We start from the raw sequence: 55,529 nt of genomic DNA, 5'->3' as shown, positions 1-55,529 counted from the left end.
ATATGTCGCTGCGGGGCATGAACCAGGTTTCGCATAAGCGTATTTAAAAGAACAACAATCGTTTGGCTGACTGCGTGACTGACCTGTCTCTAACACAAACGGCGCAGCAAAATGCTGATGTCTTAAAAGGCAATGTGACCTGTGTAGCCGCAGTCGCTTTCTTTTCGCTTGGTTTTCCCGCAGCCGAAATTCTGCTGCAAAGCTGGGGAGCGCTGTCCCTTATTGCGGTGCGCAACGCGCTTGGCGCGATCCTGATCTTGCTGGTCTGGTTGTCGTTCGAGGGGATTCGCGCCGCAAGAAAAGCCCCATGGTTGAGAGGGATCTGGATTGGCGCGTTGGGGTTTGGGTCTGGTTCAACCCTTTTGGTGTTTACCCAGTCCTTAACAGACCCTGTTGTAACGGCGCTGGCAGCGGCCACAATGCCGGTGTCAGGTGTCGCACTTGAGGTGGTGCTCGACGGGCGCAGGTTAACCTTCTGGTTTGTTTCAGGGGTCGTTCTGGTGCTTGCGGGTGGGTTTATTGCAACGGGCATTAATCTAAGCGACGCCGGGTTCGGCTTAGGTGCCGTGATCGGGTTGCTGGCCTCAGCATTGTTTGCGTGGGGGTCACGCGCGACAGTGAAAAACCTGCCGGGACTGTCCTCTCTTGGAATGACCACGGTCACAAGTATCGGGATGATGGGCTTTTGCATTGCAGCCTACTGCGTTGGCGTATTTTTTGAGACGCCAGGAACAAATATCCCAGTTATCGACACCAAGAGCGTGGGATTGATGATCGTCTATTCCTGCGTAGCGCTTGCAATCTCTCAGGTGCTCTGGATCAGGGGCGTTGGCGGCCTTGGCATTGGCGTTGCCTCCTTCCACCTGAATGCAGCCCCTTTTTATGTGATGCTTATCCTTCTTGCGATGGGGGGTGACTGGAACTGGCAACAGGCGATCGGGGCTGCCGTGCTGGCAACAGGTGTCATCGTTGCGCAGCGCCGCAACGGCAAATCCAAAACAGTTGCGACACCTTAAAAAACCAGATTAAGCATGGTGAGCGAGACCACCATAAACAGGATGGTCATGATGCCGCCGCTCTTTACGAAATCGATAACCTTGTATCCCGCTGGCCCCATGATCAATGCGTTCACCTGATGGGTCGGAATGATAAATGAGTTTGAAGTCGAAATCGCAACCGTGAGTGCAAAAACAGCAGGGTTTCCACCTGCAGAAACAGCGATTGATACGGCAAGTGGCACCAGAAGAACAGTTGCACCTACATTCGACATGACCAATGAAAATGCTGTGGCCAGAATGGCAACCCCAGCCTGAAGCGCCCAAATAGGCCAGCCATCAAGAATATGCAGAATTTGCTGCGCTATCCATTCTGCGGTCCCCGTTGATTGTACCGCCTGACCCAGCGGGATGAGGCACGCCAAAAGAAAAACAGTATTCCAGCCGACTGATTTGTATGCTTCGTCAATACTCAGAACTTTGGTCAACAACATGCCCACCGCCCCTGTGAGAAGGCAAAGTGAAAGCCGAACGTCGGTGAACAATATCATCGTCAGGGAAACCAGAAAGAAGGTAAGCGCCCAACCAACCTTTTCAGGATGATGTTCTTCTTGCGGAAAATCGGACGTCACCACCACAAAATCGCGGTCCCTTTTTACGCGCGTCAGGTTCTCCCATTTTGTATGCGCAACCAACATATCGCCCGGCATAAACTTGACCAGACCAATCGCCGTTGGTGTGTGATCTTCGGTCTCGACATGTGAAAGCGTTTCTTCGCCCCTGTGAATCGCCAACAGGCTAAGCCCATAGGTTTTTCTGAGCAGCAAATCACGGGGTGACTTTCCGATAAGCTTGGAATCTGGCGGGATAACAACTTCTGCAATACCCGCATTTGTCGCTGCAAATTCTTCGGAAAACACATCAAGGTTTGGACGTATACGCAGTCGATACTTCGTCGCAAATTTTTCCACAATTTCTTGTTTGCCAATAATGGCCAACCTGCAGGGGGCTTCAATTTCTGCGGTCAGAACTTGTACCATCGACACTTTTCCACGGTAAAAAGTACTGATGATATAGAGATTATTTTCAAGGTTTATGTCCGCCAGAATTTGCCCGACCAAGGGGCTGTTCGCTGGTACATCCACCTCAAAAACGCTGGCCTTAAGCCCGTAAACACGTTTCAGGTATTCTGATGTTCCCTGCCCCGCAGATGCGTCAACTTTGCTACTTTCACCTGGTAGAACCCAACGCCCTAGCAGCAGAAAATAAAGTATGCCTGTCACGATAAGCATAAAACCAATTGGCGTGACCGAAAACAGACCGAATTGCTCCATCTGAAGATCAGCGCTTAATCCTTTGTTGGCCGTTACGATCAGGTCATTCAAAAGAATAAGTGGCGAAGAGCCAACCATCGTCATCGTACCGCCCAGGATCGCGCAAAACCCCATTGGCATGAGCAGACGGCTAAGCGGAATTCCTGATCGCGCCGAAATCCGGCTGACCACAGGTAGAAACAGAGCTGCAGCGCCAACATTCTGAAGAAAGCTTGAAATTATACCGACTGTTCCCGAAACAATTGGCAATATGCGCTTTTCTGTGCTGCCACCTCGTTTGAGGATCACGCCAGCGACTTTGTTCATGATGCCGGTTTTGTCCAAACCTGCACCGACAATCATGACAGCAATAATCGAGATCACAGCGTTCGAGGCAAAGCCATCAAAGAGGTGATTTACATCGGCAAGACGTTCCAGCCCCGGAATATAACTGAGAATTCCGATCAAAACGAGGATGAGTATTGCGGCCAAATCTATACGGATAACCTCTGACACAAACAGGAAAATTGTAAATACGAGTGTCGCAACAACGACACCCATCTCTGTTGTGAAAGCGATGTTCTCCAAATATTTTCTCCCTAGTAAGCCAACCACTTGCTTCGAATGCAAAATTCGAATCGCGAAAACGCGAGTTGGGTTTAGTACTTTGCGTCAAGATTACTCATTTTTAGCCGAAACGCTGACATTTTCTAGACATACGTCGAGTTGACATGCGAGATGTCAGTACTGGGCCAACACGAATACCTTCAGATTTCCGAATAGAAAATGTGCTGGCGATATTAAGAATGGCCTGCCTGAAACGCCTTTAGCGGGTTTCAGGTCTCTATTTGATTGTCGTCAGAAATGGCTGATCTATACTCTCGTGTTCATGCTCTAAGGTATTGAAAATGAAGACAGCAATTGTATTCGATCTTGATGGCACATTAATCGACAGTGCCCCTGATATTCAGGCAGCTATTAACAATGTGATGCGTGACGTCGCGGCAGACCCTTTTGATCTGCCAACTGTTGTTTCGTTCATCGGAAACGGTGTTCCGAAACTCGTGGAACGTGCCATGCAAAAAAGAGCCATACCCGAATACCGGCACGCGGAACTCACTCAGATGATGTTAGAGTTTTACGATGCCAATCCCGCTACGCTAACGCGACTATATCCCAATGTTCAGAACGCCCTGTTGGCACTCAAGCAGCGCGGGCATCCTTTGGGTATCTGCACCAACAAACCCGAAGAACCAGCACGCAAGATTCTTTCTGCCTTTGGGTTGGATGAGTTTTTTGGTGCCGTCGTAGGAGGTGACAGTCTGCCACAGCGCAAACCAGACCCTGCTCCGCTGCACGATACCTATCAAAAACTTGGCACCACATCATGCATCTATGTTGGCGACAGCGAAGTAGACGCGGAAACAGCGCAACGGGCGGGTTTAAGTTTCGCTCTCTTCAGTAAAGGTTACCGGAAAACGCCTGTTGAAAAGATATACAATACGTCTGTCTTTGACGATTTTGCAGAGCTACCCATAATTATCGAAACCCTCGTTTAGATAGGTTATACAAAAAGATCCGCTGCGCAAAGCTCCGTTTCAGGGGCTCGGAAGAATGAAATCTGGGAAAATTCCAGAAGTCGCAATAGCACTGGCAATATCAAACCCCTTCAAAGACCCGTAGTCAGTGACAAGTGCGGTTTTGACCCCTGCGACCTGACCACCCAGAATATCGGTGTGCAGCGTATCACCCACCATCACCACACGGTTCCGGTTAATGTCAGACGGCAAACGGCGAAATACCAGTTCATAGATATTCGCAAAAGGCTTCCCAAAGAAAGCGGGTGTGCACCCTGTGGTATCGGCAAGCGAATGGGCATAATGACCCGGTTGTTTTGACAACCCACCTTCAACTGGGGCCACGATATCCGGGTTTCCAACGAAAACCGGGCGCGGGTTCTGACGCAGCGATTTCTCAAGAAGCGATTGTTGTGCATCCGTCCAGTCTCCTGTTCCAAGAAGAATGAAGCTTTCAGCAGTGTCGTAGTCTTTGGGATCATTCCTCAAAAACGTGATGTCGAGTTTTTCGAACTCTTCCGTGCCGTATTCTGCTGCAGCCATAAGTCCCCAGCGGCGCGGTTCCTCATTTTGCAACGCAGCTAAAAGCGTTTCGCGGCTTGAAACGATGTCCTCAGCCGCAAATGTGTAACCCAGGCGTTCATATCGCTTCATGAGCAATCGTTTCGGGTAGCCAGCAGAATTGGTGACAACCATGACACGTTTGCTAGCCGCTTGCAGGTCGGCGATACGACGGCATGTCCCCGGAATCGCCTGTTCACCGATGTTCAAAACCCCGTAAGCATCAAGCAGAAACACGTCAAACTGATCGGCAAGATCAGCCAGGCTATTCACCATCATAGGTCTGGTTTCACCGCCCGCTTGTGGCAGCCTTTCCCGCACCTGCTGATAGGCGTCAAACGCCCATTTGCTGTCTACCTCGGGATCGACGCGCATCAGATAATGGCACTTCGAACTTTTGCTGAAACCCACTCACCAAGCACGACTGCCATCAGAATAACAATCAGGATCAGCGCGACCTGTGGCCATGCCAGAACATTAAGAGACGACGAAAGCTGAAGCCCGATCCCGCCTGCCCCAACAAGGCCTAATACGGTGGATTCGCGGATGTTGATGTCCCACCGGAAAACAGAAATCCCGGCGAAAGCGGGCAATATTTGCGGAACAATTCCAAATGCCATCACCTGCCAACGGCTTGCACCTGTAGACGCTATCGCTTCGGTTTGAGCGACGTCTATCTCTTCAATCGCTTCATAGAGAAGCTTGGCGCAGAATCCGATAGAACGGATGGCAATCGCAACAACACCTGCAAAAACCCCCGGTCCAATGATAGCGATCAATAAAAGTGCCCAAATCAAAGAGTTGATTGACCGTGTTGAAACGATAATCAGCAGTGCGATAGGGCGTATGAAAAGCGTTGACGGAGTCGTATTGCGAGCAGCCATGAAGGCCACGGGAACCGCAAGGATCAAAGCGCCAATTGTTCCGAGCGTCGCGATATTCAGCGTGTCCCAGATGGGCACCCATAGCTTTTCTATGTAAGACCAGCGCGGCGGGGTTGCGCGTGCAAGAATATCGCCTGCAATGCTGGGCGCGTCCCAGACAAAAAACCATGTGGTTGCTTCTGAAATCCGGTTCCAGCACCAGACAAAAATGGCCACGCCTATCAATGTGAAAAACCAGCGTGTCAGTTGGCTTTTAGAGTCGCGCCGTTGCCAGGCCTTGCGGCCATCAGAGAGAGTTTTAACAGGCATTACTGAACCCTCGCTCTGATAAGACCGGAAACATATTCAAGAAACATGACGGTCCCGATAATAAGGATCAGGATGGCGGCGGCTGTGTCGAATTCGTACCGGTCAAACGCCGTGTTCAGCGTAGCACCTATACCCCCGGCCCCAACAAGCCCAAGGATCGTGCTTTCACGAAAGTTGATGTCGAGCCGGTACATGGAAAGTCCAATCAGGCGCGGCATGAACTGAGGTTGCACACCATAGTTGATCCATTGCATCCAGCGCGAGCCTGTCGCCCGAATTGCCTCGGCCTGAGATTTATCCATCGATTCAATGTCTTCAGCGAGCAGCTTTGACAAAAAGCCGATTGTTGCAAAAGACAGCGTCATGAACCCGGCAAGCGGACCAAACCCAAAGATCGCAACAAGCAGAATTGCGACAATAATTTCCTGTAACGCCCGACTTACGGCGACGATGCCGCGACAAATCACATAGACTGGCAAAGGCGCGATATTGCGCGCCGCGCCAAGGCCGATAGGAATAGAGATCAGGATACCGACGACCGAGGACGCGACTGTCATGATCAGGCTTTCAATCATACCTTCCCATATATCCGTGGCGCGGCTGGTGAAGTCTGGATTGGTGAATGACGCGATAAAGGCAACGCCGCGGTCCAGCCCCTCATAAACACGTGACCAGTTGACTTCTATCGATGCTATCGCCGCGACAAGATATAGAAACGTTCCAATAAGCAAAGTGTACCGCAGCCAAGGGCGTTTGATGAAAGCGGGCTTACGCCAGCGCTGTCCGACACGAGCCTGTAGTGCCGCGCTCATGCCGTCACCATTTCGTCTTCATCTTCGACTTTTTCGATCGTCGCTTCCCAATCTTCTTCGCCGTAGATGCGTGTCAATACATCTGGTGTTAGCGCATCTGGTGGCCCGTCAAATTCAATTGCACCGAATCTCAGGCCAACGACGCGTTGGACAAACATCTGAGCCAAGGCCACATCGTGAATGTTGATAATTGCGGCGAGGTCGCGTTCCGCGCAAAGTTCGCAAATCAGGCGCATAATCTGGCGGCTTGTTTTCGGGTCAAGCGACGCCGTGGGTTCATCGACCAGCAAAAGCGCAGGGTTCTGAATAAGCGCGCGACAAATTCCAACGCGTTGACGTTGCCCGCCTGACAATTCATCGGCCCGTTTGTCTGCCATTTCCAGCAAACCAACCCGATCAAGCAGACGGAATGCTTCATCGACATCAGACTGCGGAAAGCGGCGTGTGAAGCTGCGCCAGAACCCGACATAGCCCAACCTGCCGGACAGCACATTTTCCATAACTGTCAGCCGCTCAACAAGCGCGTATTCCTGAAAGATCATCCCCATCCGACGGCGTTCGCGCCGAAGCGCACCCGACCCGAGCTTAGTCAAATCGACGTCGCCCAAAAAAACGCTTCCGGAGGTTGGTTCAACCAACCGATTTATACACCGGATAAGTGTAGATTTACCCGCGCCGGAAGGGCCGATCAGTGCGAGCACCTGCCCTTGCGGAACTTCGAGATCAACAGATTTCAGGGCTTTGTCACCCGTTGGATACGTTTTATCCAGCTCTACAAGCCGCAGCATGCCCCTACCCCCAAGTTGGTTATTTTTGGAAGTGCGGTCCGTTTTTCGGACGGACCGCCTTCAGATTTATTTATTCGCAAGCGTAGGAAACATTGTTTGCGGTGTCTATTTTGCGGATAACATCCCAGAATTCCTGATATGTCATCTCAATGAACTGCGCTTCGTTTGATTTCTCAAACTCTGCTTCCAGGCTGGAACCTTCCCATTCAAAGCTGAAGAACGCTTCGCGAATTTGTTCCTGCAGTTCCGGCTTAAGATTGTAGACAACGCCAAAACCTGTGGTTGGGAACGTTTGCGACTTATAGATCGAAACAACCTGATCAGGTGTGATCACTTCGCGCTCGATCATCCGGCTCATCACCGAATTCGCGATAGAAGCAGCAGGGTAGTCCTGATTGGCGACACCCAGAATCGAGTTGTCATGTTTGCCCGAGAACACGGGTTCAAAGTCGCGCTCAGAAACCATATCAAAATCAGACATCAGGATTGCCGAGGGTGCTTTGAAACCCGAATTAGACGTAGGCGACGTAAAGGCAAGCTGGCCACCACGGATATCTTCAACACTATCGATTCCAGATCCAGGATACGTGATGATCTCCATTTCATAGCCAAAACCACCATCGGCAGAGGCCATGATTGTAAATGGCCGGAAACCGGCGCAGTTCACAGCCAATGGGTTTGACCCTGTATTGAAGCCGGCAATATGTAAACGACCCGACCGCATTGCTTCGATCTGTGCGGCATTCGACTGCACAGGAAAGAACTGCACTGATTTTCCGGTAACGGCCTCAAGGTGCGTCAAAAAATCGGACCACGCTTCTTTGTAAACGGCTGGATCTTCAACCGGAGTATAGGCAAAAACAAGCGTTTCCGGATCAAGCAGTTGGCTTTCGTCAGTTGGGGTGTCGGCAATCAGATCACCATCGACATCACAGTAACGGTCATCAAGGTCGCCACGCGGACAGTCTTGCGCCGACGCCGGCGCAGCAATTGCCATACCGGCGACAAAGCCAGACGCGATAATGGTTTTTGTAAGTAGGTTCATATTAATCCTCCCAGATTTTCTTTTCCGAACGGTAAAGGCTTTCGCCAAGATCACAAACAAAATCAACATTCACAGTGTATGAAAAACGAAGCCGAATAACCAATATGGGTTGATCAGACAAGCGCATTCAAACTTCGGGTTCATAATTTTTAAAGTGCTCTTGTCTGTTCACCTTCGATTTCAGCTGACCGTTTCATCTGCGGCCTATTCGCTTTGCTCTTTATACGTCAAAATTGGTTGTCAGTCAGTTCATCCATTATTTTACATAGACAGCAAATTCGCCACCGAACAAATTCACTTATATTTTACGTCGAAAAAGAAACAAGTCGAAAATTCCCGAAGCCGATAGAAGATAACTCTTTCGTGAGGATGCTATTTTAAGTTGTGCTCCGCTCCGTTTTCCTGATATTCGGATATTTATTATCCGCTTTTACCTACAAGTGTCTGGAGTTCCAAATGCGATTGAATGAAGGCGTTGAATGGGCTGTGCACAGCTGTTCGCTAATGGCCTCACTGCCGGAAGGTATGGCATTGCCTGCTCGAAAGATCGCCGAGTATTTCGATTTGCCTGAAGCCTATCTCGCAAAGATAATGCAGCAATTGTCGGTGTCACAGATCGTTACGTCGCGGCGTGGTCCAGGTGGCGGCTATCGCCTAACCAAATCACCAGACGAAATTTCACTTCTCGATATCGTTGTTGCCATTGATGGAAATGAACAATGTTTTCAGTGCACCGAAATCCGGCGCCGCGGGCCAACAGCATCAACCGACGCAATATACAACCTGCCCTGCGGCATCGCCCGATCCATGTGGAAAGCGGAACAAGCCTGGCGAAATGAGCTGTCCAAAGTGTCGTTAAGAGACATTCAAATGATGGGCTTTCAGGAAACCCCGAAACCGCAGCTTGAAAAAGCTGTGGAATGGTTCAAGGAGACTTTAAGTTGACGATCAATGACACAGGTGTTTCGTCCCGACCGCGCCAAATAACCATTCGCAAAATACACAAAATCAATGCGGTCTTCTTGATTGTTTTTCTGGTTTTGCACCTCGCAACACACCTGAGCGGCATTTTCGGGATTTCGACCTACAATTCAGTCCAGTCTGCACTCAGGCTGATTTACGGAAACCTGCTTGTCGAGACAGTTCTCATCGTCTCGATCGTGACGCAGCTTATCGTTGGAGCAATTCTACTCGTCAGATCCCTGCGTCGCGGCAAACCCGTTGGGTTTTGGCCTTGGGCACAGGTACTGTCTGGCGGTTTTTTCTTTGTATTCATGGCACAGCACCTTTATTCGCTTTGGTTCGCACGCGTCATTTTTGACCTTGATACAAACTTTTACTGGCCTGCTTCGGTCATGACCGGCCCCCCGTTCATCTACTACTTCATCCCTTACTACTTCTTCGGAGTATGGGCCGTGATTACACATATTGGTGTTGGTGTGCGGTATCGGGTGCTTGATGCCGGAAACAAGATCGCGGCAGACCGCGTTGGCGTTGGAATTATCGTTGCAGGCGCATTTGTTTCAGCTCTTATTTTGCCAATCCTCTCCGGGGTGTTCTTTGAAATTGAAATGCCGCAGGAGTGGATAGACTATCTGCGATTTTACGACCCTGATTTTGTTCCTTGGTAGTTGGGAAAAGCTCGAAAAGGGTTTCTTGGGCAATCAACCGGGGCCATCGTCGAGCGAAGTGATTGCACACCATAACCGTGAACCTACGTGACCTTTGGATCTCAGCAATAGGGTCTTCGGATGAACAAAAGTCTGTAAGATTAACCTCTCAAGTTTCTAGTCGATCAGACGAATCGACCTAACAAAAACACCCGTTTCCGTACCCCTTCCAATAACAAAAACCTGACCGCCTATCTCAAGCGAACGACCGAATTCTTCGGAAGAACCGCAGAACTCGTCGAACATATACGGCAAGCCTGCGAACCTGATTGGGTTTCGGCATTTTTGATCAACCCACCGCTTCGATTTGGCAACGGTGAATGGGGCTTCAATTTCAACGCCAGCAATCACGGCACCAATCATCGGTCCACCCACTGTTACAGCATAGCTTCCGATCATAAACCCAATTGAAGGAACAAGGAGCATTGTTCCAAATTTCTTCAGTTTCCCCGTTCCGTGGTCAGTGATCTTGAAGGCTACGGCCACTCCCCAAGACAACAAAACCGCTGAAATGGAGCCGGAGACAATTGCCGGAATGCGAGCTTGGGAAACCCAATCAGGCGACGGCAAGTACTGGACGCCAATGAAATACTCGACGCCAATTGTTTTGTAAACTACCGGACCACCTCCAAGTAGCAACCAAAAATAAATAGTACCTCTGATCCAATAGGGCAGCCGCTTGAACGGCTTTTGCTGTCTTAAGTCTTTATTCATGGATTGATGTTTGCATTCACGTTTTGGCGATGATGTGGCAAAGTCCGGGTAAGTTTTTTTTCGGCGCAGCGTCAGTTTGCGTTGCGCTCGAACCCGACCTTTACCAAAAATAATTGGTTCTAATTGATCCGACTGGAAAAGGTCCACACAACACCTGTGCGGATCAGGCCCTAAGCTCGTCCATTTCGATTTCTTCGAAGATTTCCGGGTCACCCAAAGACCGTGCAACAATCAACGCGCCTTCCATTGTAGAAAGCGCTTTTAAGGCAGCCTTTCTAAGTGTTTTCTCTGTCTGCGCCCTGCCCCAGTCTGTTCTGCTAAGCGCAGTCACGAGCCAGTCTGAGTTCAAAAGAAAAAATGATCGGGTCTGGTCCGCAACTTCTGACGGCAGGTCAGCCACTTCAGCGCCAAGCATGCCACATAAGCACATCAGCTTTTCTTGTTTAAGTGAATACCGCGCCAGTTCGCGTACCTTTTCCAGAACTTCGTTTGCGTCGTTGGATGCGTCTTCCGGATTTCCCAGCGTCTTGAGGAAGTTTTCTGTGTAGCGCCTGGCTACGGCGACACCCAAGGCGCCTTTCGTTGGATAATAGTAATGAACCGACGAGCTTTTGACGCCCACCGCATCTGCGATTTCTCTGAAGCTGACTCCGTTGTAACCCCGAGAACGTATCATCGTTTCTGCAGTGTCGAGTATTTTCACTTCGTAGTTCTGAGCGCTCTTTCGGGACATCAGCATTTTCCTGTTACACCTATCGATAGATAGAGGTTGACGGCGCTTCCAGCAAGCGCTATTTACTCTTCTTGTCTATCTACTGATAGATGCATTAAGGGAGCAACATGGAACCCAACGAAGAACTAAACACTATCGGCGGCTTTAATATGTCGTCCTAACCCCATGAAAACCGGTGACTTTTAGATGTCGTTACCGGCGTCATGGCGGGCGAAAAGCCACCACTCATCTGTAAACCTGAGGCCCCAGACCCCTAAAAATCAGGAATAGACAATGCCTGCCGCAACAAACTCCGCCCCCAAAAGGCGAACATTTTTCCAAACTCTCAAATCAATAGGAGCAACCCTAATGGGAAATTCAACTGCACCCACTCTGGCCCACCACACCGTTGGCAATGGGCCTGAAAAAGTTCTGATGCTGCACAGCTGGATCGACAATTCACACAGCATGGACAACATCACCCCGTACCTTGATACAGATGCATATACCTTTGTTTTTGCTGATCTTCGTGGCTACGGTGGCTCAATCGACATCAAGGGTGAATACACCTCAACTGAAGCAGCAACCGACGCGTTCAATCTTGCAGATCACCTTGGCTGGGACCGTTTCCACCTGATGGGTCACTCCATGAGCGGCATGATCTCTCAGCGTGCAGCACTGATCGACTGGACAAGCGGTAAAAAGCGGCTGAAAAGCGTTGTTGCAATTACGCCTGTTACGGCAAATGGTTACCCTGCAGACGAAGACACCAAAGGTTTCCTTCAAAGCTCTATCCACAACGCTGAAGTTGCCTCGCAACTTGCAGCGGGCCTGACTGGCGGCCGCCTGTCCATGAAGTACTGTACCGCAGTTGCAGAAGCGAACATTGCGTCCTCTTCCGCAGATGCGATGCTAGGCTACTACAACATGTGGGTTGGTGAAGATTTCTCTGAAGAAGCAAAAGCAGCCTCGATCCAGACCCCATTGCTGGTCATCGCAGGAAAGCAGGATCTGCCCGGATTCCAAACCGACTACTACAAAGAAACTTTTGGCGCCTGGTATCCAAAAGTTGAGATCAAAACCATCGACGAAGCAGGTCATATGCCAATGTATGAAACACCCCTGATCCTTGGCGCGATGGTTGAAGGCTTCCTGAACGAACAAACCGCCGCTGCTTAATAGCGAAAAAAGCGTAAATTCGTTGTAAGGAAAAGGCGATGGTGCCCAAGATCAATATCGACCAACTGGCGATAGTACTTGTTGACAACAACAATGAATTTCTTTCGGAAGAAGGAAAACTCTATCCGCTCGTTGAACCGATGACTGAAGGGGGTGCCATCGTTGGCCGCATGAATTTACTATTGGCATCTGCGAGACAAAGAAACGTTCCTGTCTTTCACCTGCCACTCAGTTTTTCATCAGATTATCAGGAAATGGGAACCAACCCATACGGGATCAACGCGACGATAAAAAACGCCGGCGCGCTCCGCAAAGGAACCTGGGGCGCTCAGGTCGCTTACACAATTGATACGGCAAACGACACTGTGATCGCAGGCAAATCCACCACCTGTGCTTTTGCGTCGACAAATCTTAACGAAGAACTGAGAAACCGCGGAGTTAGGCAAATTATCCTTGGTGGTCTTCTGAGCAACATCTGCATCGAATCCACGATGCGCACGGCCTACGGATACGGTTTCGAGGTGTTTGCCCTGACCAACTGTTCGGCTGCACTAAGCCAGGAAGCGCATGAGAATGCAGTAGAAAACAACTGGCCGATGTTTTCCTATCCAATTGATGTTGAGAAACTTGTTTCAAGTCTTCGAAAAACGCGCTGGGTCGCTTGAAACTGTTCGATCTGAAGAACTTCCCAGCTAAAATGGATGTCAGCAGACACTGGGAGAATATTCTCAATTCAAAACAATAGAGTGAGGGCGCTCTGGTAGAATGCCAAGCGTTCGCGTGCCACTCAGTTATTTATTGAATTCGGAGCAGGTTTTCCTACGCTGGAATTTCTTTTACATGTTAGCCGCAGTTTTCCTGAGCTTACTCAAATCGCTTTCGGCGATCGGATCTGCGAGCCCCCAAGTGCTTGGAAGCACCTCTTTAACAGAAACCCAACTTAGCATTCGGACACCTTCAGTTTCCACAGCCTCGACAGAGTCTGTGACTTTGTAGACTATCCGTTTTTTCAGGAGAAACCTTAAATAGTCTCCCACTCCCGTAACATGAACGGAGCACATGTTCCGACTCCCTTGTTTAACTGAATTAAGCTTCCTTCGTCCAAGCAGCGGCACTGAAAGCGTCATCAAGCGGTGTTTTGGCGATATGTGTTGTGTAGTTTGAGATCGTTTTAAGCCCGACACCCAGTACAACCTCCAGCGCTTGCTGTTCCGCATATCCGGCATTGAAAAAGGCCTGAATGTCGTCCGGAGACGCCCAACCCTGCGCGGCTACAACCGCGCTTGTGAAGCGGCGTAAAGCTTCTAGTTTTAGATCCTGAATGGGCGATCCTGTTCGAATGGCCTGAACAATTTCGCTCGGCACTTTTTGCATTTCTGAAAACGTACTGTGAACCGCCATGCAGTATTCACATTCGTTTTCGTAACTTGTTGTTAAAAGGACAACCTGACGTTCCGTTGGTGAAAAAGACGTGCTTTCGAATATCTTCGCCACGGTAAGATACCCCTCAACCAGGCTAGGTGCCGTTGACATGACGCCAAGCAAATTGGGTACAAAACCATATTTCTTCTGGGCAGTCGTCAGAATTCCCCTCGCACCCTCAGGCGCTGTTTCAGGGGTTTGAACTGGAAAGCTCATTACTTCGGCCTTTCGGTTAGATTTCCACCCGAGGAACGATTGCTCCAAACCAGAGACGTAGTCTCGGGCAGGTGTTATTTTTTTTTGCGGGTTAAAACGAGTGTACGGCTTTGCTATTCCGGGCGTCAGGCCTGCAACTTTTCCTGAAAATCCTCGAACCCGCCGACGTGCTGACCATCTATAAATATTTGCGGAATTGTCTTAGCTCTGGGCAGTCGGTCGCGCATTTCCAGCATTACTTCAGGTATGCTGACGTCTCGTTCCCTGAACGAAAAATTCTTAGACACCAGCAATTGCTTTGCAGCGACGCAGTAATCGCAGCCAGGACCTGTGAAAATTTCAACTTCTTTCATCGGATTCTCCCGTGGAGTGTAAAGGCGGGCAGTCCCTGCCCGCCCTGAATTTAGTGAGCGACTTTTAGAATTGGGTCGACGCCATCAAACATCGGTTCAAGCTCTACTCCGAGCGCGTCACCAAATTTTGAAACAGCGATGTATGTCGTGATGACAAACGCCGCATCAACGATTTGTGCGTCCGTCCAATGTTCGTGAAGACGATCCCACAGACCTTTTGAAACGCGGTTGGCGTCCTTGCCAATTTGCACGGTGAAATCCAGCAACGCCCTTTCGCCTTCGGTGTAAAGTTCGCTTGTCTTGTATTTCTCACCTTCCAGATCTGCGATCTTTTCATCTGAAATACCCAGCATGTTTGAGACACGCTCATGCTGGACGACGCAATACTGGCACTCGTTATTCTGCGTCGCTTTCAGGATCAAAAGTTCCTTGGTTTTCCAGTCAAGTGCGCTGTCTTTGAGGATGGCCATAATTGTGTCTGTGAACGCTGTCCCGTATTCAGACTGATGGCCAAAGACCTTGAAGATGTTCAGAAGCGCCTGAAAACGCTCTTCTGAACGGTCATAAAACGCGAGCGTTTCTGTATTCGCCTGATCGCGTTCCACATAAGATACTGTCATGTCATTCTCCTTTATTTATCCGATCAAACATCTTGGAATGATCGTTCTAGTTTGCTTAAATTTTTTTAGGCGAGCAGTGCCCTCGTCTGTGCAACAATTGAGTCTCGTGTCGTCTGAGGGGCACCAGAGCGCGTCAGAACGCGCAACCCCATAAATGATGCAAGAAGTGATTTTGCCATCTCACCCGGGTCAATCTGCTCAACGAAACAATTTGCCTGCTTTGCAGCGCAGAGCTGTTTCTTGAAAAAAGTCTCAACGTTGCCAAGGCTTTCACGCGTGATGACAGAAATAGCCGGATCATGTGGTGCACATTCAACTGCTGTATTGACGATAAGACATCCAGCTGGCTGATCCGATTTGTCATCAGATTTTGCCGCTGCCTCAAACGCTGCGACAATCGCCTCTTTTGGATCAGGCATTTCTGACAGCGCACCCAGAAAACGGGCGCTGTAGTTTTTTTCGTACCGGTCAAGTGCCGCAAGAAAGATGTCCCGCTTGCCGTCAAAATTTGCGTAGATGCTTCCGCGATTAACGCCAGTCGTCTTCACCAAATCGTTGATCGACGTACCCTCATATCCATGCGCCCAAAAGGTGTGCATCGCCTTGTCAATGAACTGATTTGTGTCGTGTTGCTTCTGACCAACCATGATTCCACTCTCTTTGATATATCCGTACCCAAACCTGAACGATCGTTCAAGAATAATTTTCAAACCCGCCAACTAGTTCTTAGAACGGCTTTTCTGGCGAAAGTTCTGAGGGGCCAAACCTGTAAGACCTTCAAACATCCTGCTGAATGCGCTGCGACTGCGAAATCCTACAACTTCGGCAATCCGCTTTACGGGCACATCCGTTTCCTCGAGCATTTTTGCAGCACGCTGAACGCGTAGATTGCGCAAAAGCTCCATCGGGCCACTGCCGTAGGCGTCGGAAAAATGTTTCGCAAAGGTAGATCGGCTCATCCCGACAGCCTCTGCAAGACTTTCAACTGAATGAGCCCCCCCAGGCGCATCCAGCATAAGACGCAGTGCCTTCCAGACCTTTTGATCTTCCAAAGCGCCCATCCAAACCAATGCCCGATCCTGCGCTGACAATCGTTTGCGCAAAATTTCGATCATGCATTGCAAAAGCAGGGCCCGGATCATCGCATTGCTGCCAAGGCCGGGGTTCGAAATTTCGTTTATAATTATGCGCAGAGAAGATTGAATCTCGCTTTTATCGCCAACCCGTTCAACAATTGGTTCGCGCACCAGATCAATCAGATCGCCAGTGCCGTCCAACCCAACCGTGACATGCGTGCACAGCGCTACAAGCTGGCTGTTACCATCCAGTTCCTTTGCCTCAAGAAAATGCTCTGCAAGGTTCAGCTTTGCCGGGCTGCAGGCGGGAAAAAGATCTCCACCATCCCCAAAGCTTCGCAATGTGTGCGAATGCATCGCCGGAACCAGCACGAGCGACCCTTTCTGAACAGAAATACGCTGGCTATCTGGCAGAACAATTTCCCCCTGCCCGGCAAGTATGTAGTGCAAGGTTGCAGTTGGCCTGCGCCCTAGCCCCAAATCGCATTCACCCCGAAGCTCACACAGCGCGAAGGGTTCTGTGCTGACTTCCATTCTGTCGAGAACATATTCAAATGACATAGCCAATAATACCGCTCTCAAGGACGAACTGATACATAAAAATATCAAAAAAGCACGAAAATCGGACCAAAAGGCACACCTGATACTCCACTTTCCTGTTATCGAATAGAAAAGGGAGATCGATATGTCCGATGACCATAGCCACATGAGCCGGCGTGATGCGCTACGCGGTGGTATTGTAGCAGGGGCTGCCGCAGCCGCCACCGTTGCTGGTGCAACCGCTGCAAATGCGCAGACTGATCCATATGCAGATCCGGCAGAACCTGCACTGCCGCCAAGCAACATGAAGCTTGATCTGTCAAGAACTGCACTTGTTGTGACAGATCCACAGAATGATTTTCTAAGCCCGGATGGCGTTACCTGGGGCGTTGTTGGTGAAAGCGTTACCAAACACAACACGGTCAACAACATCGAGCGGCTCTTTCAGGCAGCGAAAGCACAGGATCTGACGGTCGCCGTTTCACCTCACTATTACTATCCAACAGACCATGGGTGGAAATTCGAAGGTGCACTTGAAAAGCTCATGCATAAGATCGGTATGTTCGATCGTGAAGGCCCGCTGAATGTCGATACTTTCGAAGGATCGGGTGCAGATTGGCTGGAACAATACAAACCCTACATCAACGACGGCAAAACCATCGTAACTTCACCGCATAAGGTCTACGGGAATGAATCGAATGACCTCACGCTGCAACTGCGCAAACAGGGGGTAGACCAGATTATTCTGGCTGGCATGTCTGCGAACCTTTGCACGGAATCGCATATGCGCGAACTGATCGAACAGGGTTTTGAGGTTGCCGTGGTGAAAGATGCAACCGCCGCAGCCATGTTGCCCGAAGGCGATGGATACCTCGCCGCTTTGACCAACTTCCGCTACATCGCGAATGCTGTCTGGACAACTGATGAAGTTGTTGAACTGCTGGCTGCTGGCTAAGGCCTTATACACATACACGCGCGCGGGGTTTTGCCCTGCGCGCTTTTAACCGGCGAAAGTAACGCGAACCCAGCAGGGATCATGACGCATCGTCGCATGATCAAAACGCCGGTTGAACTCCTTAACTGACAGGTCCAGTAATTGGGGCGATCAGGAAGCACCACACGTAACGTGTTTCAACAAGACTTTTTTGGAGTTCAAATGGCCAAGATCGCACCCAAAGCCTTTGGCGGCCCGGTTCTTTTCAGCTATGGTTTCAGGCCCTTTTTTCTAGGTGCAATCGTCTTTGCTTCGCTTGTCATCCCCTTCTGGGTCGGTGTTTTCCAAGGAACATTTGAACTTGGGGGATTTTTTTCCCCAATTGATTGGCACATTCACGAAATGCTGTTTGGTTACACCGCAGCTGTAGTCAGTGGCTTTCTGTTCACCGCAATTCCCAACTGGACAGGCCGTATGCCAATCAAGGGCTGGCCCCTTGCTTTGCTTGCTGCCCTTTGGGTACTGGGGCGACTGGCAATGCTTGGGATTTCAGGATTGAGTCCGCCAGCCGTGGCCTTGATTGATTGCGCGTTTCTGGCCGCAATCGGAGCGATGATTTTAAGAGAGATTATCGCCGGTCAGAATTGGCGCAACCTGAAAGTTGTGGTTCCAATTCTGCTGTTTCTGGCCGCGAATCTTCTATTTCATTTCGAAGTTTTGACACAGGGTGGCGCAGATTACAGCCGCAGGTTGGGCCTTGCTGTGGTGATCTTTCTGATCACCTTGATCGGTGGCAGGATCATTCCTAGTTTTACGCGAAACTGGTTGGTCAAATCCAACCCCGGCGCGTTGCCCATTCCCTTCAATCGGTTTGATGCGGTTTGCCTTTTGGCAGGTGCCATCACACTGGTCGTTTGGGTTATTTTACCAGATGCACCCGCAACAGGCGCCCTGCTTTATGTCGCTGCCGCACTGCATCTTTTCCGGCTAACACGCTGGAAAGGTCACCGTACACCTGCGTCGCTTTTGTTGCTTATGCTGCACATCGCCTACGCCTTCATCCCACTGGGCTTTCTGGTGCTGGGGCTCGGTCATACTGTCGCCGCGCTGCACCTTCTGGGCATTGGCGCAGTGGGCGGAATGACGACCGCCGTGATGATACGTGCAACGTTGGGACACACCGGGCGCTCGTTAGAAAGTGGCAAAGCGTTGGGAGCAGGGTTTATTCTGATTATCCTGGCTGGCATAATGCGCAGCGCTGCCTCTGACGCCTATCTTCTGGGGCTTTCCGGGCTTGTGGTTTCTGCAACACTTTGGACCGTTGGATTTGGTTTATTGTTCATTTGGCTCGGCCCCTGCCTTTGGTCGCCCAAAGCCGGCCGTAAAACACCGAACCAACCTGCCTGAGCCTATCAGTCAAGCGTGCGCCGGAACCGTAAAAGCGCAAGCGCCGCGTATGCCAACACGAATAGCAAAAGGGCGGCGAGCGGAGCCTGCACCGTTTCAAAATTAGCCCCCTTCAGCATGACACCCCGGATCATTCGTAAAAAATGCGTCAACGGGAAAAACTCTCCAAGTACCTGAGCCCATCCCGGCATCCCCCTGTAAGGAAACATAAAACCCGAAAGCAGCAGTGATGGCAGGAAAAAGAAGAAAGTCAGCTGCATGGCCTGCATCTGTGTGCGTGACAAGGTTGAAATCGTGTACCCAAGAAGGACGAGCGAAAGCACAAAGACAAAAACACCAAGCAGAATAAGCGAAAGCGTTCCGACAAATGGCACGTTGAACAACAGCTTGGCAGCGGTCAGGACGACAGCGACCTGCACCGCACCAACCACCAGATACGGCAAAACCTTACCCAGCATGATCTCAAGGGGTGTGACCGGCATCGCGAGCAGGTTTTCCATTGTTCCGCGCTCCGTCTCGCGCGTCAGTGCCATTGAGGTCATCATGACCATGGTCATCTGCAGGATCACACCCAAAAGCCCCGGCACAATGTTGTACTGCGTTATCCCTTCGGGGTTGTAGCGGCGGTGCACGACGACTTCGAGCTGGCTGCGCGCACGTTCAGCGGCTTCTGCCTCCGCCCCCCTTTCGTGCAGCAGCGCATTCGCCGCAACCGTGCCAAGTGTCGAGATTGCGCCAGAGGCAACAGCCGGGTCTGTAGCATCCGCCTCAATCAGCAATTGCGGCCTTTCCCCCCGTTCCACTCTGCGCCCAAAATCTGAAGGGATCGTCACAACGAATGACACTACGCCTTGCGCAATCAGGTTCTCGGCCTCTTGTGCGCTGGCAGTCACGTAGTTGAACCGGTAATACCCGGTGAGCTCCAGAGCAGTCACAATAGCGCGGGTGTAGCGGTCTTGCGTCGGGGCCACCAACGCAGCAGGGAGCTCTTTTGGATCACTGTTGATCGCAAATCCAAACAGGACAAGCTGCATCAGTGGCACACCCAGCATCATTGCAAAAGTGATCCGGTCGCGGCGCATCTGGATGGCCTCTTTCACCAACAATGCATAAAGCCGCCTGAGTGAGAAAAAATGCCTCATGAAACGCCCCCTTCATCGCCAGTCATTAGCTGAATAAAGACATCTTCCAGGCTCGTCTCTGCCTCTGACATCGTTGTTTTTGTTTCTTTGGCGACTTGTGCGACCGACTTTTCCAGCAGCTTTGCATCTTGGCCAACAACGTGAAGTGTCAAGCCAAATGGAGCGATCTGATCAACACCCGGTGCGCCCGCCAGCATTTCGGCAGCTTTCGCAATTCCTGTACCCGTTAAAATGAACGTGCGCAGTTTTGCATTTTTCACGACTTCAGACACCGTTCCGCTGGCAATCAGACTTCCCTGAGAAATGTAGTTTATCCGGTGGCAACGTTCTGCTTCATCCATGTAGTGGGTCGAAACCAGAACGGTCAGCCCTTTTTCTGCAAGCGCATGAATTTCATCCCAGAATTCGCGCCGTGCTTTGGGGTCCACGCCCGCGGTTGGCTCATCCAGCAACAAAAGTTTGGGCTTGTGCATGATACAGGCCGCAAGAGCCAAACGCTGTTTCCACCCCCCCGACAGGTTTCCCGCCAATTGGTGCTGGCGCACCGTAAGCCCTAAATCTGAAAGCGTGTTCTGCACATGCTCTTGCGCGGGGAAAAGTTGATACAACCCCGCAACGAAGCTAAGGTTTTCGGCGATCGAAAGATCTTCGTAGAACGAAAACCTTTGTGTCATGTAGCCGACTTCGCGTTTGATCCGTGCGGCATCACGCAAAAGATCATAGCCTAAAACGCGCCCGGTTCCGGCATCCGGCGTGAGCAACCCGCACACAAGCCGTATCGTCGTGGTTTTGCCAGAGCCATTTGGTCCAAGAAAACCTGAAATCTCTCCCTGTTCAACGGTAAGTGACACCTGATTCACAACAGTTTTCTTGCCAAACCGTTTTACCAAGCCCTGAACGTCAATCGCTGGTTCAGGCACATTCATTACTCGTGATCCAGATAGTCAACATCGACAATCTGGCCTGGCTTTAACGCATCAGCCGTGGTGTCAGGGCGCGCTTCGATCAGGTAAACAAGTTTTTGTCGGTTCTCGACCGAATAGATGACAGGCGGCGTAAACTCCGGACTGTCCGATATATAGGTTACCGTCGCGCGGGCCTCATCACTACAGCCATCGCAATTCACACGAAGGCGCGCGCCAAGGGAAATTCCTGAAATTGCGGGTTCTGGAACATAAAGGCGTAGAACAACGGCACCTTCGGGTAACATAGAAATAACAGGGGCTTGAGGTCCGGCCACTTCTCCGGCGGTGCGTAGTATCTCAAAAACTGTTCCGGCGGCCGGGGTATTCAATATGCGTTTCTCCAACTGCCAGGCAGCAGCATCACGGTGCGCCCTGACCTGCGCAACATTGGCCTCTGCAGCGGCAATTTCATTTGGCCTTGCCGGAAGACGCGCGACAGCAAGATTCGCCTCCATCTCGGAAACGCGTGCCACCGCCACATCACGTGCGGTTGCTACGGCGTCGAATTGGGCTTGCGAGACAATTTCACGGGCAAGCAAACTCTCAAATCTTGCAACTTCTTTTTCCACTTCTGACGCCTGAGCACGCGCAGAAGCAAGCGATGCTTCGATCACATGAATCTCGTCCTCGCGCCGCCCTTCAAGCAGGTTGGCCAATTGGCTCTCCGCGCCAGCCAGCGCCGCGACCGTTTCAGCAAGGTTTATCTCTGCGTCCCGCTGCTCGGTTGTTGCGAGGATTTGACCGGCAGCGACTGTATCACCTCGTCGCACATGTATGGTCTCGATCTGAGTTGTTGCGACAGGGGCGATCAGAACATACTCCCCCTCCACATAACCAGTCGCTAAAGGTAACGGTGGGGAACAAACCGTAAAAAGCGCGCTGATCAATGGGATTGAACACAAAAAGGCTGTCATCTCATTCCTCGCTTGCCGCTGCTAAGGCGGCATGAAGATTTCTTTTCAGAAGGCGCACAATGCGGTCGGCGTCTTGCCTCTGGATTGTTTCCCACTCCATTCGGCGTAAAATCACAGGCTTTCCAATGCGAAAATAGAGCAGTTGACCAATCATGCTAAACACAGCTAGCCGGGTGTCTTCGCTTTCAGGGTCTGTTCCTGTCGCACCCCCCCAAGCTGCACAAAGTTCGCGGTGCTTGGGCTCGATCATGGTTTGATATATGCCGTCAAGTACCGGACCATCCTCATTAATCTCACGAAGCATGAAAGATAAAATATCTTCGGCCCGCGCGCCAAGCAGGAGAAAGCGTGCCATCGCTTCTATTGTATTTTCCAGATGCCGGATCGCCTGATCCTTGCTGGCAAATGGCGTCTTCACGCCGTTCTGAAGAACTTTGGTCATTTGCGCTGCAATCGCCTTGCCGCAAGCAAGACGCAAACCATCTTTCCCACCAAAGTGGTATGCAATGGCGGCTATATTCGCGCCTGCTCGCGCTGAAATTTCTCGCGTTGATGTTCCGTCAAAACCTTGCCGTCCGAACAAATGCAGCGCAGATGAAATCAACGCCTCACGGGTTGGTTCTGTTTTTTGTTTTGAGGACGTGGGCTGGGTCAAATTCAATCCTCTGCTTTCGAGCTATATTAAATCAATCGTTTGATTGTGTCGAGATGAAAGACAATGCCCCTTTTGATTTTCCCGTTCGCATTCAATGTAGCGTCAAATCAATCTGCCAAATGCAAACTCGAGAGCCAGTTGCGAAACAGTGATTCCGCAGGGGCATTAGGATCAGGGTGCCCCGAACAGTTTTGAAAGCGATAGAGCACTCGCAAAATTCACCAACCCGTTCGGTGTCTAAAATTGCAAATTTGACTATAGAATCCATCGCTGTAACGTATCTCAGGTACGAAAAGTAAGCCTTTGTTTTTAAAGCTTATTAATTATTTAGATGACCTCCTGAAATCGCATCGAGCGGCGCTTAAATCCAGCGCACTCTCTAGTTTCCATAGCAATGACAATTGGTCACAATCCAGTCGCATTGTTTATGAACTTGAACATTATTTGGCCAAAGTCCTACGCGAATATAGTTCCAAGCACGAAATCCGATGGCTCTTTTTGCCGTCATTTGAGCAAAAATGTGTAGGGACGTATGAACTCGGCACTCAACATGAATGGTGATCTTACTTCGGCCGAAGTCTCTGATGAGCTTCGGCCCGGAACTCGACTTTTGCACGGTCAGTACGTCATTGAAAGCTTTCTGAACGTCGGAGGCTTTGGACTGACATATCTGGCACGGGATAGCCTGGATCGTACTGTTGTCATCAAAGAATGCTTTCCAGGGTCGCTTTGCACAAGACAAGACAACATTGTCCGGGCCAGGTCTAATTCCAATCAGGAAGAGTACAAATCAATTGTCCGCATGTTCGTGCAAGAAGCGCGTCGTTTGGCGAAGCTGGATCATCCCAACATCGTTGGGGTTCATCAGGTCTTTGAAGACAACGAAACAGCATATATGGCACTCGATTTCATCGAAGGTCAGGATTTGCTCGACATTATCGAAGATGATCGTCACCAGCTAAGTCCAGATCAGCTTCGCAACACGCTGTTAAAGCTTCTCGATGCGATCGCCTTTATTCATGATCACGGCATTCTGCACAGAGATATCTCGCCGGATAATATATTGCTCGAAAAATCTGGCAGTCCGGTCCTGATCGATTTTGGCGCCGCACGCGAAAAAGCATCCCGTGCAAGCAGAGTTTTATCAGCATTGCATGTGGTGAAAGACGGGTATTCGCCACAAGAGTTTTATATCGCCGGAGGGAACCAAAGCCCTGCAGGTGACATCTACGCGCTCGGAGCAACATTCTATCATGTTTTGACAGGCGAAGCGCCACCAAACAGCCAGACGCGGCTTGCTGCAATCGCTGCAGATGAACTTGACCCATATGTGCCGCTTCTGGGGCAACTCGAAGAGTATGACGAGGATTTTCTTGGAGCACTGGACAAGGCGCTTAACGTTTTCCCGAAAGACCGCCATCAATCTGCACAGGAATGGCTGCATCACATAGATATGAAGAAGCGCCGTGAAGCCGCGCTGGAGCGCGCGCAAAAGGACACAACGGTTGAAAAATCAATCTCTCAGTTGGTTGCAGAGACAAATCAGGCCGTCGTTCAAGCGAAGAAACAGGAAGCCCTTCACGCAGAAAAATTCAAAAAGTCGCCACCCGTCGTTGAGAAAAAGCCATTCTTCGACTGGTTGGATGACGAGGATTGGCTGAAGGACCACAAACCTGCAAAGCCTAAGAAAGTTAGGGCTGCAAATCCGTTTTCCAAAACGCAAACGGAGAACTCCGCAGAGACAAGAAAACCCAACGAAAGCAAAAAACGCCCGTGGTTTCTCAGCGCCCTTAGTAAAGGGCTGAAGGGCCGCATCTGGGCTTCGAAAAGAGGTTCAGAAAAACATTATGGAAAGGTAGAGCTATGAACTTGTTCAAAAGAATAGTCCCGGGACAAAACCGCGAGGACAAACCAGAAAGCGCCATCACAGATGGTGAAATGGTCCAGTTTTTTCCGGAGACGGGTGAGCCGCGTCAAAAAGGCAACACCCAGTTCGAAGGGTCGGGTTTTCTTGAGAACAATGATCAAAACATCCTGGACAACGCAACACTCAACATGAGCGAACCATCACCTGACGAGTTTGCGCCAAACTCTGATGACCTGGCGCCAGATACCCGGTTCGGGGATGTTACCGGAGAGAGCCATACAGCAGTCCCTCCCCAAGTATCCCTTTCTGCCGAACAGCCTGCCAGCCCTTCCACAACGATGCAAACCACAAGTCTTGAGGACAGGTTGGCATCACTGAGCCAACAGGCAAGACCTGAATACAGTTCCGAAACCGCAGATCAGACGCTGAACACCCAGTTGCGTTCAGCGTTTCGGGAACTCCCACCAGAGCAACCGCAGGAAACTGAAACAGACGCAGCTGCAATGGCAGCCGTTCGTGGCATGTACTCTGAAATGCAGGAACACTCGGTTGTTGCAAAAGAACAAAGCCCGGTGGTCAGCCAAACTCCGGACGTTGATACAACACCGCAAGCCGTTGAAGTGCCCGCACCTTCCGCTGGGCGTGCCGGTCGCCGCTCAGGTCGTGTCAAAACCCGCCTGCTCGGATTTCAGCATTCTTCCGACGCTGAAATAGATCCTCTTGCTGCCGCAGCCGGCAACGCAACGGCCCGCGACGACGTGAAATTTCCGGTCGGATGGATCGTTGTGGTCGAAGGTCCCGGCCTTGGATCAAGCTTTACACTCTTTAGTGGTGTATCCCCGATCGGTCGTGGCGAAGACCAATCCGTGAAACTCGATTTTGGCGATACCAGCATCTCAAGGGTAAACCATGCGTTGGTTGCGTATGACCCAGAGCAAAGAAAGTTCTTTCTAGGTCATGGTGGCAAAGCCAATATCGTTCGTCTGAACGATCAGCCGGTTTTGAGCACCGAAGAGATGACCAACAGCGATCTTATTCGCATTGGCGAAACGACACTTCGTTTTGTTGCCCTTTGTGGCCCCGATTTCGAATGGAGCGCTGACCAAGAGGACGACCATGTTACGATCATGTAACATCGAGTTCGACGCTGCTTCGGCTATCAGCCAAGGCAAGCGTGCATACCAGGAGGACGCCCTGATCACCGATTTTCCAATCGGTGGGGATTTGGGTGTCGCCGTCCTTGCTGACGGGATGGGAGGCCATGCCGCAGGTGATGTAGCGAGTAAAATTGCAGTAACCGAAGTCTTCAGTGAACTAAAGTTGCGAAGCGGTAATATTGATACTTTCGCACAAACCGCACCACGCGTACTGCGCGAGGCTGCGTTGGTGGCAAATGAATGCATCAAGAACCACTGTCATGCCAACAGAGAAACCAAAGGGATGGGAACAACACTTCTTGCCCTCACGTTTCTCAAAAGCCGACTGTTTTGGATTTCAATTGGCGACTCTCCTTTATTTCTATTTAGGAACAACAGGCTGAGGCAAATAAACGAAGATCACTCGCTTGCACCTCAAATTGACCTGATGGTTAGATCGGGTCAGATGACAGAAGAAGAAGGAAGGTACCATCCGGAACGCAGCTGTCTTACTTCAGTCGTATGTGGTGGTGGCATCGCCAGGATTGATTGCCCGGAAAACGCCCTGCTTCTGTCAGATGGGGATATCCTTGTTCTCGCGAGCGACGGACTCCAATTTCTGAGCGACGACGTGATCGCGAATATTTTACACGCCAACCAGGCCAAAAGCAGTGCCGAAATTACACGCATTCTTTTTGAATCCTTGGAAAAGCAAGGCGACCCAGATCAGGATAATTTTGCCTTTTCTGTCGTCAAGGTACGTGAAGAAAACAAAAATGCGCTCGAACGCACTCCGAAAAACAAAAATAAACTCGCGGTGGTAGCGCAGCGCCAACAACACGAAAACAGCCTGGTGGATCTGGCAAGAAGTGCCTTGCTGAAACTTACCTTCTTTTTTCGTGGTGCTGCTTACTCTCGAAAGGGAACACAATGAACTACGAACAAATATTAACCAGTCTTAAATCAACGCTTGAATCGGATTCCGTTCCGGCAAGCGCGCGTAAGACAGGTGAAAATTTGCTGAGCAAGCTGACGTCGCCCATTAGGATTGCAATACTTGGATTACCGAACAGTGGCAAATCGCAGCTTCTGAACATGCTGGCTGGAATGAGAATTATTCCCGACGGCATGAAGCTGCCAACACTCGAACTTACGGCTGGCCCACTTCCCCGCACTGCAATAACGCGTAACAATCAGGTCGTACATCACTTTGACCGCATTGCGCTTGAGCCAACAGATGTCACCGACGCGCAAAGCATCTTCATCGAAGCGCCAATACCGATCCTTGAAAAAATCAGCCTGCTGGAAGTGGTTTCGGACGGTTCTCTGCCAAGCCAAACAGCTGCTGTTAAATGGGCAACTGAGCATTCAGATATTCTGATTTGGTGCACACAGGAATTCAGCGATCTGGAGCTTTCCCTTTGGAACAACGTATCAGACGCTCTGAAAGACCATGGGTTTATGGTGCTGACCAAAGCAGATGAGCTGCACAGAAGCGGTGTCTTATCGCAGCGCATCGCAGCGCTTCAGAATATCGTAGCAGATGAATTCCACAGCTTGTTGCCAGTGGCCACTCTTCAGGCCGTCAAGGCCATGGACACAGAAGGCACCCGGGACGAGGCCGGATTAACGGCCAGCGGCGGACGGGCTGTTCTGGGCGCTATAATCAAACACGTAGAACAAGGCCGGCGCGCCGATGTTGACAATGCACGTCTGTTCCTGCTGCGCTACGGAGCCCAGTTTACGAAGGAATTTTCCGACGCAAGAGGCCCAAAACCTCTTTCTGCAATTTCAGAAATTGGCGGGAACCGAGGAGGGCCCAGACTGGTCCCCCAGCCCGGTAAAGGCGTTGCTCCGGTAATCGAAGCAGCGTCTAATAAAGAAGACGCGGATAGAAAGCTCCTGAAACAGGCCCTTGCCTTTTTGCAAGAGAGAGCTGCGAACCTGACGGAAAAACTTGAAAACGGAGATTCAGAAGGATTTGAAGGTTTGCTGATCAAATGTGCTGCGACCGCAGACGAACTTACTGAAATGTTCAGCGAACACGAAATCAGCCGCGAAGATTGTTATGCGCTTCAGAACGACATCATGGAAGCATCGGAAATGATGCTGCTGCTTACACTGGAAAAAGGTGTCGAACCCGCAGAAGATGCCGTAACAATTTTGCTTCAGATCAGACGCGAAATAGAACTCAGATTGGCAGCGTAGCCACGGACAATTTTCGCCGGAGAAACGCCACATAATCGCCACGATGTAGCGAATATTATGCCTAGTTGGGTCTTAAGTATGAATCTGTTGCCATGGCATGAACAATGAAAGCTTAGTTATGAGTTGGGCAGGTATAAAATGAAAGATGAGAGTGGTCTCTCAGCGTTGCATAGTGCAGCGACCGATGCCTCGAACGTCCATCTGCTAAAGATTGGGTTCGAAGGGCTAGAGGGTTTTCTTGCCAAAACCAATGACTTGGATTCCGTCCTTCGTGATCTCAGCGAAATGGATGACGCGAACACCCGTAAAAGCGCGATCGCCCTGCAAAAGCAACTTCACGCGCTAGAGCCGAGCGTGACCATGGTCGGACAGGTTAAATCCGGCAAAACATCGCTCGTGAATGCGATGGTCGGGTACCCAAATCTTTTACCAGCGGATGTCAATCCCTGGACCTCGGTCGTGACATCTTTGCACATTGACCCAACTGCCTCAAAATCGAGCAACAGAGCGAAGTTCAAATTCTTTGATCAAGATGAATGGTCACGCCTCATCGAAAAAGGCGGTCGAATGGGCGAGTTGGCAAGCCGAGCAGGCGCCGACGAAGAGCTTGAAAAGGTCAAGCAGCAGGTCGAAGAAATGCGCGAGAAATCACGCACACGGCTTGGCCGCCGATTTGAACTTCTTCTCGGACAAGAACATGACTACGACAGTTTTGATGAGGAACTGATCAAAAGATATGTCTGTCTGGGCGATGATTTTGGCGATGACGATACTTCGACTTCCACCGATGGTCGTTTTGCCGATATCACGAAATCCGCCGATCTGTTCATGCAACGCGCAGAGGTGCCGCTAAAACTTTGCATACGCGACACCCCCGGCGTCAATGATACTTTCATGATGCGAGAACAAATCACAATACGCGCGATCCGTGACAGCCGCATATGTGTGGTTGTTTTGTCTGCCCATCAGGCGCTTTCCACAGTCGACATGGCTTTGATCCGGCTCATTTCGAACATCAAGTCACGAGAAGTCATTATCTTCGTCAATCGGATCGACGAACTCTCAGACCCTGCCACGCAAATCGACGAGATTGAACAAAGTATTCGTGAAACATTGCGCACCCACAACGGGCCAGCCGATGCTCAGATCATCTTTGGCAGTGCCTACTGGGCTGGTAACGCGCTTTCAGCAACACTCAACTGCCTGTCACCCGACAGTGCTCAATCGTTGTTGAACTGGGCGGAAAAAACTCTTCACGCAAGCAAAAAAATTGACACTCCACAAGAACTGGTTTGGAAACTATCGGGCATCCCATCTCTTTACGCAGCGCTTTCTGAACGAATTTCAGAAGGTATTGGTCAAGACGCAATTGAAAAAATTGCGCGCTGTGCCAGCAACCTCGCCAAAGGGATAGAGGCCGCGAGCCACCGCTTGGCGTCATGCCCGGACGGCGCGCCAACGTTCTGTATGGACAAGCAGACTTTGCTTTCGGAACTGGAAAGAATTGAAACCCGCAGCCTAAGAAAACTTGAGACTGATTTCGAAACACTCGTTTCTAGCTACCATTCACGCCTGGAAAGATCTCATAAAAGCTTTCTGGAACGCGCCACTGCGTCGCTGGTTATGCATCTCGAGAAATACGGTGAAGATGTAATCTGGACCTATGAGCCAACCGGTTTACGGCTCTTGCTACGTTCGGCTTACCAAATATTTGGAGCCAACACGCAGAAAATGACGAAAGATCTGTTTGACTCTGCCGCCCGTGACATCAGCGAGATATACAAACAAGCCTTCGGTTTAGAGGATAACTTTGAAATCGAAGCTCCTGTTCCTTCTCGTGTCCCGCCGCCTATTGTAATCGGTCAGACAATCGCACTCGATATCAAAGGCAACTGGTGGAGAAACTGGTGGCAGCGCAAGCGTGGGTATCAAGCGTATGCTGCCAACTTCAACGAAATGATCATGGCTGAAACAGACCCCATCGTGCGTGACCTGAAGGTCACTCAGGTGGCATCAGTGCAAAATGACGCGACATCAACGCTTAAGCAGTTTCTAGCTGAACAAAGATCGACTTTGCTGGGCTTTGGAGAACACGGTGGTTCCAACCAGGAAGATTTCGATGGAATTTTCGGCAGTCCGGAAACAGAAGGACGACTGAACGCGATGAAAAATACTATAGCAAACCTCGCCAGGGATGCTGCGTAAAGATCAGAACAAAGGGGTTCATAAAATGACAATCGCCGCACTTCCTGCACCTTCTTCTGGTGATAGCGAAACAAGAAAACCCAGAATCGCGCTCATGGGCGAATTCAGTGCGGGCAAAAGCACGCTCTCCAATCTCTTGATTGGGTCTACCCCGCTTCCGGTAAAGGTGACGGCGACGCAGCTTCCTCCGGTCTGGATAGCCTATGGCGACAAAGACCCCTTTCTCGAAGACTTGGACGGAAATATCCATCCTGTCGATCTGAATGAACTTGACATCGTTGACCCCAATGAAACACGGGTGATCCGGATTTTCCTGAAATCCGATATGCTCGAACTTTGTGACCTGATCGACATGCCTGGTATTTCTGATCCCAATATGTCACCCGAAAGATGGGAACCAATTTTAGATCACGCCGATGGCGTTATCTGGTGCACCCATGCAACGCAGGCTTGGCGCCAAAGCGAGGCCGCAACCTGGGCGTCGATGAAGCCCGAACTTTACAACAAAAGCCTTTTGTTGCTGACACGTTACGACAAACTATTAAACGAAGTAGATCGGCAGCGCGTTCTAAAGCGCGTTAATCGCGAAACAAAAGATATGTTCGCCGGGTGCTTTCCAATTTCACTGGCTGAAGCTGTTGCAGCAAAGGACGACCGTGAGAAATGGGAAAACAGCGGCGCAGAAGCATTTTCTGAAAGGTTGGTCGAGATACTCAATCAACTTTCTAACACCCTTGGTGGAGGTTCAGACCACTCTTCTGATTTCGCGTTGAAAGACACACTGATTAACAAAGCTACCCCGGCGCATGATGAAGATAAAAGAGCACCAGATGGTGCCGTGCAGCCCGGCTGGGTTGTGCCCCGCCGTGTCAAAATAGCGAGCTCGAACATCGGTGAGCGCCCGGGACGACCATCACGCGTCGGTGGAGGTCCACCGCATTCCAGAGATACCGTTCATGAAGCCGTGGATGATGAAAACCGAAAATCACAACCGCTCTGAGTATGTCGTTTCGGATTCCGGTTGAGAATATTGATCTTTGTCTTTCCCGCGATTCCGAAACTAAGAATGTTCCAAATTAAAAAATGCAAATTTCAAAGAAACATTTCGCGTTTCATTTGATCAGTTTACGTTTACACTATCTTAACAAACGTTTCAGAAAACTGACAAAGAACTTAGATGAATATCTCGCGGCAGCTGGACACCTTGCTTCAGGACTTTCCGAATTGCGAAACCGTCGCTTTCGCGGATATTTCGACGGGTTTGGTTCTGTGTTCGAGTACGCGCAAAACCATGAGCCGGGGGCAATTGGATGCGCTTTGTGCTGCTGCGATAGAACTGCTCAACGGAAAGCAGGCCAGTTTAGCTTCGGCAACACTGGATCCGAATGGAAACGCAAAGGTGCAGGAAGCACTGCTTATGGAAGATGGGCTTTTAAATATTTTCGTGCGTTCTTCAGTTGTTTCGACAGAAGCGCTTTGTTGCATTTGCGTGCCCGAAATAGAGATAGATTCCTTTATTGATCGGGCTTGTTCCGAACTTGCCAATTTCGATACTGACTAAGATGCGGGAAAGAAACGTAAGAGAGTGGGTCTGCAATTGTGAACGATATCAATAGGCTCAAGAGCAAGCTGGAAAAGCTGGGTGCTGAGGAATTTGGTGCAAAAAGCGACGGTCACGTCTTTAAGGTCAGCAACCTTGATGAAGTGATGACAGTAATGTTGCGCGAAATTGACGAGACATTACTTGGTCGTGAGCTTGAGTTTAGAAACGATCGCGGCGATATGATCGGGCTTGAGGTCTCGGGCCGGCGCTTGCTTTGCGTAAGCAAAGTTTTACCTGAAAGACTGGCCACTTCTTTCAAGTCTCTTTTGAAGGTTGCGACATTTGATGCGCATGGGCCCGAAATCGACGACATGGCACGGTTGCTGGACGCATTTTCAGAAGAAGCGACAAAACTGAAAGTAACCTCACACGGCCTTTCCCGGGCGATGGGGTCTTCAGAGGTCGGATGCTCACCAGATTCTTTGGCGCAGGCGTGGTCATTGGATGCCGTGGAAACAACCGAAGAAAATGAGGAAAGCGCGGTCGCATCCTTTCTTGCATCTTGTCGGGATATCGCCTCTGCATGGATTCAATTGAAAGAGGGCTCAGTTACTAGAAAATCTGGGGATGAAGCCTTGATTGAACGCCTCGTAAGCCTCGCAAGCGACGGTTTCTCAATCCCCGATATTGGGCTAAAGCAAGGCGGGAACTCTGCAGAAGCCAAAAGATGCATTGTGCTAAGATCTCCGTCACTGGAACAACACTCCGTTCTTTTTGCAGAGAATGAAAACCGCGCCGCGCTCGTGCTTTTCCCTGCAGAAAACCTTTCGCAAGTCATCTCCAAATGGCATAGCGCCGTCGCCTGAAATCTGGTTTTGAACGCACCACGGGCTTCACGTGGTGTACACCCCTTCTTTAGAAGGAAGACAACCGTTTTGTCGTTTCCGGGTCCATAAAACCAGCCACCGTCGCGTCAGTTTCAAGTTGCAGCGCGCGATGCAAATCTGGCGTTGCGATGGCGTTCAGCACTCGTTTCATTGAGCGCACCGACAAGGTAGGCAGATCAGACAAACGTTCGGCCGTTTCCTGTGCCTTTTCAAGAAGCGCGTCATCCGCCTCGACGCGCCATGCAACCCCTGCATCCAATAGGTCGTCTGCTGTGTATTTTTCCCCAAAAAAAAGCATTTCGCGGGCTTTGTGCAGGCCTACCATCGACGGCAGCAGGGAAGTTACCGCCCCGGTTACAAAAATGTTTAACGAGACTTCAGGGAAAAACCCTTTCGCGCTTTTGCCCCAAATTGGGAAATCGCAATTGATCGCCCATTCAAAACCGCCACCAACGGCCCAACCGTTGATCGCGCCTACAACGGGCTTTGCCCCAAAAATGATGGCATGGGTTGCGCGTTGAATAGCCTGAACAAGATCACGCGCTTCCTCTTCAGAGTCAGGGTGAACATGTTCGCGCCGATCGTCCCCTGCGCAAAACGCTTTGCCGGCGCCCGTGAAAACGATTGACCTGGTCTCTGTATCTGCGTTTGCATCGTCAAAAGCCCGCGCCACTTCGTCAATCAACTGGCGGTTCATTGCATTCAGGCTTGCAGGCCGGTTCAGCGTGATCGTTCTGACGCCTTTTTCACCAAGAACGCTCAGCACGGTTTCATAGGTTTGCTCGGTCATTCGTAACTCCTAATCACGCGTCTGGTTTTTCCCTCTGTTACAGGAAACGCCCCGTGCGGCAACAAGCTGACATGCGCGGAAGCCCCAAGTGTTTTTTTGAATTTCTTTTCGATCTTTCGGGCAAGTTCCTGCGATACCGGACGACCAGACGCCAGTTCAACTTGCACAGGAAGCACATCGTATGGCGGCGGTCGATCCAGCACGATCCGGTAGTCACCCGTCACGTCCTCAAAACTGTTGATCACGGTTGCGACCATTGTCGGGAACATGTTGAGCCCCCTGACAACAATCATATCGTCAGAACGGCCAACGACACGAAACCGAAAGCCTGCGCAGCCGCATTGACAAAGCTCTGTTTCATCAATGGCGATAATGTCACCTGTACGAAACCGAACCAGCGGCTGACAGTCCCGCACAAGATGGGTCAATACCAACTCTCCGGTTTTGCCGGCTTCAATAGGTATCGGTGTTTCGCTCTCGGGGTCGATAAGCTCAGGGTACAAAACATCCTGCGCAAGAAAATGAAGACGCGTATCGTATTCACATTGAGCGGCGAAATTCGAAAACACATCTGAAACGCCGAAGTTTGCATTGCGCGGCTCGAACCCCCAGGTGTTTTTCAAACGCTCCCGAAACGTTGGGTCATCAAGCCCCGGTTCACCGCCAAACAACCCCAGCCTGAGACCCAGATCACGCGGGGCCAACCCGGGAAACTTTTCCGCGATGACGCGTTCAAGAACCGCGGGATAGGACGGAGTGCAGGAAATGGCCGTGACACCAACCTCTTTTATCGTTCTGATCAGAAGTTCAGTTCCACCAACGCCGAAAGGTATGACAAGGGCACCCGTTGCCTCAAGCGTCAGGTGATCAGTCACGCCGCCCATCCACATCTGGTAATTCAGGCAATGCGCAACCGTATCATCAGGTGTCAAACCTGCAGAACTTTGTGCCCGCCCGCCGACAATCTGGGTAATCTCAGCGTCCCGCGCTGACAAGGCGAGGTTCATTGCCTGCCCGGTGGTTCCTGATGTTCTGTGCAAACGAACAGCCGCGCGCTTAGACGCCGCAAGGTAATTTCCAAAAGGGGGATGATTGGCTTGAGAAACACGGAGCTGCGCCTTATCGGACAGTGGCAGGTTGGGAAGGTCTTTTAGATCCTTCGGAGGGACCGCTCCCTCCCAGAGTTTATGATAAAAGTCAGACTTGGCAGCAACATATGCGCTTTGCTTTTCCCATGCCTTCTGATTGTGAAGAAAAAGCTCAGCGCTGTTCATTTTCTCTGCGTTTTTTACAAGCATTAAGGTTCCATCCCTCTGCGCCAGAGCAAATTAAGGGTGTCGATCACGGCGTCCCTGTCGCTGGAGAAAGACGCCATATTGGGATCGTTTGAAAGCAGTAGACCTGTCAGGTACTGATCTGTCATTCCGCCAAGCGCATAGGCCCGGCGCATCAATTCATCATGCGCCAAAGACCTGCCTTCCAGTGCAAGCCGCCGTTCTGTCGCCGCGACGACATTTTCAAGCCATTGTCGGTTTAGTGTCTGGAACGCTTTCTTCGCTTCGGGAAACCCATCCAGGTGGTTGATAAGGCATTTCATCAGGCCGGGATTTTGCTCGAACAACGCGACATATGTGGCGGTTGCTGCGCGCATCGGATCTGCAGGTTCCTGCTGCGACGCCCTGTGCATCTCGCCTTGGACAAAAGAAATATACCGGAGCGCTACGTCACCGACCAGAATGTTGCGGTCGGCGAAATATATATAGAACGTACCATGCGCTATTTTCGCCGCTTGGCAAATTTCGGAAACTGTTAAATCAGCGAGGCTAAGTTTGTTCAGGCAATGGCACACAGCAATGCGAATATTTGCTTTCGTCCGCTCGCCCTTTCGTGCGTCTTTTGCGGCGCGTGCAAGTTCGGTAGGAAAACCAAAATTCCCTTTGGTTGCCAGTTTTCGTGCTTCGGCATTCATTAAATGTATTCTCATTAAATAAATATGACATCAGTTTCATTATTAATGTGTCAGAGTCAAAACCTTTTTCGCTTAAAGCGTCAAGTTAAAGCACAGCTATTGATCGACTCTTAAAATTCATTCATATTCATATAATAGAATTTAATGGGATAGGGCGTGAAAATGAAAACCAGCAGACGGATGTTCTTGTCAAAGTCCCTCGCCACCCTATCCATTGCAGGTGCAAGCACCGCATTCGGGTCAAAGATCTGGGCGCAGACGTCTACACAGCTCGGCGCTTTTCAAATAGACACATTAAGTGACGGCAATCTTGTTTTGCCCGGTGATTTTGTGTTCGGCGCGATGCCTCAGTCCGAATTGGGCGACATTCTTTCCCGCCACAACATATCGCGTGAACAGGTCACGCCGGACTGCAACCTCACGCTGCTGCGTGACGGAGAACGGACAATCTTGTTCGACGCCGGTTCCGGCCCGGATTTCATGCAAACTGCTGGTAAAATTGGCGAGGCATTTGACGTTCTTGGCATCGATCCCGGCGAGGTTACGCATGTGGTTTTCACCCATGCACATCCCGATCATCTTTGGGGCGTTATGGACGATTTCGATGAGCTATATTTTTACAATGCGACGTATCTTATCGGACAGGCAGAATGGGTTTACTGGACAGACCCAAAGACCGTTGAAACAATTGGCGAAAACAGAACAACTTTTGCAATTGGAGCACAGCGGCGGCTTTTACAAATCGAAGACAACACTTCATTTTTCAAAGATGATGAGGAAATCTTGCCCGGTGTCGCCTCCAGAGCTTGTTTCGGCCATACACCCGGCCACATGGCGTTTGAACTGCGCAGCGGTGCTGAAAGCCTGATGGTCGTCGGTGACGCAATTGCCAACCATCATGTTGCCTTTGAACAACCCGGTTGGATATCCGGGTCTGATCAGGATGGCGAAATGGCGGCACAAGCGCGGATCTCGCTGCTTGATCAAATTTCTACAGCACAAATCCCAATGATTGGGTTTCACCTGCCATATCCCGGCATCGGGCGTGTTGAACGCGCCGGAAGCGGTTTTCGGTTTATTCCATAGGAGCATTTCATGAAATTCATCCTCGCGGCCGCTTTGATTGTTTGCTCAGTTCCCACATGGGCAAGCGAAGATATTGCAGACCAATATCCGGGCTCGCCACTCTATTCCAAGCCTGTCGAATTTATACCGGGTGTATTTTCCGCTATTGGCGCCACCGCCCCACCCAACTATGAAAACACCGGGCATAACAACAACCTCAGCTTCATTGTGACAGGCGAAGGTGTCGTGGTTGTTAACAGTGGCGCGGCCTATGTGCTCGCCAAAGCCTTGCACGACGAAATCAAAACTGTGACTGACCAACCGGTGGTGCTGGTTACAAACGAAAACGGACAGGGCCACGCGATGCTTGGTAATGGCTACTGGGCAGAGCAAGGCGTGCCTATCGTTGCACATGTCGATGCAGCACATGAATTTGAAGAAGATGGCACTCAAATTTTGGAATCGATGAAGCGTTACAATCAGGACAAAGCTGAAGGAACTTTTCTACAGGGTCCGACAATCACGTTTGAAGACGAATATATCGTCGAACTTGGGGCGTATCGCATTGAGGTCAGACATTTAGGCCCAGCGCATAGTGCGGGTGATGTTGTTGTCTGGTTGCCAAACCAAGATCTGGTGATTTCTGGTGACATGGCATTTCACGAGCGCATGTTACCCATTTTCCCGGACACGTTAACAGCAGACTGGCTGGAAACCTGGGATACGGAATTTGAAGCGCTAAAGGCAACTTATGTCATCCCCGGCCACGGCCACCCGACAAACATGGATCAGGTCCGAAGATACACAAAAGGCTATCTTGAGTATTTGCGCGCGAAGATCCGCGAGCATCTTGATGCAGGCGGCAGCCTGACAGACGCGTATTACGTGGACCAAACACCTTATGCGCACCTTGATACCTACGAAGAACTGGCAACAAAGAACGCCGGGCGCGTCTATGAGCAAATGGAGTTTGAAGACTTTTAGTCAGGCGGCAGAAGCGGCCCCAGTTACCGCCTGCGGTGCAACAGCCTGCATGATAAGTGTCGTTGACACCGCACCGACCCACATAAAAAACACGGCAATCCAAGCGGTCAGCGCCATGATCGCCCCCCCGGACAGGCCAGCACCAACAGCACAGCCACCGGCCAGCATACCGCCAAATCCCATAAACACCGCGCCAACCAGATATCGCTCCATCGGTGTGTCCGGGCCAAAACGCTGAAGCCGGAACTCTCCACTTAAAATCGCCATAACTGCGGCCCCCAGAAAAACACCCGGTACAAGGCCGATGCTGAAGCTTCCGGGCATGGACTTGTTATTCACAAGCCCCATCAAAGTATCCGCTGATGGACCCGTAAAGGTTACACTTGAAACCGGAACAACATCAAAAGAAGACAGCGAAATATCGTAGGTCAGCGCCCAGCCCAGCGCGACGGCACCGCCAACCAGTGCCGCGGCAACAAGGCGTGAAAGACCACACCTACGATAAAATGCTATCCCAATCGAAATACCGAGCAGTATGACAGCAAGCACCGTCACGGTGCCCTGCCCCAGCCCGGTAATATGGAGCAGGTCCCGGGCCTCGCCACCAGAAACCACCCAAAGACTGCCTAGCTTTTCACGCAGTGTGGCCAATACTCCGCTCAATGAGGCTTGCGCGACAAGTGTCAAAACCAAACCTGTCACAATCGCCCTGAGGTTCCCTGTTGCCGAAAGAACCAGAAGTCGGCCTACACATCCGCGCGCCAAAACCATTCCGATCCCGAAAAACGTGCCTCCGATGATCGCGCCTGACAGGCTGCCTGTCGCAGCCAATTGACGCGCTTGGCTCACATCAAGGATACCAAATGCGACAAGCCCCTGCGTGAGGGTCAGCGCCGCAAAGAAAGCGACTAGCCAAATCGCGGTTCGCGGCCCTAATTGCCTGGATGAAAATTCTGCAGTGGCCGCACGCAAACAAAACCTGCTGTGCTGTGCAGAGGCGCCAAAAACCACGCCAACAACAAGCCCCGCAGTGACCAGCAGGGCGCCTTCGCCGTAGCGTTCAATCAGGGCCTCGAATAGTGCGAGCATGGACTACTGTGCGGCCATCGGAAGACGGGCAAGCTGGCATTGCGCCCAAAGGTCGCCGAGCGCGGCAACCAAACGGTCTATGTCTTTTTCGCTGTGGACGGGCGACGGTGTGATGCGCAAACGCTCTGTACCCTTTGGCACAGTCGGATAGTTTATCGGCTGGATATAGATGCTATATTCGTCAAGCAGCACATCAGAAATATACTTACATTTAACCGGATCACCCACCATCACAGGAATGATGTGACTAGGGTTTAGTTCGTGTGGAATTCCGATTGAGTCAAGCCTCGCCCGAACTTGCGCTACGCGCTTTTTCTGCAAGTCGCGCTCTTCGCCACTTTGCTTCAGATGCCGAACAGAGGCCGCAGCACCAGCAGCAACTGCAGGCGGTAACGCCGTGGTAAAGATAAATCCGCTGGCGAAACTTCGCACAAAATCACAAAGCTGCGCAGAGGCCGCGATGTAACCGCCAACAACGCCAAATGCCTTGCCCAGTGTTCCCTCGATCACCGTCAACCTGTCCATCAAACCTTCACGCTCGGCAATCCCGCCGCCGCGTGGGCCGTAAAGGCCAACCGCGTGGACTTCATCAAGGTAGGTCATTGCGCCGTACCGGTCTGCAAGATCACAGATTTCAGCAATCGGGGCGATATCACCGTCCATTGAATAAACGCTTTCAAACGCAATTAGTTTGGGTTGACCTGCGGGAAGAGACGCGAGCTTTGACTCAAGATCAGCGAGGTCATTATGCTTCCAGATCAGCGTTTTTGCCCGGGAATGACGGATACCTTCGATCATCGATGCATGGTTCAACGCATCAGACAGCACAACACAGTCAGGTATCTTTGACGCAAGCGTCCCCAGTGCCGCCCAGTTTGAAACATATCCTGAGGTGAAAAGCAGTGCATCTTCTTTGCCATGCAGATCGGCCAGTTCCCGTTCCAGCAGCACGTGATTATGGGTGGTCCCCGATATGTTCCGTGTCCCACCGGCCCCGGCGCCTGATTTGTCGAGCGCATCGTGCATCGCGGATAAAACCGCCGGATGTTGACCCATCCCAAGGTAGTCATTGGAGCACCAGATCGTCACTTCGCGTGCACCGCCGCCAGTCCTGTTTGTTGCAGAGGGAAACGCGCCTTTGTGGCGTTCCAAATCTGCGAACACACGGTAGTTGCCTTCTTCGCGCAACCGGTTCAGTTCATCTGCAAAGTGCTTTTCGTAATCCATATTATCTCACTCACTCGCTCACCGCACTTTTTGCGATACTGTCCAGCAGGGCCTGAACTTCCTGCATCGGGCCATCGGGATATGTGCGATACCCAACAGTCACAGCCTCCCCTTGCTGAGCTACGAAAACACCATATGGGCAGTGGGCGATATTCATAGGATCGGCCTCCATCACCTTACGTGACAGAACTGCCGAGCAGAAAACGAAGATGTCCGCATTTTCGAAAATCACCTTGTCGCTTCCGACATCAGCGCCTGTTCTAATCAGCATCTCGCCCACGTGACTGACATAATCAATCACCAGTCCTTCACCGACGATAGCGCTTTCAACACCGAAAGCGGCGTCTTCGAAGGAACCGGCGAAATTATAGGTGACGGCCTCCTGTGCCATCGCCAAGCCTGCCATCGCACCAAACGCCAACGTTAACAGAGCAGTTTTCATAACTCTCTCTCCTTCTAATCAGCCAAAATAACCCGAAACAAAACGTCCGGCCTTGATATGCCTCAATTCATCCGTGTGTCGCTAGCCGAACATGTCGGCCGTGATTCCATCGTACCATCCGACGGATTCCCGATAGGTCGCGGCCCTGAGGTCAACGCTTTCGCCAGTTGCGGAGATAAACCCGTCAACTTTCGCAATCTTTTCTTCAGTAGCTTCGTAGGTAGCACCAACTTTGACGCCATTGTCAGTGTCGATCAGCGACCAACAGGTGTTGGAGTAACGGGCCGGAAACACGCTTGAGCCTGTGAGCGCACCACGCACAGAATTTGCGCAAACCTTCGCCTGGCTGTTCGCCGAGAACCCTGATTTCGGCATATCGCCCTGCGAGGTTGCATCCCCAAGCACATATACGTTTTCGTCCATCTTGGACGACATATCATTTGCATTTACCGGGGCCCAGTTTCCATCCGTGACCCCTGCCATTTCAGCGATGCGCCCAGCTTTCATCGCTGGGATTACGTTACAGGCATCAACACTTGTAACTTCGCCATCAATGCTTACGGTCATTGCGTGTGGGTCGACTTCAACATTGCCGCCACCAAAATCAGCGCCGATCCAGTCAATCATACCGCTGTAGTTGTCCGCCCAGCCTTCCTGAAACAGCGCCATCTTGGAAAATTTCTCCTTGGGATCGGCGACTATGATTTTTGCGGTCGGGTTGATGTCGCGCAGGCGGTGCGCAACCATCGACACGCGTTCGTATGGCCCGGGTGGGCAGCGGAACGGGTTGGGCGGGGCCACCATCGCGAAGGTGCCACCTTCGGGCATTGCTTCGATCTGGGCTTTCAGCAATTCGGTTTGCGAACCAGCCTTGTAGGCATGCGGCATTGCGTTCTGTGAGTTCAGATCCCACCCAGGTACGGCACCATCTACAAAATCAATACCTGGCGACAGGATAAGCTTGTCATAGGAAAGCGCCGAACCGCCAGCCAGCGTAACAGTCTTTGCATCCCGATCCACACTGATTGCCCAGTCATGAATAACGTTGACACCGTATTCAGAGGCAAGTGTTCCGTAGCTGTGTGCAATCGAGTCAATTTCGCGGAACCCGCCAATATAAAGGTTAGAAAAGAAGCAGGTGTAATAAGTGCGTGTGGGTTCAACGAGGGTAACGTCAATCTCGCCATTGCTGTCCTTGGCAATGTAACGCGCAGCAGTTGCGCCACCTGCGCCGCCACCAATCACCACAACTTTCGCGCGGCCATGCCCCGATCCAATCGCCATTGGTGCTGCAAGAAGAGCCGAAGCAGCAGCAGTGGTTCCAATAAACTTACGTCTGTTAAGTTTCATATCAATTCCCCCAAAAAACGGTGCCCCTATTGGTCGAGGCTTTTAAAATACGCGGCCAAGGCCGCAATCTCTTCGTTTGACAAGCGTCCTGCCATCATTTGCATGACGGGGTGCAGTCGCTTTGCGTTCTTGTAAGCGTGCAGTGCGATCACAAAATCTTCGACCGGCCAGTTTGTGATCGAAGGAATGCCATTATCATTCCCGCTGAGCAGGTGGCACGTCGTGCATTCGTTTGAGAGATACTCGCCATAAGCCGGATCACCGGAGATTGCTAAAATTTCAGGATCAAAATCATGATCCAAGCCTTTGGCTGTCGGTGCTGCTTCTGGAATATTCGCCGGGCTGGCCGAGAACAGGCGCAGATAGGCAAGCAGATCGTCGCGATCCTTCTGGTTTGCGATCCCCCTGAAACTCATCCGGGTTCCACTGACCAGATTTCTGGGGTTCTCGATAAACGTATCGAGAGACTCGTAGGTCCAGACCAACCCCCCGGTTGCGGTTCGCTCCATAGCGTTCGAATACCGAAAGCCCTCGGCCGCCCCCGCGCTACGATCGAAAACTCCGTTCAGACTTGGACCTATACGGTGCTCGGCACCTTCGCCAACCTGGTGACACCCAGCGCATTGCCGGAATAGAGCTTCACCGCGTTCGGCGTTTCCCCCGGCCTCTGCCGTGACCTGGCTCGCAAATCCCAGTGACAACAGAGTGGTAAGAAAAATCCGTCGCATTCTTCGATGCCCTATTCGCTCATGCTGCCGAGATAGGCGATGATCGCGGCAACATCGCCTTCATCGCGAAGACCTGCAAAAGACATTTTGGTGCCCGCAAGGAAGTCTCGCGGATTCGTCAAAAACTCTCCGAGACTTTCTTCAGACCAGACAAGACCGCCACCCCCGGCATCCTGCATAGCGCTGGAATAACGGAAACCTTCGACCGAGCCTACGGAACGGCCAATGATAGCATTCAAATGCGGGCCAACCCGGTTTGAAGCACCTTCGCCAACCTGATGGCAGGCGCGACATTTACGGAACACTGTTTCGCCTGCCGCAGCCAATTCCGGGTCTATCGCGTCGGTGGCATCCGTTGTCTCTTCGCTGGCTTCATCTACTGCTTGGGTGGTTTCTGCAGCTGCCATTTGCTCTGTCGTTTCTTCAGCAGCATTTTCTTGTGTTTCATCACTTTCAGCCGCCTCGGGCGTCACATCCAGAACGCGGGCACGCTTGACGATCTCCACCGTGTCTTTGCAATTTTCCATACAAGCTTCTTTGGAGAATTCACCTAGCTCTACCTCTGCCCGGTCATCCATGAAAAAGTTATCCTGATTAGGCATCTGCACTTCGGCAAATGTTTCCCTGTTCAGTACAAAGTCATCTTCAACCAGATAGTTAAGGTAAAGAACGTACGCGGTAAGCGCATAGACCTCGTCATCGGTAAGCGACTGTGCGTTGCCGAACGGCATTGCCCGGTGAATATAGTCAAAGATGGTCGACGCATAGGGCCAGTATGATCCGACAGTCTTAACAGGATCTTCGCCATCCAATGTCCCCTCACCCCCGGCCAGAACGGGCCACCGGCCAATGGCCTCGCCAAAATCGCCGTGGCACATCGCGCAGTTTTCAAGATATATCTCTTCGCCCGTGAAAACATCGCCGCTACCTTCGGGCAAGCCAAGACCATCGGGGCGTACATCAATATCCCATGCAGCAACTTCTTCACTCAGGGCCTCACGACCAAGGCTAAATCCGCCTTCTGGTGACTGCAGCATCATTTCAACTTGTTCGATTTCAGCCATGGGTTCGGCGCTGACAGAAGCTTCTTCAGTACCCGTCGTGTCCTCGGTTGCGGCGTTTGCAGCGACAACAATACTGCCGCGCACTGGTGCCGGTATGTCCACGACAAACTGGTCGGCCAACATGTAAGCAGACCCCAAAACTCCAAGGGCACCCGCTCCGGCTGGTGCTAGAATCTTAAGAAATTTCGACATTTTCGGCGATCCCTTGTTCGTTTACATACCAGGTTTGGATACCGTTATTGTGGTAGATTGAGTTTTCGCCCCGAATCACGCGCAGCTGGTCCTTGGTTGGCTGGACATAGCCGGTTGAATCATGCGCCCGGCTTTGCAAAAGCAGCGGGCTGCCGTCCCAGTCAAATTCGAAATAGAACCGGTGCATCGACATCGGCAGCGACGGCCCGGATATGCGGGCCTGATGCCAGTTCTTTCCTCCGTCCAGCGTCACATCCACACGTGGAACTGTACCCCTGCCAGACCAGGCCACACCGGTCAGAACTGTATGGCCCTTACCGTGATTCAAAGGCGCTTGAGGTGATGGGTTGGTGATGACCGATTTCGCGTCCATCTCCCAAGTAAAACGACGCGCGCTACCGTTTTCCAGCAAGTCAGTATATTTTGAGGTTTCCTCGCGGTGATGCCATGGCATGTCGCCGACTTCGATGCGGCGCAGCCATTTGATCCACATGTTGCCTTCCCAACCGGGAACAACCAGTCGCATCGGATATCCCTGTTCGGGACGCAGCGCTTCACCGTTCATTTTGAACGCGACAAGACAGTCATCCATCGCTTTTTCAATCGGCACTGATCGCGTCATGGCAGAGGCGTCGGCGCCTTCCGGCATCACCCATTTGCCGTTGGTCTTCACACCGGCTTCTTCAAGGATCAGGCGTAGCGGCACACCAGTATACATCACGTTATGGATCATACCGTGCGTGAATTGGCAGCCGTTAAGCTGCGCACCGCGCCACTCCATCCCGGTGTTGGCTGCGCATTCAAGGAAATAAACGTGGTTTTCCCGTGGAAACCGCATCAGATCCTGCAGGGTGAAAACCAATGGTTTATCTACAAGCCCATTGATCATCAGGCGGTGCTTGGCAGGATCAACCTCTGCGACACCTGCATGGTGGCGTTCAAAACACAACCCATTCGGCGTAAGGATACCATCCAGTTCGTGCAGAGGCGTGAAGTTGATGGAGGACACTGTATCTGCGGTCAGCCATTCTACGTTCTTGCGTTGAACGTGCGCCTCAAATTCGGATGGCACCCCATACGAGCTTACGTCAACACCGTCGCCCAGATTCTGGTTCCACGGCTGGAGTTCCGTTATCGCAGTGTCAGGTGCCGCCTGTGCCAGACCAGCCCCTGTAACTGCCCCACCTGCTGCTAGTGCGCCTTTGAGGAATGATCGGCGTGATGGTTTCGAACCCTTGAATATTTTGACCATCGTCATTGTCCTCTCTTTTCTTCTTTTTAGCTGGGGCTCGCACCCCGCTAATACTCACGCCCCAACGACTTCCACACTGTCGTTGGGTTCGATCGAAACTGTGCCCTGTTTGCGAATATGGCTTTCGACAACGTCCCAGATCGTGGGTCCTTCGGTACCTTCGTTCACGCTGGCCCAGCCAGCGACCACATAGGTTTTGGCGGGGTCGATCTGTTCACCGGACTTCAACAGAGTCATCTCGGTGATCCGCTCGCCTTGTGGTTTGTTGATATCGATCCGGTATCCCATACCGCCTACACGCACCATATCGCCGCCTTGCTGATAGTATGGATCCGGGTTGAACAAATTGTCTGCGACATCTTCCAGAATTGTGTGAATGAATTCACCCGTCATTTCCGTGCGGTAGGCTTCGGGGTAACTCATCGCGGTTGCGTTGAAGATGTCTTCGCGTGTTATGTCCTGCCCGGGTAGCAAAGACGCTCCCCACCTGAAGCCAGGTGAGAAGGCAATGTCGGCCTCGCGCTCAGAAATCAGCGCATTGCAGATCAGGTCATCCCACGTTCCATTGAAATTCCCACGACGATAGAGAAGGCTGTCTGTCGATCCAATAACCTCCTCCAACTCATCCTTGTAAGGCGCACGGTGGCTGTCAACCAATGCTGACATCTCAGGGTCTTTTGCAATGACATCCGAGAAAATCGGTATCAGCTTGTGATTGACTGACTGCAAGCCGCCATCCCGTACATCGAGGTCCAGTCTGCTTACAAATTTTCCGTGACTACCACTAGCAATCAGATGGGTTTTGCCGACCAGAACAGGTTCAGGCAATGCGTCATGGGTGTGCCCTGTCAAAATGATGTCGATGCCTTCAACGTCAGCGGCAAGTTTGCGGTCAACGTCAAACCCGTTGTGCGACAGAAGCACGACAAGCTCGGCCCCCTTGCCACGCACTTCAGCAACCATTTCAGCCATGTTGTCCTGCCGGATGCCAAAACTCAGATCGGGGAACATCCAGCCTGGATTAGCAATTGGCATGTAAGGAAAGGCCTGACCGATCACTGCGATCGGCACACCGCCACGTTCAAACATTTTATATGGCTCAAACGCGCGCTCATCCCACATCGTGTCAAAGATGTTGGCACCCAGGAACGGATGGTTCAGTTCATTCTCGACAATCTCCATCACCCGGTCGATGCCAAGGGTGAATTCCCAGTGCGAGGTCATCGCATCTGTGCCCAACAAATTGAAGGTCTCGACCATATCACGACCGTTGGTTCTGAGCGCAGTCAAGCTGCCTTGCCAGGTATCTCCCCCATCAAGCACCAGCGCGTCGGGACGATCTGTGCGGATAGATTTGACGACTGTCGCGATCCGGTCCATTCCACCCATGCGTCCGTAGCCCTTAGCCAGCGCGGTGAAATCGTCATAAGTCAATGCATAATCAAGCGCTGACCCCTGCCCCAATCCGTAAAGTTCACGAAAATCAGCACCAGTGACATGCGGCGGTTTTCCGATCACACCACCTACGCCAAGATTAATCTCAGGCTCGCGGAAATAAATCGGTTTCAACTGTGCGTGGATGTCAGTGATGTGTACAAGGGTTACGTTGCCGGTCGTATTGAACCCAAGAAGATCTTCCTGTGTCAGCGCCTGCTGCGCCGCCAGTCGTGACCAATTCCCAAAACCGGATGCGCCATAAATTGCTGAGGCAGCGAGGCCCGCTTGCAAGAAATGTCGGCGAGAGATCATGTGAATACCTTTCGTAAAATACGCATGCGTTAAATTGAATGTTTAACCTTACAAAAACCCCGCACCGATCACGCGGCGCGGGTTGAAAACTAGTTACGAACAGATGGTCCTTCGACCGAAAGGCCATTGCCACGTGAGGCAACATAAAGCTCCAGTGCTATGAACTCTGGTGATCCGGGCGAATATGTTTGTGCACGCGTATCACGTACACAGCCCTTGAACCTCGAATGCACAGCATTCAGCTTGGCGTTTTTCAGGCGGTAGACCGGAAAGCCATTGATCTGACCCTGCGATAGGTGATCTGCGCGGATCATGTTGCCATAGTTGTCTTCATGGCAATTCGCGCAGCTTAGCTCCAGTTGGCCTGTGCGCGTGTAATAAAGATCACGCCCCATTTCCCATGTGGATTGTGCAGGCCCGTCAATTGCAACGTTGACTGCCATCCCCCGCGAGACTGACGCCAGCAGTGCAGTCATATTGACCATCGTCCCGCCAGTGTATTTCCAGGGTTCTCCACCCATCCGCTCGGTCACACACTCGTTGATTTGCATCTCAAGCGACTGAACCTCGCCATGCTCTTCATCCCATTTAGGATAAACAGCGCGAACACCAGCAAGTGCTTCGGGGCTGTCATGACACGAGGCACAGGATTCCCCGCCCGATCCGCTTTCACTGGCAAATACTTCACGCGCATCATCAACCCAGATCATGCCCGGATTTTCGAAGTCGTCTAATTGCAGGGCTTGCGTTTCGCTTGATCGGAAAAGCCAGCCAGACATAACCTCGCTCATGTTTTCCATATGATCAGGCGCAGGTGCGCGAATGGTCATGTCGATTTCACCATTCACGACCAGATTTGCGTTTTCGTCCGCCAAAGCAGACGCAGCCACAAACGACAGCGCCGATACTGCGGCTACTCCCTTAAGAGCCAATGCTTTCATTGATCTTCCTCCCAGTCGCGTCATCTTATTCTACGGCGATTTCTTTTTGTTCTTCGTAGACGGACCCATCATCGTCATACCAGGTGAACTGGAATGTGCCGCTTTCAGAGATCGTTGCCTGAAACTCAAAAAATGGGTTACGCGAGATTGCTGGCTCAAGCGTCACATCAATGACATTCTGACCGTTAAAATCGCAGGTAAAGCGGTTGATGATCGATCTAGGAATGACATTTCCATCGCCATCTTTACGCTGACCAGATTCCATATTGTGGCTGATCAAGGTTTTGATCGTAATCGTTTCTCCTGCCGCGACGGTTGCTGGAACACGTACGCGAGGCCTAACATTTTCTGCCATGTCTCAATCCCTTCCTGTCAGCCGCCGCAGCCGCCGATTGTGACTTTCACCTCTTGCGAGGCCTGCACGAAGCTTCCGTCAGCCATTTTTGCAACAGCAACCACATCTTGCGTACCAGCCAGACGAATTCTGGTTGAGGCGACGTGAGATCCGGCAAGCGGACCAAAGTTGAAGGTTGCCACACCCGGGTTCGGGTTGCCTGCTGCAAGGATGATGATGGATACCGCGCCTGGCGCATCGACTTCGATCGGAACAGTATTGCCATTCTCCGCAATCTCGGGTGCGGTGAGGGTTATACCGCCTGTTCCGGGCTCGACCCCGCCAGTGAATTCGGCGATCTGGTCCTCAGTCGCAGCGGCAAATACCGGCATTGGCAATGCTGCAACAACAGCGCCGCCGATGGCCATCAATAGTGTGTCTCTACGTGTTAAATTCATGATTGCTCCTTAAACAATGCCGTGCTCATTCTTCTTTGAGCGTGAGCAGATATGCGACAACATCTTCGATCTGTTGAGCGCTGAGCAATGGCTCCAGCTCTCCTTCGGCGGCCTTACCGGTAAAACCGTTGCCGGGCCTGATAAAGCCATCGGTTTTGTAAAACGCCGGCATCATGGTGTCTGGGAATGTCATCTTCGCATTTGCAACAATGCCGCGAAGCTCTTCTGCAGACCAACGACCAGCAACTCCGTCAAGTGAAGGGCCGATATCGCCGTGAAACGGGAAGTCTGAAAGTTCGCTGACCTCGTGACAGGCTATGCAATTGCCGAGCCCGCGCGTTCTCATAATCGTCTTACCACTTTCCGGGTCTCCTGCCGCTCCGGAGAGTGTATTGGCGATAGCACCCTGATCGTCGAAAGAAACATCAGACGGTGCTGTTGTTCCCGCCATCACGACCGTCGAAGCAGCGATAAGCCCGACTGCGAATAATATGGTTCGCTTCATGTGTCCTCCCTAAGACTTGAAAACTTTTCTTTTTGTCTTTCGGGTTAAACGTAGCGCACTGCTTTGTGTCGACGCAACAATAAATTCGATTATTTGAATTTATTGTTGCGTTCTGCCTGTTTAGTCTGTGCTTCCATCGTTTCGTTCACGAATCCGCCGGGCGTGATAGCGCTGAAAATCCTCGTCATCCACTGACTCGTACCGTTTTTCATTGACCCATGTGAACAAGTCTAGGGTGGTCCCTGCACCGAAAGCACCTGGCATCATTGCGACAGATGCCTGCTGTGCTGATTGACCATCTTCCACCGTTTCAGCCAAGAATAAAATGGTTGGCGTAAAGAGAATTCCCCATTTTCTGGCCATATCTTTTTCCGAAAGCGTTTCGCCATCGAAATCCGTCACACCAAGATCACCATGTAAGTTCAGTTGAACAACAAAGTAATTCTCTTCAATATAGCTGGCGATTTCGGGTTGCGGAAAAACCTCTTCATGCATTGAGGTGCAGTAGACGCAGCCGCGTTGTTCAAAAAACAATGCAAGACGCAGACCTTCTGCATTTGCCTCAGCCAAATCCTCGTTCAGGTCTTTAAACGTATCCCGCATCCACGCAGTTTTGTGCAGACCATCATCACCAAGTTCCACAGCCCAGGAAGATGACGCAAGAAACGCTGCTGCCAGGAAGGTAAGAAAAATTCTCATGGTCGTTTCTCCTTTTCAGATTACCCAATGCGACTAAAAACAGGAAAGGTATCGAGCATCCATTGAGCTATGTAATTGATTGAATTTGTTGCGATCAGAAGCCCGAACAGTATCAGTAACAGGCCCATCAGTTTTTCAACCAGACCCAAATGGCGCCTAAAACGGGCCATCCAGCGCATGAAAGGTGCAATGAACATTGCCGCAATCACAAACGGCAATGTCATCCCTGCACCATAAGCGAACAACAACCCGGCCCCGCGCCCAGCAGTTTCTGCGCCCGCTGCGGTAAACAGGATTGTCGCCAAAACCGGACCCACACAGGGCGTCCACCCAAAAGCAAAGGCAAGCCCAATAACATAGGCCCCTAAAAAACTGAGGTTCGATGTATCCCCTGCATCCGCCCTGAATTGCCGGTAAAGAAACCCAATTCGCAACACACCAAGGAAATGCAAACCCATGACGATGATCAATGCGGCAGCCATCCAGCGAAGGACGTCAAACCATTCACGAACCAACTGGCCAAAAACAGTCGCCGTTACCCCCATGGCCATAAAGACCGTAATCACTCCGAAAGAAAAAAGGAGCGCGGACAAAACCGCGCGCCGACGGACGGAAACCGAAATAACCGCGTCTGCGGAGATTTGGTTCATACCAACTCCGGCCAGGTAGCTGAGATAGAACGGTACGATCGGCAAAACACAGGGGGAAAGAAACGATAGGAGCCCCGCTATTATAGCGCCGGTATAGGTGATATCGAACATGTGCTGACCCAGTTCTTGATTCATTCAAATATTCAAATTATGTTGTTTGTTGTCTGGTCGTCAAATGATCTGATGCATTCGAGTGGTTCAACGATGTCTTGTTTCTTAAAATCTCTAGTGCTGACTTTCAGCTTTCTAAGTATGTTTTCAACGGCCTGGGCCGGAACTAATTTGATTATGGTTGAAGAACAGGGATGCCTATGGTGTATACGCTGGAACGAAGAAATTGCACCGATTTATCCGAAAACCGAAGAAGGCGCGCACGCTCCGCTACGGCGTATCGATCTTCATGACCCGCAACCGTCTGATCTCACGTTCAAGCTTCCGGTCCGTTTCACACCAACTTTTATCCTGATGGATAACGGCATAGAAGTTGGGCGCATCGAAGGCTATCCGGGAGAAGATTTCTTTTGGGGTCTTCTCGGAGTTCTTTTTCAAAGGATACCCATCAGGGGAGCAACTACAAACATCGCAGGTTAAGAGGCAAAGGACTTGCACAAACTTGTGAGCAATGAAACGAGTACCGCATTTGACGCGACCCTTAAAACAAGGGTATTTGCGAACAATCGGATAAAACGACCTCGGGAAGAAAAAGATGGCGCTGCCAGTATTTGATGAAACCTTATCCAAAGACGATATGAGCTTGATGCACGAAAATGCGACCCGAGCGTCGAATTTTCTAAAGGCACTTGGCCACGAGGGCCGCCTGATGATCCTTTGCTACCTCGCAACCGGCGAAAAATCGGTTACCGAACTTGAAAGATTTCTATCCGCACGCCAGGCAGCCGTATCACAGCAGCTTTCCCGTTTGCGCCACGAAGGACTCGTAAGCCCACGCCGCGACGGGAAGACAATTTACTACAGCTTGACAGATGACCGTTCGCGCCAAATCATGGAAGTTGTCTATGATTTGTTTTGCAAGTCCGAATGAATAGTAACCGCTGATCGGTTGCTATGACCTTCCGGTTTTGACCTGAGGAGGAGGTCAAACGATGCAGGAAATTATGAGTGACGCAATGCTTGTCGCTATAGTTGGGCTGCTTGGCGGTGTCGCCTTGGGGCTCGCTGCGCGCCTTGGACGGTTTTGCACGTTAGGTGCGATCGAGGACCTGCTCTATGGCGGGGACGATCTGCGAATTCGCATGTGGCTCGTCGCGCTTGGTGTAGCAATATTTGGCACCTTTTCTCTTTCGGGTCTCGGATTACTTGAGACACAACAGGCTTTTTACCTGTCTCAGACCTGGAGCCCACTTGCCAGTATCATTGGTGGTTTGGTTTTTGGGTACGGCATGGCGCTTGCTGGCAATTGCGGTTTCGGTGCGCTCGCGCGTCTGGGTGGCGGGGACATGCGGTCTTTTGTGATTGTACTGGTCATGGGGCTGGCATCTTACGTCATGCTGTCCGGTCCGCTTGCCAAGCTGCGCATAACAATTTTTCCGTCCGAACCCGTGGTTGGAACCCCGCCCGGTTTCGCGCATTCTCTGGCATCGCAAACAGGGCTGTCGGCTATCCCGATCGGCCTTTGCATCGGTCTTCTCGTTCTTATTCTTGCGCTTATGTCCCCAAATATACGCCGTTCAAAAGAGGCCTTGTTCTGGAGCGTTGTCGTCGGCCTGGCGATCGTCAGCGGCTGGGCGGGCACGCAATGGGTCGCGCGCCACGGCTTTGACGTGGTTCCCATCGTATCGCATACGTTCTCTGCCCCAATCGGTGAAACAATGCTCTACGCCATGACCTCCAGCGGAAGTTCCGTCAGCTTCGGTACTAGCTCTGTGTTTGGGGTATTGTTGGGCTCATTTATCGGCAGTCTGATCAAAGGCCATTTCAGGTGGGAAGCATGTGAAGATCCGCGGGAATTGCGCAGGCAAATTCTCGGAGCCTGCATGATGGGGTTTGGCGCGGTTGTTGCTATGGGGTGCAGCATTGGCCAGGGGTTGTCAGCGTTTTCACTATTGGCATTCAGCGCGCCCGTCACGCTCGCAGCAATCGTTATTGGTGCCGCATTCGGGTTGCGCCAGCTCATCGCGGGATTTGAGCCAAAAATCTAAAAACTTGCTAATTTGTGGATTCACATCAAAATTAGAATTCTAATGACTGTTTGGGAGGCAAGTCATGTGTCAGATTTTTGCCGGACAAGACCCTAAAGATTATCAGCCCGAAACGCGGCGTCTGCGCCTGAACGGGCAGAGCACAAGCATCCGCCTGGAAAAATCTTTTTGGGAAATCGTTGACGGAATAGCGCAGAACGAGGGGCTCACAACACCTGCTTTTGTGTCCAAGCTCCATTCCGAAGTCCTTGAGCTTAGAGGAGAAGCTCCTAATTTCACCTCATTGCTTCGCTGTGCCTGCCTGATACGGCAGCACCATCTGTCGTCAGCACCAGAATCGATCGCTGCTGAATAAATTTCAGGTGTAGTACCTCGTTACTACCAAGGCCCTAAATTGGTTCGCTACCCTTACCAGATCATGCAGTTGTTCGGGTTAGGGAGGTGCCAATGGCAAAAGCAATCCACGCAATGATTCGCGTCCTGGAGGAAGATCGCTCGGTCTCTTTCTATGAAAATGCCTTTGGGCTTACGTCTGCTGAGCGGATGGATTTTGACGATTTCACGCTCGTCTATCTCAGCAACCCCGAAGCCAGCTTTGAGCTGGAACTCACAATCAACAAAGCAAGAACTGAACCTTACGACCTTGGCGATGGCTACGGTCACATAGCGTTCTGTGTTGAAGATCTGGATGCTGAGCACACGCGCTTCAACGATGCAGGTTATGCGCCACGCAAGATCGTAGAATTTAACAAAGACGGCAGTTTGCTGGCGCGGTTCTTCTTTGTGCAGGATCCGGACGGCTACCAAATCGAAGTGCTGCAAAGGCACGGACGCTATCACTGACTCAAACTAAAGATAGGGAGGACTCCATGACTATGGGATCAAAAAAACTAACACTGACCCGAAGGGACCTACTTTCGCACAGTGTGGCAGCAGGTGCTGCTTTTGTCGTAGGTTCCGGCTATGTGGCGAGCACATCAGCCGCCTGGGCTATGGAGGTTGAACACCTTCAACCAGAAACAATGGCAACCCTGATCCAGATGGCACGCGACATCTACCCACATGATCACGTGGCTGACGAATTCTATGCAGCGGCGGTCAAAGGCTATGACAACGCAGATAGTGCAGAAACCGTCGAATCCGGCATCGCCGCGTTGAACGCCGCTGCTGTTGGGATGGGTTTCGCCAGTTACGTCGATACCGGTTGGGAGCGTGATCGCGTCGACATTTTGCGCGGCATGGAAGACAGCGGCTTTTTCCAAACCGTACGCGGCGGTCTTGTAACCGGGCTCTACAATCAAAAAGCCGTTTGGCCGTTGTTTGGTTATGAGGGCGAAAGCTTTAGCAAAGGCGGTTACATCGACCGTGGCTTTGACGACATCAACTGGATCTGAGGGAGGACATAACAATGGCTGCACCATATGACATGAACGACGACAGCGTTGTCGTCATAATCGGAACCGGCGCTGGCGGCGGTGTTCTGGCAAACGAGCTTGCGCAAAAAGGCGTGAACGTTGTCGCGCTTGAGGCCGGAGGGCGATATCTGCCCGAAGATTACATCAACGACGAGTGGGAAAGTTTTGGCCAGTTAGCCTGGCTCGACGCCCGCACCACATCAGGTGACTGGCGCGTTGCCAATGATTTTTCGGGCCTGCCCGCATGGATCGTGAAAGCGGTCGGCGGCACAACAACCCACTGGGCTGGCGCTTCGCTGCGCTTTCAGGACCATGAATGGAAAGCGAAAACCAACTACGGTGACGTACAGGGCGCAAACCTTCTGGACTGGCCGATAGATGGCGCGGAAATGGCGCCTTATTATGAAAAGGCCGAAACCAAGCTGGGCGTCACCCGTACTGGTGACCGGGCTGGATTGCCGGGCAACAACAACTTCAAGGTTTTTGAAGCTGGAGCGAAAGCCCTTGGCTACAAAGAGGTGCATACTGGCCGCATGGCAATCAATTCGGCAGACTACGATGACCGAATGGCGTGCCAACAAACAGGCTTTTGCTTTCAGGGCTGTAAATGGGGGGCAAAATGGTCTGCCGCCTACACCGACATCCCAAGGGGGGAAGCCACCGGCAACCTTGAAGTACGAGAACGCGCACATGTTCTGAAGATCGAACATGATGACTCCGGAAAGATTACCGGCGTTCTTTACGCGGATGCGGACGGCAACCAGCAGATGCAAAAGGCGCGCATTGTCTGCGTGGCTGGGAATTCAATCGAAAGTCCGCGCTTGCTACTGAATTCTGCGTCCAGCATGTTCCCCGACGGCCTGGCAAACAGTTCCGGTCAGGTTGGACGCAACTATTTGCGACACATGACCGGATCGGTCTACGCGGTGTTCGACAAACCCGTAAAAATGTGGCGTGGAACGACCATGGCAGGCATCATTCAGGACGAATCCCGCCACGATCCGTCCCGCGGTTTTGTTGGTGGGTATGAACTTGAAACCTTGGGGTTGGGTTTGCCCTTTATGGCCGCATTCCTTGATCCCGGTGCATGGGGTCGCGAATTTACGACCGCGTTGGACGGCTATGAAAACATGGCTGGCATGTGGATCGTGGGCGAAGACATGCCACAGGAAACAAACCGCATCACGCTGAACCACAAGGTAAAAGACCAGTTCGGCCTGCCAGCACCAAATGTGCATTTTGATGATCATCCCAACGACATTGCCATGCGCAACCATGCCTATAAGCAAGGTGCGGCGGTCTATGACGCGGTTGGCGCAACGCGTGTCTTCCCGACACCACCCTACCCGTCAACGCATAACCTTGGCACAAACAGAATGTCGGAGAATCCAAGAGATGGCGTCGTGAACAAACACGGTCAGACTCACGATATCGCTAACCTGTTCATCTCGGACGGCAGCCAGTTCACGACCGGTGCGGCTGAAAACCCAACTCTGACGATTGTGGCGCTTGCTATTCGGCAAGCCGATCATATCGCCAGTGAAATGAACAAGGGTAACCTTTAATCGCGAAACGAAAAACCTACCCTGGGCTGCCCAGCCGTCCGGGGTAACATCCTAGCTAAGACAAGGGCTTTTTCACCTGCCTCGCCGCGTGCTTCCGCGGCGATTTTGCCAACGCAAAAGGCCACCCAAGGACGGTCGCTAAATTACTGTTATATAATGATAAATTTTGGTTGCGGGAGTAGGATTTGAACCTACGACCTTCAGGTTATGAGCCTGACGAGCTACCGGGCTGCTCCATCCCGCGACAGTTTTT

General features: G+C 51.4%; 59 protein-coding genes and 1 tRNA gene. 25 read left to right on the top strand and 35 right to left on the bottom strand.

From position 1 onward, the window contains the following. Positions 1 to 74 precede the first annotated feature (74 nt). Positions 75 to 1,016: a DMT family transporter gene (locus MWU63_RS16005; protein ID WP_247078675.1), complete on the top strand. Its 942-nt coding sequence runs from the start codon at positions 75 to 77 to the stop codon at positions 1,014 to 1,016. On the opposite strand, the gene MWU63_RS16000 is transcribed toward MWU63_RS16005, so the two are convergent. Next, a complete protein-coding gene (locus tag MWU63_RS16000; RefSeq protein WP_213890427.1) occupies positions 1,013 to 2,869 on the bottom strand; it encodes an SLC13 family permease in 1,857 nt (618 codons plus the stop codon). The two genes, MWU63_RS16005 and MWU63_RS16000, sit on opposite strands and share 4 nt — an antisense overlap. A 347-nt stretch (positions 2,870 to 3,216) precedes the next feature. Here MWU63_RS16000 and gph point away from each other — a divergent pair, with 347 nt between their 5' ends. Further along, positions 3,217 to 3,867 carry a phosphoglycolate phosphatase gene (gene gph, locus MWU63_RS15995; RefSeq protein WP_247078673.1) on the top strand — a complete coding sequence of 217 codons (651 nt, stop codon included), beginning with the start codon at positions 3,217 to 3,219 and terminating at the stop codon, positions 3,865 to 3,867. A gap of 39 nt (positions 3,868 to 3,906) precedes the next feature. Here the strand turns inward: gph and MWU63_RS15990 are convergent, their stop codons facing one another. The 5 genes from MWU63_RS15990 to phnD all read right to left on the bottom strand — a co-directional run bounded on the left by MWU63_RS15990 (position 3,907) and on the right by phnD (position 8,284). Further along, positions 3,907 to 4,821 (bottom strand): HAD hydrolase-like protein, encoded by a 915-nt coding sequence (locus MWU63_RS15990; RefSeq protein ID WP_213890364.1) that lies wholly within the window; start codon positions 4,819 to 4,821, stop codon positions 3,907 to 3,909. Then, a complete protein-coding gene (gene phnE / locus MWU63_RS15985; protein ID WP_213890363.1) occupies positions 4,821 to 5,639 on the bottom strand; it encodes a phosphonate ABC transporter, permease protein PhnE in 819 nt (272 codons plus the stop codon). Before phnE (MWU63_RS15985) ends, MWU63_RS15990 begins: the two co-directional genes overlap by 1 nt. Continuing rightward, the gene (phnE, locus tag MWU63_RS15980) at positions 5,639 to 6,451 is read right to left on the bottom strand and encodes a phosphonate ABC transporter, permease protein PhnE (protein WP_213890362.1); all 813 of its coding nucleotides are present in this window, start codon (positions 6,449 to 6,451) and stop codon (positions 5,639 to 5,641) included. Before phnE (MWU63_RS15980) ends, phnE (MWU63_RS15985) begins: the two co-directional genes overlap by 1 nt. Continuing rightward, positions 6,448 to 7,239, bottom strand: a complete 792-nt coding sequence (gene phnC / locus MWU63_RS15975) for a phosphonate ABC transporter ATP-binding protein (RefSeq protein WP_213890361.1) — start codon at positions 7,237 to 7,239, stop codon at positions 6,448 to 6,450. The genes phnE (MWU63_RS15980) and phnC overlap by 4 nt, the downstream gene beginning before the upstream one ends. A 70-nt stretch (positions 7,240 to 7,309) precedes the next feature. Beyond that, entirely contained in the window at positions 7,310 to 8,284 is a 975-nt protein-coding gene (gene phnD / locus MWU63_RS15970; protein WP_213890360.1) for a phosphate/phosphite/phosphonate ABC transporter substrate-binding protein, read from the bottom strand. Positions 8,285 to 8,740: 456 nt separating this feature from the next. Between phnD and MWU63_RS15965 the strand changes: the two genes are divergently transcribed. Together MWU63_RS15965 and MWU63_RS15960 are read left to right on the top strand one after the other, a co-directional pair. Beyond that, complete coding sequence (locus tag MWU63_RS15965; protein ID WP_213890359.1) at positions 8,741 to 9,229, top strand: Rrf2 family transcriptional regulator; 489 nt, start codon at positions 8,741 to 8,743, stop codon at positions 9,227 to 9,229. Next, positions 9,226 to 9,915, top strand: a complete 690-nt coding sequence (locus MWU63_RS15960) for a hypothetical protein (RefSeq protein WP_213890358.1) — start codon at positions 9,226 to 9,228, stop codon at positions 9,913 to 9,915. Before MWU63_RS15965 ends, MWU63_RS15960 begins: the two co-directional genes overlap by 4 nt. Before the next feature lie 156 nt (positions 9,916 to 10,071). On the opposite strand, the gene MWU63_RS15955 is transcribed toward MWU63_RS15960, so the two are convergent. Together MWU63_RS15955 and MWU63_RS15950 are read right to left on the bottom strand one after the other, a co-directional pair. Further along, positions 10,072 to 10,668, bottom strand: coding sequence for a hypothetical protein (locus tag MWU63_RS15955; RefSeq protein ID WP_213890357.1), 597 nt, complete (start codon positions 10,666 to 10,668; stop codon positions 10,072 to 10,074). Positions 10,669 to 10,831: 163 nt separating this feature from the next. Next, on the bottom strand, positions 10,832 to 11,401 hold the full coding sequence (locus tag MWU63_RS15950) for a TetR/AcrR family transcriptional regulator (protein ID WP_247078664.1): 570 nt from the start codon (positions 11,399 to 11,401) through the stop codon (positions 10,832 to 10,834). Between the two features lie 348 nt (positions 11,402 to 11,749). Here MWU63_RS15950 and MWU63_RS15945 point away from each other — a divergent pair, with 348 nt between their 5' ends. Together MWU63_RS15945 and MWU63_RS15940 are read left to right on the top strand one after the other, a co-directional pair. Then, complete coding sequence (locus MWU63_RS15945) at positions 11,750 to 12,559, top strand: alpha/beta hydrolase (protein ID WP_247078661.1); 810 nt, start codon at positions 11,750 to 11,752, stop codon at positions 12,557 to 12,559. Positions 12,560 to 12,597: 38 nt separating this feature from the next. Next, on the top strand, positions 12,598 to 13,224 hold the full coding sequence (locus MWU63_RS15940) for an isochorismatase family cysteine hydrolase (protein ID WP_247078653.1): 627 nt from the start codon (positions 12,598 to 12,600) through the stop codon (positions 13,222 to 13,224). A 421-nt stretch (positions 13,225 to 13,645) separates the two neighbouring features. On the opposite strand, the gene MWU63_RS15935 is transcribed toward MWU63_RS15940, so the two are convergent. From MWU63_RS15935 to MWU63_RS15915, 5 genes are all read right to left on the bottom strand, one after another. After that, positions 13,646 to 14,197 (bottom strand): carboxymuconolactone decarboxylase family protein, encoded by a 552-nt coding sequence (locus MWU63_RS15935; protein WP_247078651.1) that lies wholly within the window; start codon positions 14,195 to 14,197, stop codon positions 13,646 to 13,648. Positions 14,198 to 14,322: 125 nt separating this feature from the next. After that, a complete protein-coding gene (locus MWU63_RS15930; protein ID WP_247078649.1) occupies positions 14,323 to 14,550 on the bottom strand; it encodes a glutaredoxin domain-containing protein in 228 nt (75 codons plus the stop codon). A 50-nt stretch (positions 14,551 to 14,600) separates the two neighbouring features. Next, the gene (locus MWU63_RS15925; RefSeq protein ID WP_213890351.1) at positions 14,601 to 15,170 is read right to left on the bottom strand and encodes a carboxymuconolactone decarboxylase family protein; all 570 of its coding nucleotides are present in this window, start codon (positions 15,168 to 15,170) and stop codon (positions 14,601 to 14,603) included. Between the two features lie 65 nt (positions 15,171 to 15,235). Beyond that, positions 15,236 to 15,817 carry a TetR/AcrR family transcriptional regulator gene (locus tag MWU63_RS15920; protein WP_213890350.1) on the bottom strand — a complete coding sequence of 194 codons (582 nt, stop codon included), beginning with the start codon at positions 15,815 to 15,817 and terminating at the stop codon, positions 15,236 to 15,238. A gap of 72 nt (positions 15,818 to 15,889) precedes the next feature. Then, entirely contained in the window at positions 15,890 to 16,807 is a 918-nt protein-coding gene (locus tag MWU63_RS15915; protein ID WP_213890349.1) for an AraC family transcriptional regulator, read from the bottom strand. 124 nt (positions 16,808 to 16,931) lie between these two features. Here MWU63_RS15915 and MWU63_RS15910 point away from each other — a divergent pair, with 124 nt between their 5' ends. Beyond that, complete coding sequence (locus MWU63_RS15910; RefSeq protein WP_213890348.1) at positions 16,932 to 17,741, top strand: cysteine hydrolase; 810 nt, start codon at positions 16,932 to 16,934, stop codon at positions 17,739 to 17,741. A 201-nt stretch (positions 17,742 to 17,942) separates the two neighbouring features. Continuing rightward, complete coding sequence (locus MWU63_RS15905; protein WP_213890347.1) at positions 17,943 to 19,127, top strand: NnrS family protein; 1,185 nt, start codon at positions 17,943 to 17,945, stop codon at positions 19,125 to 19,127. Positions 19,128 to 19,132: 5 nt separating this feature from the next. Here MWU63_RS15905 and MWU63_RS15900 read toward each other — a convergent pair whose 3' ends face one another. Genes MWU63_RS15900 through MWU63_RS15885 form a run of 4 tightly spaced genes read right to left on the bottom strand, consistent with a single transcriptional unit; the run spans position 19,133 to position 22,803 of the window. Then, positions 19,133 to 20,269: an ABC transporter permease gene (locus tag MWU63_RS15900; RefSeq protein WP_213890346.1), complete on the bottom strand. Its 1,137-nt coding sequence runs from the start codon at positions 20,267 to 20,269 to the stop codon at positions 19,133 to 19,135. Next, the gene (locus MWU63_RS15895) at positions 20,266 to 21,195 is read right to left on the bottom strand and encodes an ABC transporter ATP-binding protein (protein WP_213890345.1); all 930 of its coding nucleotides are present in this window, start codon (positions 21,193 to 21,195) and stop codon (positions 20,266 to 20,268) included. The genes MWU63_RS15900 and MWU63_RS15895 overlap by 4 nt, the downstream gene beginning before the upstream one ends. Then, entirely contained in the window at positions 21,195 to 22,148 is a 954-nt protein-coding gene (locus tag MWU63_RS15890; protein WP_247078647.1) for an HlyD family efflux transporter periplasmic adaptor subunit, read from the bottom strand. Before MWU63_RS15890 ends, MWU63_RS15895 begins: the two co-directional genes overlap by 1 nt. 1 nt (position 22,149) lies before the next feature. Then, a complete protein-coding gene (locus tag MWU63_RS15885) occupies positions 22,150 to 22,803 on the bottom strand; it encodes a CerR family C-terminal domain-containing protein (protein ID WP_247078645.1) in 654 nt (217 codons plus the stop codon). Between the two features lie 532 nt (positions 22,804 to 23,335). On the opposite strand from MWU63_RS15885, the gene MWU63_RS15880 reads away from it, so the two are divergent. The 8 genes from MWU63_RS15880 to MWU63_RS15845 all read left to right on the top strand — a co-directional run bounded on the left by MWU63_RS15880 (position 23,336) and on the right by MWU63_RS15845 (position 32,628). Beyond that, positions 23,336 to 24,670 (top strand): serine/threonine-protein kinase, encoded by a 1,335-nt coding sequence (locus MWU63_RS15880; RefSeq protein ID WP_213890342.1) that lies wholly within the window; start codon positions 23,336 to 23,338, stop codon positions 24,668 to 24,670. Then, a complete protein-coding gene (locus tag MWU63_RS15875; RefSeq protein ID WP_246531775.1) occupies positions 24,667 to 25,803 on the top strand; it encodes an FHA domain-containing protein in 1,137 nt (378 codons plus the stop codon). The genes MWU63_RS15880 and MWU63_RS15875 overlap by 4 nt, the downstream gene beginning before the upstream one ends. Beyond that, complete coding sequence (locus MWU63_RS15870) at positions 25,787 to 26,740, top strand: protein phosphatase 2C domain-containing protein (RefSeq protein ID WP_213890425.1); 954 nt, start codon at positions 25,787 to 25,789, stop codon at positions 26,738 to 26,740. The genes MWU63_RS15875 and MWU63_RS15870 overlap by 17 nt, the downstream gene beginning before the upstream one ends. After that, on the top strand, positions 26,737 to 28,014 hold the full coding sequence (locus tag MWU63_RS15865; RefSeq protein ID WP_213890341.1) for a hypothetical protein: 1,278 nt from the start codon (positions 26,737 to 26,739) through the stop codon (positions 28,012 to 28,014). The genes MWU63_RS15870 and MWU63_RS15865 overlap by 4 nt, the downstream gene beginning before the upstream one ends. A gap of 138 nt (positions 28,015 to 28,152) precedes the next feature. Further along, entirely contained in the window at positions 28,153 to 30,219 is a 2,067-nt protein-coding gene (locus MWU63_RS15860; protein ID WP_247078642.1) for a dynamin family protein, read from the top strand. A 25-nt stretch (positions 30,220 to 30,244) separates the two neighbouring features. Continuing rightward, positions 30,245 to 31,219, top strand: a complete 975-nt coding sequence (locus MWU63_RS15855) for a dynamin family protein (RefSeq protein WP_213890339.1) — start codon at positions 30,245 to 30,247, stop codon at positions 31,217 to 31,219. Between the two features lie 177 nt (positions 31,220 to 31,396). Then, a complete protein-coding gene (locus MWU63_RS15850; protein ID WP_213890338.1) occupies positions 31,397 to 31,780 on the top strand; it encodes a hypothetical protein in 384 nt (127 codons plus the stop codon). A gap of 38 nt (positions 31,781 to 31,818) precedes the next feature. Then, entirely contained in the window at positions 31,819 to 32,628 is an 810-nt protein-coding gene (locus MWU63_RS15845) for a hypothetical protein (RefSeq protein ID WP_213890337.1), read from the top strand. 49 nt (positions 32,629 to 32,677) lie between these two features. Here the strand turns inward: MWU63_RS15845 and MWU63_RS15840 are convergent, their stop codons facing one another. From MWU63_RS15840 to MWU63_RS15830, 3 genes are read right to left on the bottom strand one after another with little or no spacing between them, the layout of a single operon-like run. Continuing rightward, entirely contained in the window at positions 32,678 to 33,439 is a 762-nt protein-coding gene (locus MWU63_RS15840; RefSeq protein ID WP_213890336.1) for an enoyl-CoA hydratase/isomerase family protein, read from the bottom strand. Continuing rightward, complete coding sequence (locus MWU63_RS15835; RefSeq protein ID WP_213890335.1) at positions 33,436 to 34,737, bottom strand: phenylacetate--CoA ligase family protein; 1,302 nt, start codon at positions 34,735 to 34,737, stop codon at positions 33,436 to 33,438. Before MWU63_RS15835 ends, MWU63_RS15840 begins: the two co-directional genes overlap by 4 nt. After that, positions 34,737 to 35,408: a TetR/AcrR family transcriptional regulator gene (locus MWU63_RS15830; protein WP_213890334.1), complete on the bottom strand. Its 672-nt coding sequence runs from the start codon at positions 35,406 to 35,408 to the stop codon at positions 34,737 to 34,739. The genes MWU63_RS15835 and MWU63_RS15830 overlap by 1 nt, the downstream gene beginning before the upstream one ends. 162 nt (positions 35,409 to 35,570) lie before the next feature. On the opposite strand from MWU63_RS15830, the gene MWU63_RS15825 reads away from it, so the two are divergent. Both MWU63_RS15825 and MWU63_RS15820 read left to right on the top strand, forming a co-directional pair. Further along, the gene (locus MWU63_RS15825; protein ID WP_213890333.1) at positions 35,571 to 36,494 is read left to right on the top strand and encodes an MBL fold metallo-hydrolase; all 924 of its coding nucleotides are present in this window, start codon (positions 35,571 to 35,573) and stop codon (positions 36,492 to 36,494) included. A 9-nt stretch (positions 36,495 to 36,503) separates the two neighbouring features. Then, entirely contained in the window at positions 36,504 to 37,457 is a 954-nt protein-coding gene (locus tag MWU63_RS15820; protein ID WP_213890332.1) for an MBL fold metallo-hydrolase, read from the top strand. Here the strand turns inward: MWU63_RS15820 and MWU63_RS15815 are convergent, their stop codons facing one another. From MWU63_RS15815 to MWU63_RS15750, 14 genes are all read right to left on the bottom strand, one after another. Further along, on the bottom strand, positions 37,458 to 38,546 hold the full coding sequence (locus MWU63_RS15815) for a YeeE/YedE family protein (protein ID WP_213890331.1): 1,089 nt from the start codon (positions 38,544 to 38,546) through the stop codon (positions 37,458 to 37,460). A 3-nt stretch (positions 38,547 to 38,549) separates the two neighbouring features. Beyond that, complete coding sequence (gene hemA, locus MWU63_RS15810; protein ID WP_213890330.1) at positions 38,550 to 39,773, bottom strand: 5-aminolevulinate synthase; 1,224 nt, start codon at positions 39,771 to 39,773, stop codon at positions 38,550 to 38,552. Between the two features lie 10 nt (positions 39,774 to 39,783). Further along, complete coding sequence (locus tag MWU63_RS15805) at positions 39,784 to 40,215, bottom strand: DUF302 domain-containing protein (protein ID WP_213890329.1); 432 nt, start codon at positions 40,213 to 40,215, stop codon at positions 39,784 to 39,786. An 81-nt stretch (positions 40,216 to 40,296) separates the two neighbouring features. Beyond that, positions 40,297 to 41,565: an NAD(P)/FAD-dependent oxidoreductase gene (locus MWU63_RS15800; protein WP_213890328.1), complete on the bottom strand. Its 1,269-nt coding sequence runs from the start codon at positions 41,563 to 41,565 to the stop codon at positions 40,297 to 40,299. Positions 41,566 to 41,591: 26 nt separating this feature from the next. Beyond that, the gene (locus MWU63_RS15795) at positions 41,592 to 42,293 is read right to left on the bottom strand and encodes a c-type cytochrome (RefSeq protein ID WP_213890327.1); all 702 of its coding nucleotides are present in this window, start codon (positions 42,291 to 42,293) and stop codon (positions 41,592 to 41,594) included. An 11-nt stretch (positions 42,294 to 42,304) separates the two neighbouring features. After that, complete coding sequence (locus tag MWU63_RS15790; protein WP_247078640.1) at positions 42,305 to 43,549, bottom strand: c-type cytochrome; 1,245 nt, start codon at positions 43,547 to 43,549, stop codon at positions 42,305 to 42,307. Beyond that, positions 43,533 to 44,807, bottom strand: a complete 1,275-nt coding sequence (gene soxC, locus MWU63_RS15785; protein ID WP_247078638.1) for a sulfite dehydrogenase — start codon at positions 44,805 to 44,807, stop codon at positions 43,533 to 43,535. The genes MWU63_RS15790 and soxC overlap by 17 nt, the downstream gene beginning before the upstream one ends. A gap of 48 nt (positions 44,808 to 44,855) precedes the next feature. Continuing rightward, positions 44,856 to 46,550, bottom strand: a complete 1,695-nt coding sequence (gene soxB, locus MWU63_RS15780; protein ID WP_213890324.1) for a thiosulfohydrolase SoxB — start codon at positions 46,548 to 46,550, stop codon at positions 44,856 to 44,858. Positions 46,551 to 46,639: 89 nt separating this feature from the next. Beyond that, positions 46,640 to 47,491, bottom strand: coding sequence for a sulfur oxidation c-type cytochrome SoxA (gene soxA / locus MWU63_RS15775; protein ID WP_213890323.1), 852 nt, complete (start codon positions 47,489 to 47,491; stop codon positions 46,640 to 46,642). 25 nt (positions 47,492 to 47,516) lie between these two features. Continuing rightward, positions 47,517 to 47,846: a thiosulfate oxidation carrier complex protein SoxZ gene (gene soxZ / locus MWU63_RS15770; protein WP_213890322.1), complete on the bottom strand. Its 330-nt coding sequence runs from the start codon at positions 47,844 to 47,846 to the stop codon at positions 47,517 to 47,519. Between the two features lie 17 nt (positions 47,847 to 47,863). Then, complete coding sequence (soxY, locus tag MWU63_RS15765) at positions 47,864 to 48,283, bottom strand: thiosulfate oxidation carrier protein SoxY (protein WP_213890321.1); 420 nt, start codon at positions 48,281 to 48,283, stop codon at positions 47,864 to 47,866. Between the two features lie 25 nt (positions 48,284 to 48,308). Next, entirely contained in the window at positions 48,309 to 48,788 is a 480-nt protein-coding gene (gene soxX / locus MWU63_RS15760; protein WP_213890320.1) for a sulfur oxidation c-type cytochrome SoxX, read from the bottom strand. A gap of 120 nt (positions 48,789 to 48,908) precedes the next feature. Beyond that, positions 48,909 to 49,487: a thioredoxin family protein gene (locus MWU63_RS15755; protein ID WP_213890319.1), complete on the bottom strand. Its 579-nt coding sequence runs from the start codon at positions 49,485 to 49,487 to the stop codon at positions 48,909 to 48,911. 20 nt (positions 49,488 to 49,507) lie between these two features. After that, positions 49,508 to 50,248: a cytochrome c biogenesis protein CcdA gene (locus tag MWU63_RS15750; protein WP_213890424.1), complete on the bottom strand. Its 741-nt coding sequence runs from the start codon at positions 50,246 to 50,248 to the stop codon at positions 49,508 to 49,510. Between the two features lie 141 nt (positions 50,249 to 50,389). On the opposite strand from MWU63_RS15750, the gene MWU63_RS15745 reads away from it, so the two are divergent. The 7 genes from MWU63_RS15745 to MWU63_RS15715 all read left to right on the top strand — a co-directional run bounded on the left by MWU63_RS15745 (position 50,390) and on the right by MWU63_RS15715 (position 55,276). Next, the gene (locus MWU63_RS15745) at positions 50,390 to 50,728 is read left to right on the top strand and encodes a hypothetical protein (RefSeq protein WP_246531773.1); all 339 of its coding nucleotides are present in this window, start codon (positions 50,390 to 50,392) and stop codon (positions 50,726 to 50,728) included. 115 nt (positions 50,729 to 50,843) lie between these two features. After that, positions 50,844 to 51,179, top strand: a complete 336-nt coding sequence (locus MWU63_RS15740) for a metalloregulator ArsR/SmtB family transcription factor (protein ID WP_213890318.1) — start codon at positions 50,844 to 50,846, stop codon at positions 51,177 to 51,179. A 61-nt stretch (positions 51,180 to 51,240) separates the two neighbouring features. Further along, complete coding sequence (locus MWU63_RS15735; protein WP_247078636.1) at positions 51,241 to 52,296, top strand: YeeE/YedE family protein; 1,056 nt, start codon at positions 51,241 to 51,243, stop codon at positions 52,294 to 52,296. Between the two features lie 64 nt (positions 52,297 to 52,360). Next, on the top strand, positions 52,361 to 52,651 hold the full coding sequence (locus MWU63_RS15730) for a ribbon-helix-helix domain-containing protein (protein WP_213890316.1): 291 nt from the start codon (positions 52,361 to 52,363) through the stop codon (positions 52,649 to 52,651). Between the two features lie 92 nt (positions 52,652 to 52,743). Next, positions 52,744 to 53,139, top strand: a complete 396-nt coding sequence (locus tag MWU63_RS15725) for a VOC family protein (RefSeq protein WP_213890315.1) — start codon at positions 52,744 to 52,746, stop codon at positions 53,137 to 53,139. A gap of 32 nt (positions 53,140 to 53,171) precedes the next feature. Continuing rightward, positions 53,172 to 53,690, top strand: coding sequence for a Twin-arginine translocation pathway signal (locus MWU63_RS15720; protein ID WP_213890422.1), 519 nt, complete (start codon positions 53,172 to 53,174; stop codon positions 53,688 to 53,690). Between the two features lie 14 nt (positions 53,691 to 53,704). Beyond that, complete coding sequence (locus tag MWU63_RS15715) at positions 53,705 to 55,276, top strand: GMC family oxidoreductase (RefSeq protein ID WP_213890314.1); 1,572 nt, start codon at positions 53,705 to 53,707, stop codon at positions 55,274 to 55,276. Positions 55,277 to 55,443: 167 nt separating this feature from the next. Here the strand turns inward: MWU63_RS15715 and MWU63_RS15710 are convergent. Then, a tRNA-Met gene (locus MWU63_RS15710) sits at positions 55,444 to 55,520 on the bottom strand. Between the last annotated feature and the right edge of the window lie 9 nt (positions 55,521 to 55,529).

The sequence above is a fragment of the Pseudohalocynthiibacter sp. F2068 genome, assembly GCF_023015645.1.
Taxonomy (GTDB): domain Bacteria; phylum Pseudomonadota; class Alphaproteobacteria; order Rhodobacterales; family Rhodobacteraceae; genus Pseudohalocynthiibacter; species Pseudohalocynthiibacter aestuariivivens.
The sequence above is the reverse complement of the archived record's forward strand: the minus strand, read 5'-3'. Positions and strand labels throughout refer to the sequence as shown.

What these genes read in the sequence shown, in the direction of transcription:
- soxZ (WP_213890322.1), bottom strand. Translation starts at nt 47,846, where the DNA reads ATGGCAGAAAATGTTAGGCCTCGCGTACGTGTTCCAGCAACCGTCGCG.
- MWU63_RS15735 (WP_247078636.1), top strand. Translation starts at nt 51,241, where the DNA reads ATGCAGGAAATTATGAGTGACGCAATGCTTGTCGCTATAGTTGGGCTG.
- MWU63_RS15755 (WP_213890319.1), bottom strand. Translation starts at nt 49,487, where the DNA reads ATGAGAATTTTTCTTACCTTCCTGGCAGCAGCGTTTCTTGCGTCATCT.
- MWU63_RS15915 (WP_213890349.1), bottom strand. Translation starts at nt 16,807, where the DNA reads ATGTCATTTGAATATGTTCTCGACAGAATGGAAGTCAGCACAGAACCC.
- MWU63_RS15955 (WP_213890357.1), bottom strand. Translation starts at nt 10,668, where the DNA reads ATGAATAAAGACTTAAGACAGCAAAAGCCGTTCAAGCGGCTGCCCTAT.
- MWU63_RS15800 (WP_213890328.1), bottom strand. Translation starts at nt 41,565, where the DNA reads ATGAAACTTAACAGACGTAAGTTTATTGGAACCACTGCTGCTGCTTCG.
- gph (WP_247078673.1), top strand. Translation starts at nt 3,217, where the DNA reads ATGAAGACAGCAATTGTATTCGATCTTGATGGCACATTAATCGACAGT.
- MWU63_RS15950 (WP_247078664.1), bottom strand. Translation starts at nt 11,401, where the DNA reads ATGTCCCGAAAGAGCGCTCAGAACTACGAAGTGAAAATACTCGACACT.
- MWU63_RS15815 (WP_213890331.1), bottom strand. Translation starts at nt 38,546, where the DNA reads ATGCTCGCACTATTCGAGGCCCTGATTGAACGCTACGGCGAAGGCGCC.
- phnD (WP_213890360.1), bottom strand. Translation starts at nt 8,284, where the DNA reads ATGAACCTACTTACAAAAACCATTATCGCGTCTGGCTTTGTCGCCGGT.
- MWU63_RS15850 (WP_213890338.1), top strand. Translation starts at nt 31,397, where the DNA reads ATGAATATCTCGCGGCAGCTGGACACCTTGCTTCAGGACTTTCCGAAT.
- soxX (WP_213890320.1), bottom strand. Translation starts at nt 48,788, where the DNA reads ATGAAGCGAACCATATTATTCGCAGTCGGGCTTATCGCTGCTTCGACG.
- MWU63_RS15740 (WP_213890318.1), top strand. Translation starts at nt 50,844, where the DNA reads ATGGCGCTGCCAGTATTTGATGAAACCTTATCCAAAGACGATATGAGC.
- MWU63_RS15990 (WP_213890364.1), bottom strand. Translation starts at nt 4,821, where the DNA reads ATGCGCGTCGATCCCGAGGTAGACAGCAAATGGGCGTTTGACGCCTAT.
- MWU63_RS15895 (WP_213890345.1), bottom strand. Translation starts at nt 21,195, where the DNA reads ATGAATGTGCCTGAACCAGCGATTGACGTTCAGGGCTTGGTAAAACGG.
- phnC (WP_213890361.1), bottom strand. Translation starts at nt 7,239, where the DNA reads ATGCTGCGGCTTGTAGAGCTGGATAAAACGTATCCAACGGGTGACAAA.
- soxY (WP_213890321.1), bottom strand. Translation starts at nt 48,283, where the DNA reads ATGAATTTAACACGTAGAGACACACTATTGATGGCCATCGGCGGCGCT.
- MWU63_RS15940 (WP_247078653.1), top strand. Translation starts at nt 12,598, where the DNA reads ATGGTGCCCAAGATCAATATCGACCAACTGGCGATAGTACTTGTTGAC.
- MWU63_RS15925 (WP_213890351.1), bottom strand. Translation starts at nt 15,170, where the DNA reads ATGACAGTATCTTATGTGGAACGCGATCAGGCGAATACAGAAACGCTC.
- MWU63_RS15945 (WP_247078661.1), top strand. Translation starts at nt 11,750, where the DNA reads ATGGGAAATTCAACTGCACCCACTCTGGCCCACCACACCGTTGGCAAT.
- MWU63_RS15840 (WP_213890336.1), bottom strand. Translation starts at nt 33,439, where the DNA reads ATGACCGAGCAAACCTATGAAACCGTGCTGAGCGTTCTTGGTGAAAAA.
- MWU63_RS15835 (WP_213890335.1), bottom strand. Translation starts at nt 34,737, where the DNA reads ATGCTTGTAAAAAACGCAGAGAAAATGAACAGCGCTGAGCTTTTTCTT.
- MWU63_RS15865 (WP_213890341.1), top strand. Translation starts at nt 26,737, where the DNA reads ATGAACTACGAACAAATATTAACCAGTCTTAAATCAACGCTTGAATCG.
- MWU63_RS15920 (WP_213890350.1), bottom strand. Translation starts at nt 15,817, where the DNA reads ATGGTTGGTCAGAAGCAACACGACACAAATCAGTTCATTGACAAGGCG.
- soxA (WP_213890323.1), bottom strand. Translation starts at nt 47,491, where the DNA reads ATGAAAGCATTGGCTCTTAAGGGAGTAGCCGCAGTATCGGCGCTGTCG.
- MWU63_RS15870 (WP_213890425.1), top strand. Translation starts at nt 25,787, where the DNA reads ATGTTACGATCATGTAACATCGAGTTCGACGCTGCTTCGGCTATCAGC.
- MWU63_RS15825 (WP_213890333.1), top strand. Translation starts at nt 35,571, where the DNA reads ATGAAAACCAGCAGACGGATGTTCTTGTCAAAGTCCCTCGCCACCCTA.
- MWU63_RS15905 (WP_213890347.1), top strand. Translation starts at nt 17,943, where the DNA reads ATGGCCAAGATCGCACCCAAAGCCTTTGGCGGCCCGGTTCTTTTCAGC.
- MWU63_RS15910 (WP_213890348.1), top strand. Translation starts at nt 16,932, where the DNA reads ATGTCCGATGACCATAGCCACATGAGCCGGCGTGATGCGCTACGCGGT.
- MWU63_RS15830 (WP_213890334.1), bottom strand. Translation starts at nt 35,408, where the DNA reads ATGAATGCCGAAGCACGAAAACTGGCAACCAAAGGGAATTTTGGTTTT.
- MWU63_RS15745 (WP_246531773.1), top strand. Translation starts at nt 50,390, where the DNA reads ATGTTTTCAACGGCCTGGGCCGGAACTAATTTGATTATGGTTGAAGAA.
- MWU63_RS15790 (WP_247078640.1), bottom strand. Translation starts at nt 43,549, where the DNA reads ATGTCGAAATTTCTTAAGATTCTAGCACCAGCCGGAGCGGGTGCCCTT.
- soxB (WP_213890324.1), bottom strand. Translation starts at nt 46,550, where the DNA reads ATGATCTCTCGCCGACATTTCTTGCAAGCGGGCCTCGCTGCCTCAGCA.
- MWU63_RS15965 (WP_213890359.1), top strand. Translation starts at nt 8,741, where the DNA reads ATGCGATTGAATGAAGGCGTTGAATGGGCTGTGCACAGCTGTTCGCTA.
- MWU63_RS15725 (WP_213890315.1), top strand. Translation starts at nt 52,744, where the DNA reads ATGGCAAAAGCAATCCACGCAATGATTCGCGTCCTGGAGGAAGATCGC.
- MWU63_RS15730 (WP_213890316.1), top strand. Translation starts at nt 52,361, where the DNA reads ATGTGTCAGATTTTTGCCGGACAAGACCCTAAAGATTATCAGCCCGAA.
- soxC (WP_247078638.1), bottom strand. Translation starts at nt 44,807, where the DNA reads ATGACGATGGTCAAAATATTCAAGGGTTCGAAACCATCACGCCGATCA.
- MWU63_RS15715 (WP_213890314.1), top strand. Translation starts at nt 53,705, where the DNA reads ATGGCTGCACCATATGACATGAACGACGACAGCGTTGTCGTCATAATC.
- MWU63_RS15860 (WP_247078642.1), top strand. Translation starts at nt 28,153, where the DNA reads ATGAAAGATGAGAGTGGTCTCTCAGCGTTGCATAGTGCAGCGACCGAT.
- MWU63_RS15820 (WP_213890332.1), top strand. Translation starts at nt 36,504, where the DNA reads ATGAAATTCATCCTCGCGGCCGCTTTGATTGTTTGCTCAGTTCCCACA.
- MWU63_RS15935 (WP_247078651.1), bottom strand. Translation starts at nt 14,197, where the DNA reads ATGAGCTTTCCAGTTCAAACCCCTGAAACAGCGCCTGAGGGTGCGAGG.
- MWU63_RS15930 (WP_247078649.1), bottom strand. Translation starts at nt 14,550, where the DNA reads ATGAAAGAAGTTGAAATTTTCACAGGTCCTGGCTGCGATTACTGCGTC.
- MWU63_RS15875 (WP_246531775.1), top strand. Translation starts at nt 24,667, where the DNA reads ATGAACTTGTTCAAAAGAATAGTCCCGGGACAAAACCGCGAGGACAAA.
- phnE (WP_213890363.1), bottom strand. Translation starts at nt 5,639, where the DNA reads ATGCCTGTTAAAACTCTCTCTGATGGCCGCAAGGCCTGGCAACGGCGC.
- MWU63_RS15900 (WP_213890346.1), bottom strand. Translation starts at nt 20,269, where the DNA reads ATGAGGCATTTTTTCTCACTCAGGCGGCTTTATGCATTGTTGGTGAAA.
- MWU63_RS15855 (WP_213890339.1), top strand. Translation starts at nt 30,245, where the DNA reads ATGACAATCGCCGCACTTCCTGCACCTTCTTCTGGTGATAGCGAAACA.
- MWU63_RS15720 (WP_213890422.1), top strand. Translation starts at nt 53,172, where the DNA reads ATGGGATCAAAAAAACTAACACTGACCCGAAGGGACCTACTTTCGCAC.
- MWU63_RS15795 (WP_213890327.1), bottom strand. Translation starts at nt 42,293, where the DNA reads ATGCGACGGATTTTTCTTACCACTCTGTTGTCACTGGGATTTGCGAGC.
- MWU63_RS15805 (WP_213890329.1), bottom strand. Translation starts at nt 40,215, where the DNA reads ATGAAAACTGCTCTGTTAACGTTGGCGTTTGGTGCGATGGCAGGCTTG.
- phnE (WP_213890362.1), bottom strand. Translation starts at nt 6,451, where the DNA reads ATGAGCGCGGCACTACAGGCTCGTGTCGGACAGCGCTGGCGTAAGCCC.
- MWU63_RS16000 (WP_213890427.1), bottom strand. Translation starts at nt 2,869, where the DNA reads ATGGGTGTCGTTGTTGCGACACTCGTATTTACAATTTTCCTGTTTGTG.
- MWU63_RS15750 (WP_213890424.1), bottom strand. Translation starts at nt 50,248, where the DNA reads ATGTTCGATATCACCTATACCGGCGCTATAATAGCGGGGCTCCTATCG.
- MWU63_RS15880 (WP_213890342.1), top strand. Translation starts at nt 23,336, where the DNA reads ATGAACTCGGCACTCAACATGAATGGTGATCTTACTTCGGCCGAAGTC.
- MWU63_RS15890 (WP_247078647.1), bottom strand. Translation starts at nt 22,148, where the DNA reads ATGACAGCCTTTTTGTGTTCAATCCCATTGATCAGCGCGCTTTTTACG.
- hemA (WP_213890330.1), bottom strand. Translation starts at nt 39,773, where the DNA reads ATGGATTACGAAAAGCACTTTGCAGATGAACTGAACCGGTTGCGCGAA.